The sequence below is a fragment of the Vibrio sp. 10N.247.310.23 genome (genome assembly GCF_041467155.1).
GTDB classification, from domain to species: domain Bacteria; phylum Pseudomonadota; class Gammaproteobacteria; order Enterobacterales; family Vibrionaceae; genus Vibrio; species Vibrio crassostreae_C.
Genome location: NZ_JBFSTZ010000024.1, coordinates 1 through 57,671 on the forward strand (window position 1 = coordinate 1; position 57,671 = coordinate 57,671).

General features: G+C 43.5%; 54 protein-coding genes and 1 pseudogene (1 of these 55 running past the window's edge). 23 read left to right on the forward strand and 32 right to left on the reverse strand.

Annotation, left to right across the window (positions count from 1 at the left end; translation table 11 throughout):
• Window positions 1-372: 372 nt before the first annotated feature.
• Entirely contained in the window at window positions 373-1,824 is a 1,452-nt protein-coding gene (locus tag AB6D93_RS17325; RefSeq protein WP_372050076.1) for a P-loop NTPase fold protein, read from the reverse strand.
• Window positions 1,825-2,030: 206 nt separating this feature from the next.
• On the opposite strand from AB6D93_RS17325, the gene AB6D93_RS17330 reads away from it, so the two are divergent.
• Window positions 2,031-2,780, forward strand: a complete 750-nt coding sequence (locus tag AB6D93_RS17330; RefSeq protein WP_372050077.1) for a hypothetical protein — start codon at window positions 2,031-2,033, stop codon at window positions 2,778-2,780.
• Window positions 2,781-2,904: 124 nt separating this feature from the next.
• Window positions 2,905-3,789 (forward strand): hypothetical protein, encoded by an 885-nt coding sequence (locus AB6D93_RS17335; protein WP_372050078.1) that lies wholly within the window; start codon window positions 2,905-2,907, stop codon window positions 3,787-3,789.
• Window positions 3,790-4,207: 418 nt separating this feature from the next.
• Here AB6D93_RS17335 and AB6D93_RS17340 read toward each other — a convergent pair.
• Window positions 4,208-5,074 (reverse strand): annotated as a pseudogene (locus AB6D93_RS17340) (ABC transporter transmembrane domain-containing protein); the annotation flags it as partial.
• Window positions 5,075-5,636: 562 nt separating this feature from the next.
• Between AB6D93_RS17340 and artP the strand changes: the two are divergent.
• From artP to AB6D93_RS17405, 13 genes are all read left to right on the forward strand, one after another.
• Entirely contained in the window at window positions 5,637-6,365 is a 729-nt protein-coding gene (artP, locus tag AB6D93_RS17345) for an arginine ABC transporter ATP-binding protein ArtP (RefSeq protein WP_102333407.1), read from the forward strand.
• Between the two features lie 122 nt (window positions 6,366-6,487).
• Window positions 6,488-7,219 (forward strand): lysine/arginine/ornithine ABC transporter substrate-binding protein, encoded by a 732-nt coding sequence (locus AB6D93_RS17350; RefSeq protein ID WP_102333311.1) that lies wholly within the window; start codon window positions 6,488-6,490, stop codon window positions 7,217-7,219.
• 3 nt (window positions 7,220-7,222) lie between these two features.
• Complete coding sequence (gene artQ / locus AB6D93_RS17355) at window positions 7,223-7,909, forward strand: arginine ABC transporter permease ArtQ (protein ID WP_017083621.1); 687 nt, start codon at window positions 7,223-7,225, stop codon at window positions 7,907-7,909.
• Entirely contained in the window at window positions 7,906-8,574 is a 669-nt protein-coding gene (artM, locus tag AB6D93_RS17360) for an arginine ABC transporter permease ArtM (RefSeq protein WP_065681833.1), read from the forward strand. Before artQ ends, artM begins: the two co-directional genes overlap by 4 nt.
• Window positions 8,575-8,885: 311 nt before the next feature.
• Window positions 8,886-9,302, forward strand: a complete 417-nt coding sequence (locus AB6D93_RS17365) for a hypothetical protein (RefSeq protein WP_061024101.1) — start codon at window positions 8,886-8,888, stop codon at window positions 9,300-9,302.
• A 160-nt stretch (window positions 9,303-9,462) separates the two neighbouring features.
• Complete coding sequence (locus AB6D93_RS17370) at window positions 9,463-9,888, forward strand: hypothetical protein (protein ID WP_017083679.1); 426 nt, start codon at window positions 9,463-9,465, stop codon at window positions 9,886-9,888.
• A 643-nt stretch (window positions 9,889-10,531) separates the two neighbouring features.
• Window positions 10,532-10,738 (forward strand): hypothetical protein, encoded by a 207-nt coding sequence (locus tag AB6D93_RS17375; RefSeq protein WP_102333313.1) that lies wholly within the window; start codon window positions 10,532-10,534, stop codon window positions 10,736-10,738.
• Window positions 10,735-11,226: an ATP-binding protein gene (locus AB6D93_RS17380; RefSeq protein WP_102333314.1), complete on the forward strand. Its 492-nt coding sequence runs from the start codon at window positions 10,735-10,737 to the stop codon at window positions 11,224-11,226. Before AB6D93_RS17375 ends, AB6D93_RS17380 begins: the two co-directional genes overlap by 4 nt.
• 198 nt (window positions 11,227-11,424) lie before the next feature.
• Window positions 11,425-11,847 carry a hypothetical protein gene (locus AB6D93_RS17385; RefSeq protein ID WP_102333315.1) on the forward strand — a complete coding sequence of 141 codons (423 nt, stop codon included), beginning with the start codon at window positions 11,425-11,427 and terminating at the stop codon, window positions 11,845-11,847.
• Window positions 11,848-11,873: 26 nt separating this feature from the next.
• Complete coding sequence (locus AB6D93_RS17390; protein WP_102333316.1) at window positions 11,874-12,326, forward strand: hypothetical protein; 453 nt, start codon at window positions 11,874-11,876, stop codon at window positions 12,324-12,326.
• 104 nt (window positions 12,327-12,430) lie between these two features.
• A complete protein-coding gene (locus AB6D93_RS17395; RefSeq protein ID WP_102320222.1) occupies window positions 12,431-12,835 on the forward strand; it encodes a DUF1801 domain-containing protein in 405 nt (134 codons plus the stop codon).
• Between the two features lie 194 nt (window positions 12,836-13,029).
• On the forward strand, window positions 13,030-13,311 hold the full coding sequence (locus tag AB6D93_RS17400) for a hypothetical protein (protein ID WP_017059577.1): 282 nt from the start codon (window positions 13,030-13,032) through the stop codon (window positions 13,309-13,311).
• Between the two features lie 78 nt (window positions 13,312-13,389).
• On the forward strand, window positions 13,390-13,905 hold the full coding sequence (locus tag AB6D93_RS17405) for a GNAT family N-acetyltransferase (RefSeq protein WP_102333317.1): 516 nt from the start codon (window positions 13,390-13,392) through the stop codon (window positions 13,903-13,905).
• A gap of 267 nt (window positions 13,906-14,172) precedes the next feature.
• On the opposite strand, the gene AB6D93_RS17410 is transcribed toward AB6D93_RS17405, so the two are convergent.
• The 17 genes from AB6D93_RS17410 to AB6D93_RS17490 all read right to left on the reverse strand — a co-directional run bounded on the left by AB6D93_RS17410 (window position 14,173) and on the right by AB6D93_RS17490 (window position 34,016).
• Window positions 14,173-14,832 carry a sugar transferase gene (locus AB6D93_RS17410; protein ID WP_017059580.1) on the reverse strand — a complete coding sequence of 220 codons (660 nt, stop codon included), beginning with the start codon at window positions 14,830-14,832 and terminating at the stop codon, window positions 14,173-14,175.
• 9 nt (window positions 14,833-14,841) lie between these two features.
• Window positions 14,842-16,029, reverse strand: coding sequence for a glycosyltransferase family 2 protein (locus tag AB6D93_RS17415; protein ID WP_102333318.1), 1,188 nt, complete (start codon window positions 16,027-16,029; stop codon window positions 14,842-14,844).
• On the reverse strand, window positions 16,026-17,126 hold the full coding sequence (locus tag AB6D93_RS17420) for a glycosyltransferase (RefSeq protein ID WP_102333319.1): 1,101 nt from the start codon (window positions 17,124-17,126) through the stop codon (window positions 16,026-16,028). The genes AB6D93_RS17415 and AB6D93_RS17420 overlap by 4 nt, the downstream gene beginning before the upstream one ends.
• A gap of 397 nt (window positions 17,127-17,523) precedes the next feature.
• Window positions 17,524-18,948: a Wzz/FepE/Etk N-terminal domain-containing protein gene (locus AB6D93_RS17425; protein ID WP_017063900.1), complete on the reverse strand. Its 1,425-nt coding sequence runs from the start codon at window positions 18,946-18,948 to the stop codon at window positions 17,524-17,526.
• A complete protein-coding gene (locus tag AB6D93_RS17430; RefSeq protein WP_017068358.1) occupies window positions 18,945-20,063 on the reverse strand; it encodes a glycosyltransferase in 1,119 nt (372 codons plus the stop codon). Before AB6D93_RS17430 ends, AB6D93_RS17425 begins: the two co-directional genes overlap by 4 nt.
• The gene (locus tag AB6D93_RS17435; RefSeq protein ID WP_017063898.1) at window positions 20,056-20,841 is read right to left on the reverse strand and encodes a DapH/DapD/GlmU-related protein; all 786 of its coding nucleotides are present in this window, start codon (window positions 20,839-20,841) and stop codon (window positions 20,056-20,058) included. The genes AB6D93_RS17430 and AB6D93_RS17435 overlap by 8 nt, the downstream gene beginning before the upstream one ends.
• 92 nt (window positions 20,842-20,933) lie before the next feature.
• Window positions 20,934-22,310 carry an O-antigen ligase family protein gene (locus AB6D93_RS17440; RefSeq protein WP_102333320.1) on the reverse strand — a complete coding sequence of 459 codons (1,377 nt, stop codon included), beginning with the start codon at window positions 22,308-22,310 and terminating at the stop codon, window positions 20,934-20,936.
• A gap of 252 nt (window positions 22,311-22,562) precedes the next feature.
• Window positions 22,563-23,669, reverse strand: a complete 1,107-nt coding sequence (locus AB6D93_RS17445) for a glycosyltransferase family 4 protein (protein ID WP_102333321.1) — start codon at window positions 23,667-23,669, stop codon at window positions 22,563-22,565.
• The gene (locus AB6D93_RS17450; RefSeq protein ID WP_102333322.1) at window positions 23,650-25,161 is read right to left on the reverse strand and encodes a sigma-54 dependent transcriptional regulator; all 1,512 of its coding nucleotides are present in this window, start codon (window positions 25,159-25,161) and stop codon (window positions 23,650-23,652) included. The genes AB6D93_RS17445 and AB6D93_RS17450 overlap by 20 nt, the downstream gene beginning before the upstream one ends.
• Before the next feature lie 223 nt (window positions 25,162-25,384).
• On the reverse strand, window positions 25,385-25,789 hold the full coding sequence (locus AB6D93_RS17455) for an Hpt domain-containing protein (protein WP_102333323.1): 405 nt from the start codon (window positions 25,787-25,789) through the stop codon (window positions 25,385-25,387).
• A gap of 394 nt (window positions 25,790-26,183) precedes the next feature.
• Window positions 26,184-27,416, reverse strand: a complete 1,233-nt coding sequence (locus tag AB6D93_RS17460) for a glycine betaine/L-proline ABC transporter ATP-binding protein (protein ID WP_017059590.1) — start codon at window positions 27,414-27,416, stop codon at window positions 26,184-26,186.
• Complete coding sequence (locus AB6D93_RS17465) at window positions 27,409-28,308, reverse strand: proline/glycine betaine ABC transporter permease (RefSeq protein WP_017059591.1); 900 nt, start codon at window positions 28,306-28,308, stop codon at window positions 27,409-27,411. The genes AB6D93_RS17460 and AB6D93_RS17465 overlap by 8 nt, the downstream gene beginning before the upstream one ends.
• Window positions 28,309-28,455: 147 nt before the next feature.
• Window positions 28,456-29,448 carry an ABC transporter substrate-binding protein gene (locus tag AB6D93_RS17470; protein WP_017063893.1) on the reverse strand — a complete coding sequence of 331 codons (993 nt, stop codon included), beginning with the start codon at window positions 29,446-29,448 and terminating at the stop codon, window positions 28,456-28,458.
• 554 nt (window positions 29,449-30,002) lie between these two features.
• Window positions 30,003-30,692, reverse strand: coding sequence for a tyrosine-protein kinase family protein (locus tag AB6D93_RS17475; RefSeq protein ID WP_017059593.1), 690 nt, complete (start codon window positions 30,690-30,692; stop codon window positions 30,003-30,005).
• A complete protein-coding gene (locus AB6D93_RS17480; RefSeq protein ID WP_102333324.1) occupies window positions 30,692-32,791 on the reverse strand; it encodes an SLBB domain-containing protein in 2,100 nt (699 codons plus the stop codon). The genes AB6D93_RS17475 and AB6D93_RS17480 overlap by 1 nt, the downstream gene beginning before the upstream one ends.
• A complete protein-coding gene (locus AB6D93_RS17485) occupies window positions 32,788-33,624 on the reverse strand; it encodes an OmpA family protein (protein ID WP_102333325.1) in 837 nt (278 codons plus the stop codon). The genes AB6D93_RS17480 and AB6D93_RS17485 overlap by 4 nt, the downstream gene beginning before the upstream one ends.
• Window positions 33,625-33,686: 62 nt before the next feature.
• A complete protein-coding gene (locus AB6D93_RS17490) occupies window positions 33,687-34,016 on the reverse strand; it encodes an STAS domain-containing protein (RefSeq protein ID WP_102333326.1) in 330 nt (109 codons plus the stop codon).
• A 311-nt stretch (window positions 34,017-34,327) separates the two neighbouring features.
• Here AB6D93_RS17490 and AB6D93_RS17495 point away from each other — a divergent pair, with 311 nt between their 5' ends.
• Entirely contained in the window at window positions 34,328-35,170 is an 843-nt protein-coding gene (locus tag AB6D93_RS17495; RefSeq protein WP_065584423.1) for a DNA ligase, read from the forward strand.
• Between the two features lie 101 nt (window positions 35,171-35,271).
• On the opposite strand, the gene AB6D93_RS17500 is transcribed toward AB6D93_RS17495, so the two are convergent.
• Window positions 35,272-36,642, reverse strand: a complete 1,371-nt coding sequence (locus AB6D93_RS17500; protein WP_102333327.1) for an MATE family efflux transporter — start codon at window positions 36,640-36,642, stop codon at window positions 35,272-35,274.
• 453 nt (window positions 36,643-37,095) lie between these two features.
• Between AB6D93_RS17500 and AB6D93_RS17505 the strand changes: the two genes are divergently transcribed.
• Complete coding sequence (locus AB6D93_RS17505; RefSeq protein WP_102333328.1) at window positions 37,096-37,704, forward strand: riboflavin synthase subunit alpha; 609 nt, start codon at window positions 37,096-37,098, stop codon at window positions 37,702-37,704.
• Between the two features lie 108 nt (window positions 37,705-37,812).
• Here AB6D93_RS17505 and AB6D93_RS17510 read toward each other — a convergent pair whose 3' ends face one another.
• Complete coding sequence (locus tag AB6D93_RS17510; protein ID WP_017059600.1) at window positions 37,813-38,016, reverse strand: CPXCG motif-containing cysteine-rich protein; 204 nt, start codon at window positions 38,014-38,016, stop codon at window positions 37,813-37,815.
• Window positions 38,017-38,079: 63 nt separating this feature from the next.
• Complete coding sequence (locus AB6D93_RS17515) at window positions 38,080-38,946, reverse strand: fructosamine kinase family protein (RefSeq protein WP_017059601.1); 867 nt, start codon at window positions 38,944-38,946, stop codon at window positions 38,080-38,082.
• Window positions 38,947-39,531: 585 nt separating this feature from the next.
• Between AB6D93_RS17515 and AB6D93_RS17520 the strand changes: the two genes are divergently transcribed.
• Complete coding sequence (locus AB6D93_RS17520) at window positions 39,532-39,876, forward strand: DUF3802 family protein (RefSeq protein WP_010440912.1); 345 nt, start codon at window positions 39,532-39,534, stop codon at window positions 39,874-39,876.
• A gap of 107 nt (window positions 39,877-39,983) precedes the next feature.
• Here the strand turns inward: AB6D93_RS17520 and AB6D93_RS17525 are convergent, their stop codons facing one another.
• Window positions 39,984-40,469, reverse strand: coding sequence for a C40 family peptidase (locus tag AB6D93_RS17525; RefSeq protein WP_102333329.1), 486 nt, complete (start codon window positions 40,467-40,469; stop codon window positions 39,984-39,986).
• Between the two features lie 104 nt (window positions 40,470-40,573).
• Between AB6D93_RS17525 and AB6D93_RS17530 the strand changes: the two genes are divergently transcribed.
• A complete protein-coding gene (locus AB6D93_RS17530) occupies window positions 40,574-42,619 on the forward strand; it encodes a methyl-accepting chemotaxis protein (RefSeq protein ID WP_102333330.1) in 2,046 nt (681 codons plus the stop codon).
• Window positions 42,620-42,734: 115 nt separating this feature from the next.
• Here AB6D93_RS17530 and AB6D93_RS17535 read toward each other — a convergent pair whose 3' ends face one another.
• Window positions 42,735-43,544, reverse strand: a complete 810-nt coding sequence (locus tag AB6D93_RS17535; protein WP_102333331.1) for a sterol desaturase family protein — start codon at window positions 43,542-43,544, stop codon at window positions 42,735-42,737.
• Between the two features lie 68 nt (window positions 43,545-43,612).
• Here AB6D93_RS17535 and AB6D93_RS17540 point away from each other — a divergent pair, with 68 nt between their 5' ends.
• Entirely contained in the window at window positions 43,613-44,359 is a 747-nt protein-coding gene (locus AB6D93_RS17540) for a tRNA-uridine aminocarboxypropyltransferase (protein WP_102333332.1), read from the forward strand.
• Window positions 44,360-44,522: 163 nt separating this feature from the next.
• Window positions 44,523-45,431 (forward strand): N-acetylglucosamine kinase, encoded by a 909-nt coding sequence (nagK, locus tag AB6D93_RS17545; protein ID WP_004733781.1) that lies wholly within the window; start codon window positions 44,523-44,525, stop codon window positions 45,429-45,431.
• A gap of 188 nt (window positions 45,432-45,619) precedes the next feature.
• On the opposite strand, the gene AB6D93_RS17550 is transcribed toward nagK, so the two are convergent.
• From AB6D93_RS17550 to AB6D93_RS17575, 6 genes are all read right to left on the reverse strand, one after another.
• Window positions 45,620-45,886 (reverse strand): DUF2960 family protein, encoded by a 267-nt coding sequence (locus tag AB6D93_RS17550; protein WP_004733780.1) that lies wholly within the window; start codon window positions 45,884-45,886, stop codon window positions 45,620-45,622.
• A gap of 281 nt (window positions 45,887-46,167) precedes the next feature.
• Window positions 46,168-47,985: a bifunctional molybdopterin-guanine dinucleotide biosynthesis adaptor protein MobB/molybdopterin molybdotransferase MoeA gene (locus AB6D93_RS17555; RefSeq protein WP_102333333.1), complete on the reverse strand. Its 1,818-nt coding sequence runs from the start codon at window positions 47,983-47,985 to the stop codon at window positions 46,168-46,170.
• Window positions 47,985-48,569, reverse strand: a complete 585-nt coding sequence (mobA, locus tag AB6D93_RS17560; protein WP_004733776.1) for a molybdenum cofactor guanylyltransferase MobA — start codon at window positions 48,567-48,569, stop codon at window positions 47,985-47,987. Before mobA ends, AB6D93_RS17555 begins: the two co-directional genes overlap by 1 nt.
• Window positions 48,547-49,266, reverse strand: coding sequence for an energy-coupling factor ABC transporter ATP-binding protein (locus AB6D93_RS17565; protein ID WP_102333334.1), 720 nt, complete (start codon window positions 49,264-49,266; stop codon window positions 48,547-48,549). Before AB6D93_RS17565 ends, mobA begins: the two co-directional genes overlap by 23 nt.
• 10 nt (window positions 49,267-49,276) lie before the next feature.
• Window positions 49,277-49,975: an ABC transporter permease gene (locus AB6D93_RS17570; protein WP_017067174.1), complete on the reverse strand. Its 699-nt coding sequence runs from the start codon at window positions 49,973-49,975 to the stop codon at window positions 49,277-49,279.
• A 209-nt stretch (window positions 49,976-50,184) separates the two neighbouring features.
• Window positions 50,185-50,991 carry a substrate-binding domain-containing protein gene (locus AB6D93_RS17575; protein WP_017068185.1) on the reverse strand — a complete coding sequence of 269 codons (807 nt, stop codon included), beginning with the start codon at window positions 50,989-50,991 and terminating at the stop codon, window positions 50,185-50,187.
• A gap of 302 nt (window positions 50,992-51,293) precedes the next feature.
• Between AB6D93_RS17575 and AB6D93_RS17580 the strand changes: the two genes are divergently transcribed.
• Both AB6D93_RS17580 and AB6D93_RS17585 read left to right on the forward strand, forming a co-directional pair.
• Window positions 51,294-52,757 carry a sigma-54 dependent transcriptional regulator gene (locus tag AB6D93_RS17580; protein WP_065584417.1) on the forward strand — a complete coding sequence of 488 codons (1,464 nt, stop codon included), beginning with the start codon at window positions 51,294-51,296 and terminating at the stop codon, window positions 52,755-52,757.
• Window positions 52,747-54,774: a cache domain-containing protein gene (locus AB6D93_RS17585; RefSeq protein ID WP_102333335.1), complete on the forward strand. Its 2,028-nt coding sequence runs from the start codon at window positions 52,747-52,749 to the stop codon at window positions 54,772-54,774. Before AB6D93_RS17580 ends, AB6D93_RS17585 begins: the two co-directional genes overlap by 11 nt.
• Before the next feature lie 368 nt (window positions 54,775-55,142).
• On the opposite strand, the gene AB6D93_RS17590 is transcribed toward AB6D93_RS17585, so the two are convergent.
• A complete protein-coding gene (locus AB6D93_RS17590; protein WP_017063876.1) occupies window positions 55,143-56,030 on the reverse strand; it encodes a mechanosensitive ion channel family protein in 888 nt (295 codons plus the stop codon).
• Window position 56,031: 1 nt separating this feature from the next.
• Window positions 56,032-57,671: the 3' portion of an ATP-binding protein gene (locus AB6D93_RS17595; RefSeq protein WP_102333336.1), read on the reverse strand. The gene runs 706 nt beyond the window's last position; only the last 1,640 of its 2,346 coding nucleotides appear in the window; its start codon lies beyond the right edge, outside the window; the stop codon is at window positions 56,032-56,034.

Here is a 57,671-nt window from a genome sequence, read left to right on the forward strand (position 1 = left end):
ATGAAGCCTTTTTTCTATCTAAATAAACAAGTTAGCTCTTAAGATCCTGTCTATGAATCCACAATAGACTGACCTTCAATCACAGTTACGCACGAATATGGTGTTCGGATATTTATAAGTCATTGAATAATTGAGAAAAAGAGAAGATTTGGATTGATAACGTGCCTTGAATCGGAAACAATGTGTGCTTGCACGCTTTTCAACTAAAAATTAGATCTAAACTGAATTATATGTATACTTTTCAGTTCGTTAGGTATGGTTTTTGAGGTGTGCTTAATACATCAATTCGCGCTGGCACGATATTAAAATGTTATGTGTATTGTCCAGAACATCAGCGACACTGCTTTGTTACACAATGTCGCCACTTTTTTACTACTCGAGAGTGCCAGCTAACTCAATTACTTTCTTCATATCATCCCAGTTCCAATACTTGCATTGTTGTCTGTTACCATTATCCATATTGTTAATGGTCTCAAGTATAAATGATTGATACTCTTCACTAATACTCGACTGCAATTCATCACGGTATGCTGAGCGGCTAGGTAACCTGTAAGTTGTTATAGGCTCTCCCCATTGATCTTGTCCAACATGCCTTGTATAGATGATATTGTTCATAGATTGCTTAATTAGATCCAAAAGAGTGAAATCTTCTGAAATTTCATAGTTCATTCCCAATAACGTAGGCTCAGGGGAATAGCGTTGGGTACGCTTGTTATATATGTCTTGCGATTTTTCGTGCTCAATCAAACCGATGAGCAAAGCAGGAAAGTTTATGTATTGCGAATTACCAGTTCGTTCCAACGTATTCATGGCGGAACGTAAACAAGATTGAAACTTGTTCATCAACTGGTCAATATCCCGAATGTGCAAGTCGTAGCCAACGGCAAGCAAGCTAACAATTTTGTTAATTGAATCCTCTAATCTGCCGTTAAACATAATAGGGAATAGTCGTAGGCGACTATATTGCTCATAGTTTATCCCAACTGCATTCAGGTATGCTTCAATGTCAGGTGAAGGCAGTGTTGCTTTTCGATCAAAAAACTTTTTGAGGTACTGCTTTGAATCAAAGTTATACCCGTACACTGCATTAATTGAGTGTGATAATTGATCTGTATCGGTCGCAATAAGGAAAACGAAGTTGTCTGTTTTGAAAAAATGCTTAATGACTTCGAGCATTTCAATTGCATAAGTAGGTCGGCATCGGTCTAGCTCATCTACCAGTACAACAACAGGGATTTCCGCTCCATAAGTTGACTTCAGCACCTCTGCTAGTTGAGACAAACATTCTCTGATTTTTTGAATAGCTTCAATTTGTTGCGAATACTCAGATGTTAGCTGCTTCATAAAATCGGCTGGGCTTTCATCAAAATACTTCATCATGGCATTCGAGCCAATTGTTGAGTCATCCAAATATTTCTTTGAAGCGTAGCCGACTACACCAACAGCTGTGGCTTTTATAGCTTTGCTTAGAAACTGCTTTAGGCGCTTAGTGTTTTCTTGACTACCAATACCGTTATTAAAGGATTCTAATTGGGTTAGTAACTCGCTAGTAATAACAGTTAAAGGCTCTTTCGAGAAATCGCTTTCCCAAGCATCAATATATATAACTGGGTGGCGCTCCTGAAGCAGGTGAGTATAAATGCGCTTAAGAAATTCGGTTTTACCTGCTCCCCAAGCTCCATTTAAATTAAGAACGAATCCATTGGTCTCGCCAACCAAATAACTGCTTAAAAACTCACCATATTCCTTTCGGTTCAGTTTGCAGTTTGCAAAATTGTGCGTAGTGCCCCAATGCTCGTATTTTGCTTTATCTAATATACTCAATGCTTTAGTCCGCCTAAAATAAAGGCTATTGTACCTTAAAAATCGGTTTAGTATAGTTGCACTGAGTTTATACACATACAAAGCATTTAAGAGTGATTCGCAACGCTTGGCAGTTTCGCTTCGCTCAAGTATAGCCAAACGCTGCTCACACCTTAATGCGGCTACTTGTACAAGCTGAAAATTTTATTGTCATTTAGGAGTAATTAATGGCACTTGTAGCAGATTTACTACACATCCCCCATGTTTCACCTCTTCAATTTACGGATAACCTAATGTCTTCATTTGTGTTGCAGACCGAAGAGGTAATCGAAGAGGAAATTAGAAAGTTCATAGAGAATGGGCCTGAGACACACGAAATAGAGCTAAGTGCTGAAGAAGGGATCTATAGTTATGTAGAGCATTATCAAGGACTTTCTGATGCAGAAGTGATGTTGGACGAGATCTTTAAAGAGTACTTTCCAAGTCTGCACCGACGCTCTGCATTTCAAACTATTTACAGTACTTACGAGGTTGAGCTTCAAACCTTGTGCAGTCGTTACCAAAAGAAAAAGCTTGGTGGGAAGTCATTTGATAAGTACCCGGGCTTAGGTTTGGTAAAAGTAAATAACTTTGTAAATCGTCATTTTCCTCAGTTGAAGAATAAGCCAGAACAGCAGCTAATTGATGTACTTAGAAAATTAAGAAATCAATGTATTCACCATGATGGGAAGGCATACAAGAATAGTGGTAATCCGATTGCTGAAATAGACGGATTAATTGAAAGCCACCCAACTCTGTTTCACCATGATGGGTTAGTCGCTATGGATGAGAATGGAAAAGTGAAAAAGTATGTTGATGGAAGCGAGCGAAGATGTGGTCAGTATGTGATATTTGAGGCGGGATGCTTAAATTTTGTGATTGAAGCATTTCAAGCGTACGTTGAAGCAATTGCAACTGAGTATAGAAAACGTACATAACAATGGCATCAAGGTGACGCTGGACACTCGGCATTTTTGGTATGGAGTCTGGTGTGCTTGGTAAGTTCATAGTGGCGCACCTTATGCCCAGAGTTATATTTAAAAAGTAAGCAAAGAGTAAATAATGATTAAGTTTACATTGATAGAAAATTCATTAGATTCCATCAAGTCTGGTATGGATTACCTTGACTATGCAGAGCAGAAACAAAGCCCAAGTCACTATAAAAAGGCTCTTCTTTCACTTTTTCAAGGTGCAGAGTTAATTCTTAAAGAAATCTTAGTACAGATAGACCCAATAATTATTTTTGATAAAAACTCATTGTTCCGTAATTGTAAATCACCACTTCAGCCAACCATAGAGGAGTTATTCGACTGCAAATCCAATGATATTAATGGCATTTGCCAAGAACTAAAAAAACATTATCCGGAACAATTTCAAAGAGCGAATCTGAAAGTTATTCAAGATTTAGCTAAAGAGCGCAATAAAATTCAGCACTTTGCGTTTGAAACTACCCCAAATGACTTGAAAGCATCATTACTTAAGCTCTATCTAATGGTTATAAAACCAGCTATGAAAATAGCGGGCGAGAAAGCTGCATTGGATACATTTGTCGAAGGGATCAATAGAATAAACTTTGATGAACAAGCAACAGATGTAGAAGAATCATTCTTAAACGTTAACAAGAGAGATGAATTTACAAAAGGTGGTTGCTGTCACTGCGAGAACTATTCACTCTTCGTAATCTACGATGGCGAGTCATTTCCAATTGCTTGCTATTGCACGACATGTGGTTTTGAACGTACTAATATTGATATGTCAGAGTTTTATGACTGTCCTGAGTGTTCAGCTCCTTCGGTAATTTATGATGAAAAGCTGGGAGCTGGTATGTGTCTTTGGTATCGATGTGCCGACTGTATGGAATCAATTAAAACAGACATGGTTCCATGTGATGACTGCGGTGGGTATCTGATAGAGGACACTTGTTTTAACTGCACAGTCGAAGATTAAATATAACAAATGCATCAACACGATTTGCTACATTCGGCATTCTAGATTTCTTTTGGTTTAGCGTGTTAAGTGGTTAATTTAGGCTCAATTTTCATTGCACACTAGGCTCTTAGGGAGACGGCACTTGATAACAAGAGTCGTCCGCCCGCCAGAAATGATTTAGGCAATAACCCTTGCTCCCGTTACTACACCTCTTGATATATTTACTGTCCGTCATCTTAGTCTTCCTTAAACAATTGGTGTTTTGTAACTAAATAACGGTGGCAGATAAGGTTGTATAAGGTAATATTTTGTTGCAGTACAGGGTTTATCCAAACCATAATTCCGTGCGAAAAGGGCCATTTTTATTACCTAGCTCACAAGCCTGATTCTTAGCGGTGTGTAATAGAAAGTAATGCAATACCTTATGAAGGTAGGCACCAACCCACAGCATCCCTGATATTGCGCTGAACACGATAACAATCACACCAGAGATAAGAATCGCGCGCTGTTTTACACGCTGGCGACCAATCTCATAAGCCTTTTCCACTTCTACCGCGAATGACGCTTTCTCTTGCTCTTCTCGGCTGTAGCTTTGAACCGTTTTAATATGCTCAATCGCCTCACCGGCATAAGACCCGACATCAGACATCGAATCTTGGCTTTGACGAGATAGGGCTCTGACACGACGCCCGTAGACAAGGATTGGAATCAAGATAAATGGCACCGAGGCCAATACAATCAAGGTCAGCTTAATATTGGTCGCGAATAGCATGATGATCGCACCAATACACATCAACGCGCTCCGCATCGCCATAGAGAACGATGAACCTATGATGCTTTGAAGCAGAGTGGTATCCGTTGTGATACGCGACATGATGTCGCCACTGCCATTAGTTTCGAAGTAACTCGGATGCAGTGTCACGACATGATTGAAAACCGATAAGCGAATGTCCGCACTCACGCGTTCCCCAACAGAAGAAACCAAATAGAAGCGGAAGAAAGTACCAATCGAGATCAACACGACCACGACCATGATGAATTGAATCGCGCTGCCTAAATCTGAGAGTGATTGTTGGCTAAAACCTTGGTCGATAAGAAGGCGAATACCGTGTCCGACTGAAAGGGGTAAGCTCGCCGTGAAGATCAACGCGATCAAAGCAGCAATAACACGACCTTTATAAGGCTGAATGAATTTACTCAGCTCAAACAAAATACTGAGGCTTTTCTTCTCAGGTTTGGGGTCTGGCGCTTTTTGAGTCGATCGCTGAGTTGAGTCGAGCGTAGAAGAGACATCGTTTTGCATATGACTGCCTTAATGTGTTGTCGCTTTAAAAATAGATGGCTTGTTGCTTGTTGCTTATGACTAATTGCTTATGACTTATTGCCTGTACTGCGCGTTGTTCGCTGGGCAGTAATTGTTGTTGAGAATAGAACCCATTAAAGCATTTATTGCGCTGTGACGCTCCCTAGGAAACTCAATTTCCAATATTTCATCATAACCAACTGCATAGCTCAAAACGACATTAAAGGAAAACTAAGCATTCTGATCCAGTCAGTTCGATAGGAAAGTAGGGGTTTTAACCCTAATTTTTATGCAAGTAAATTAGCGTTAATAGGGGAGTGCGTTCATAAACTAGTAATCGAGTTATGATTTATAAATTGATAGAAAAACGTTTGCTTTTTATCTCGATACTAACCTTATCAATGGCTTGCAGCCTTTGGTTGTAAGACCAGTTATAGCGACTGTTTTTTGTGCAATATGTGTTACAAAAATTCAACAAAGTAGTTTTTTATACATTTTTCTTGCATAAAACCTCGGATTGAATAGAATAACCAACAAATGACAATTAATGCAGTATTGTGGCATGAGTATTCAAGTAAAGAGCATCAACAAATCATACGGTGATACCCAAGTTCTTCACGACATCAGTTTCGACTGTGAGAGTGGCGAAACCTTGGTATTGCTTGGCCCAAGCGGCGCTGGCAAGAGTTCACTACTGCGTGTTTTGAACCTGCTAGAAATCGCGGACAACGGCGAATTAGACATTGCTAACGAGCAATTCGACTTTGCTGGTCAGATCCAAGAAAAGCAAGGGCTTAAACTTCGTCGTAAAGTCGGCATGGTGTTCCAGCAATATAACTTATGGCCACACATGACGGTGATGGAAAACTTGATTGAAGCACCAACCAAAGTTGCGGGTTTAGATAAGCAAGAAGCGATCAAGCAAGCTCAAGGAGTACTAAAGACACTTCAACTTGAAGACAAAGCTGACGCTTGGCCACTTCAACTGTCTGGCGGTCAACAACAGCGTGTTGCGATTGCACGTGCGCTGATGATGAAACCGGATGTGTTGTTGTTTGATGAGCCAACAGCGGCGCTTGATCCTGAGATCACCAACCAAGTCGTGAGTATTATTAAAGAATTGAGCGGAACGGGCATTACCCAAGTGGTCGTAACGCACGAAGTCGATTTCGCGAAGAAGATTGCTAGCCACGTTCTGTACCTAGAGAAAGGGTACATCGTTGAACACGGCACCAGCGATTCATTCGTTAATCCGCAGACACCTGAGTTTGCCGAGTATTTGACTCATTAAATCTGAGTTAACGCATAAGACTCACGTAACTCACTAGATTTAGCTAAACACAACATCGATCAAAACAATCAAATTATAAGAATGGCCACAGGCCGCTATCAAACAGTATTCGGAGTAACAAAATGAAAAAGATTCTACTAGCTTCACTTATCGGCCTTGCTTCTTTCAACGCAGCGGCGCAAGAAGAAATCAAATTCGCAATGGAAGCAACGTACGCACCATTCGAATACATGGATGAGAACAACCAAATTCAAGGTTTTGACGTAGACTTAGCAAACGCACTTTGTGAAGAGCTGAAAGCAACGTGTACTTTCCACAACCAAGCATTCGATAGCTTGATCCCTGCACTTAAATTCAAACGTTACGATGCGGCTATCTCGGCAATGGACATCACAGAAGCGCGTCTTAAACAGGTGAACTTCTCTAACGCATATTACGACAACTCTGCAGCATTCATCTCTTTCGAAGGCAAAGTAGCAGACCAAGTGGCACTGGAAGGTAAGCGTGTTGGTGTTCAAAACGGTTCTACTCACCAGAGCTTCCTACTTGAGCAAATGACTGGCGTAACAGCGGTACCTTACTCAAGCTACCAAGATGCATTCATCGACATGAAAAACGGTCGTATCGATTCTGTATTCGGTGACACAGCCGTTGTAGCAGAATGGTTCAAGAAAGAAGACAACCTAACGTACGTTGGCGACCAAGTAACAAACCAAGAGTACTTCGGTAACGGCTTTGGTATCGCAGTAAACAAGAGCAACCAAGAACTTGTAGACCAGCTTAACGTTGCACTTGCTGCAGTGAAAGCGAACGGCGAATACGACAAGATCTTCAACAAGTACTTCGGTAAGTAATTTATGGAATTAACGGGTTACTCTTTAGGGCTCGTCGAAGCAAGCTGGATGACTGTTCAGCTTGCATTCGTAAGTCTATTGGTTGGATTGGTTCTAGCAGTTTTGTTTGCAAGTGGTGAGATGTCTCGTCGTATTGCAATCAAATGGCCAACGACTGCATTTGTGACGATTGTTCGTGGTTTACCAGAAATTCTGGTCGTACTGTTTATCTACTTTGGTTCGACACAAGTTCTGTTCATGATCACTGGCGACTTCATAGAAGTGAGCCCGTTCTTATCTGGTGTTGTTGCACTGTCACTTATCTTTGCTTCTTACGCTTCGCAAACCATCCGTGGTGCTTTGAAAGCAGTAAGCAAAGGGCAGAGAGAAGCAGCAAGCGCGCTTGGTATTTCTCAATCACGTTCATTCTTTCGTATAGTTTTACCTCAAGCGGTAAGACACGCGCTACCAGGGTTAACCAACCAGTGGTTAGTGTTACTAAAAGACACTGCATTAGTATCGCTGATTGGCGTAACGGATTTGCTGAAACAAGCACAACTAACATCCGCTGCAACGCACGAAGCATTTACTTGGTACGCGACAGCAGCAGCAATCTACTTGGTCATCACTTTAATCACACAAAGATTGGTAAAAGTGATTGATGGTAAGTTCTCTATTCAAGGTTTGGGTAACAAAGGGGCAATGGCATGAATCAACAATACCTCTCTCAAATGCTTGAGGGCTTAGCGACCAGTCTTCAACTCACAGGCGCTTCATTGCTGGTTGGTTGTATCTTGTCACTGCTGATGACGGTAACGCTAATCCTAAGAATACCGGCGATTCACTGGTTAACACGTGGCATCATCACGCTGTTCACTGGCACACCATTGTTGGTGCAGATCTTCTTGGTGTATTACGGCCCGGGTCAGTTCGATTGGATTCGTGAAAGCTTCATGTGGACTTGGTTAAGCCAACCTTGGTTCTGTGCAATGTTAGCATTAGCTTTGAACACCGCGGCATACAGCACGCTACTGTTCAGAGGCGCATTCAACGCCATTCCAGCAGGGCAGTGGGAAGCGTGTCGCGCACTTGGCATGGACAAAGTCGCAACGCTTAAAGTGTTACTGCCATACGCTCTACGCCGTGCCGTTCCAGCTTACTCGAACGAAGTGATTCTAGTCTTCAAAGGTACGTCACTGGCAAGCACCATCACCATCATGGATTTAATGGGCTACGCTCAACGTATCAACGGCCAAACCTACGACACACTTACTGTGTTCGGTATTGCCGGCGCATTCTACTTAGCAGTAAACGGTGTATTAACGCTGATCTTCCGCCAAGTAGAGAAGAAAGCCCTGGCATTCGAAGCCGCATAAGCTAGCCACTCAAAAGCTTAACTAACGTATAAAGCCTGCCATTTATGTTCGCATAGATGGCAGGCTTTTTTGTGTTTGGGGTATGCGTAGAGGTACAGTGATTGCATACAGTTCGGGAGGGTATCCGCTAAAATCATACTATATAGAAATATTCTGCATTTTGTCATTCAATGAGTCTATCTATGTTTTAAGTCACTGAAATACTGTGATTAATCGTGGTAAATTGCTGTGCATATGAAACTAGATAGACTGATTCTGTATTTAAATGCAGAATTTTTCGGTCTAATAGCTGTTAGTTCACAGGAGTATAAATGGACTATTTTAGTTTGGCGGTTGGTTTTCTCGTAGGGACGGCAACTGGTGCTGCTGGTACATATTTTGGAAATAAGTACACAGACCAACGGAAAGCGAAAGAGCAGAAAAAAGAAATCAAGTCTTTCTACAAGTCTCTATGGGCTAAACATGAGCCTTTACTGAAGGAAATGAGGCTAGATCTAAAGAATCCTGATTTCAAATTTCATAGAGAATTTTTCCTCTTAAGTCGTTCTTGGAGTTTCGTACATGCTGGTAAGTTTCTCGCATACTATCTTGAGGAGCATGAAAATCTAGAGCAGCAAATTAAAATCTTAGAGTCACATGGTCTTATTATTGAGGTCACCGAGTTTGGTAAAAACGTTAAGAAGTACCAGTTTTCAGAACATTTAGTGGAGCATTTTCTGACAGAGTGAACTAACAATAAATTTAATAGTGATTCACAACGCTTGGCGCTTTCACTTCAAGCCAGTTTAGTGTTTATGGCATAATGCTTTAGGTAAGGTGTTAGCGTTGTTCACACCTTAATTGGGAGTTAAGCGTCATGCGCTACTCCAACTTGAGAAGGTAGTACAAGTGGAAACTAGAGTTAAAAAGTCAGTTCGGTATCTTGCCTTGGGTATTCTTATCTATCCGTTTCTTTACATGATACTCAATTTTATTATCCCGATTCTAATGGCGACTTTGGGCGAAGGTGGTCGCTCGTTAGTTGAAATTCTTGAGTATTTTACTTGGTTTATAATGCCTTTTTTTTCGGTGCTCTATTTGTTAGCTTTCTATCATTTCTCGCCAATGTTAGGTAAATGGCATCAATGGGTTGGGTATACTTTGGTTTTTGCCGCTGCGCTAATCGAAATAGCGATGCCCTGGATGGAATCTGGTCTGGTGTTTAAGACAGCATCTTTTCTATGTCAGCTTTTCGAGATAGGCATTTTGGTTAGTTGTCTGTTCGTTTTTAGCAATAAGTTGAGGCCAAATTCTGAGCTTGGAAGTAACGTATAGCAAGTCTTGGTCTCATCTTACTAGATTGGAGTGCTTATTATCCATCCGAGCTGTTCAAGAGTGATTCACAACACACGGCATTTTAACTATGCCTTTGTATTAGCCATTTAAGAAGTATAAGGCTGCTTCGGCATTGCGTTACTCCGCCTTGAACAGGGCGCACCACTCATCGTGTTGAAATTCATATTGCATCCCCGTTTCAGGGTAAATCGAGACCTATTTCCTTGCCTGAGAAATGAGCAAAAGTAGTATGTGCTTTAGAACTCTACTTCTTTAGTCAATTTTTCAGGTAATACGTGAATATACTTCTGATCATACCTACAGTTTTTTTAACTAAATTTATTGGTTTGCAAATGGGATTCACCTATAACCTGTTTTCAGACCCGTTCAGTCTTAAACTTGCTCTGATTGACCTTGGTTTATTTGTCTTTGTCGGTGCACTTCTTAGTTTTATTTACGACAAGGTCAAACATGCACTCAAGAACGTCAGGAAAAATTAGCCTGACATAGCACTGAAAACGGATGCTCAACGGCGTTATTTTCGGCTTACTTCAATTTCAGTGTTTACGTCGCAATGATTTAAGATCTGTTCGTAACGTCACTCACACCTATACATTGTTTTGCTTTCTACGAGGGAATGAACATGAAAAAAGGAATTTTCAAGAACTTGAAGCTGGCATTAGGGATTGGCTTTGGTGTCGCAATTCATCAGTACTTTTTTATGACGGATGGTACGTTTGATTTCTATCGGCCAATTGTGGCGTTTGCTTTTACGTTTGTAGTGAGCAGCATTGGTACACTTCTAATAGAAAGAATCATGCGTAACAGGGAGGCTAAAGGGGAATCATGACTAAAATCTATTTCGTATGTGGCTTTATCGGTTCGGGTAAGACGACTTACTCGAAAGCGCTTGCAGAAAAGCATGGCGCCTTTCGTTTCTCAATCGATGAGTGGATGATTCCTTTGTATGGCGAGCATATGGAGCGTGAGGTTTTTGATAGCCGGCTGGCTACGTTACAAGGTTTATTCAAGGACTCTGCAATGCAGCTCTTTTCTTTGGGTGTCCCTGTGATTTTTGACTTTGGTTTTTGGCGTGAGTCTGATCGGGATTCTTTTACAAGCTGGGCATCAAACCTAGGTGTGGACAGCGAAGTTCACTATCTTGATGTTCCGTTTGAGACTTGCAAGGAGAGAGCATTCAGCCGTAACTCGGAACTGAATGGTAGGTCTTATGAAATGACACCTGAAATGTTAGATCTGTTTTGGTCTTGGTTTGAGGTTCCAACTTCAAACGAAAATGTTGTTTGGGTTCAACAGGAAGCTCAAAAAGGTATGTAGTTAGGCGCGCAGGTGAGAGGTGTTTTTGTTATCTAGCTTGTGTTCTAAGTCTTCCGTTACATTGGGTTTATGAAAGTCTGAGTCGTCCATCGAATAGTAGAGTAACAAGGGCATTTCTCATGCCGTATTTTTGGTAATTAGTTCTTCCTGTCGATTATCGAATTTGTCCTAAACCCACTATTAAGGCAGGGAACCCCAATGAATAGAACGCTATGGTTCGCACTCATTTCGCTTTTGTTTTCAATGACAATGGTATTTTGTACATACAGTTATGGCATAGAGAGCCACGTTGAAGTAATTACACTCACTTTAGTACTGTCTGGCCCTCTGATTTTTACATTTGCGCTTGTTGTCATTTTTTGTGGCGCACCAGTTATTAACAAGTACAAGTTACTTGGAACCATCGCAATTTGTGTGCATGGATTTACAGCCTCACTGCATGTGCTGTGGAACGGTTTTATGTTTGTCGATGTGATTAATAAACAAGGCTTAGGTCCGGGACAAGGTTATTCTGGTTTGATACTTTGGGTTGGTAGTATCAAGGCGATGCTACTTGGTTTGGTTGTGGGAGTATGCCTGCATTACTTGCTACGATTTTTTAGAAAGGCTGCAGTAAGATAACTGTTGGCTAGTTAGTTGATTGTTCGTTGTCTATAGGAGTTGCCACTGTGTTTTATAGTAAGGAATCCAACAAGGGATTGCTGCTCATCCTTGTTGCGATAAGTGCTTTCATTGTCGTTACCTCGGATAATAACCCTGGGACATTAATCGCTCACGCCATCAATGGTTTAATTGCTTTGCTCTTTTTCTCCATGACAATTGAGGTTAAAGACAATGTACTAAGCTGGTATTTCGGCTTTGGTTTTTGGCGTAAGAATGTAGAAGTGTCAGACATTACAGAGACATCGTTTTATCAAAGCAAGTGGTATCAAGGTATTGGTATCCGAATGCTGAGCGATGGTTGGTTGTATAATGCATCGATAGGTTCAGCGCTTAAGTTAAGCCTAAGCAATGGAAAGCATGTTTACATTGGTTGTAAGGATACGGACGGTTTAAAGCTGGCGTTGAAAACCGCTAACGAACAGATAACGCAAAAGTGATTTACGAGGCTTGGCACTTTTCGTTTTGAGTTGGACTAATTTTTAAGGCTGTATGCTTTAAGTGAGCTGCATTTTAATATCTCAACAAGTGGATCGGAGGTTCAATGGACCAAGCAATCAAAACACATTTCGACGAGTATCCCGATGATGTTCGAGCTCGGCTTGAAGAGTTGCGTTCATTAATCTTTGAGCTTTGCTCTGATTTGGAACTAGCTGAAGTCGAAGAGTCTCTGAAATGGGGCGAGCCGAGTTACAGCGTTAAGACGGGCAGCCCAATTCGAATCGACTGGAAATTGAAGTCACCAAACAACTATTACTTGTTCTTTAACTGTCAAACGAAGCTAGTCGACACATTCAGAGAATTGCACGATGGCACATTGGTATTTCAAGGTAATCGGGCAATCGTCTTGAACCTAACTGAACCACTTCCCAAAGCACCAATCAAGCAGTGCTTAGAGTTAGCCTTAACTTATCAACAACGAAAACATCTACCGCTTCTTGGCGCGTAATTCTTATGTGTTGTCATTATATTTCTTAAACAGGTTTTCTGTGTTCTAGCTATCACTCTTTAAAGTGCTAAGACTGTACCATCTTGATTAGTATCAAGAGGCTAGGGAATCTCTATAACCAACGCTGATTGTATTGCTTACCGTTTAAAAAGGTGTTCTAGTCACCTTGTATTTCAAACTTAAAAGGAAGTTGTATGAATTTAGATAAAGCCAAAAAACGTATCGCAAAGCAGGTTAAAAAAGGCGACCACGGATACCCAAAAATCACGTTAGCGTATTACGGGACGACCAAAGATCTCGCAACGGAAGTCGCGGTTCAATTTATGCTGGGTGAGGGCGATGGTGTTCAAGAAGAGCGTTTTTCTTGTGAAACCGAAATCCGAGATAATGAGTTAGTTCAAACGACGTTACTCAAGATAATCGAGCGAGCAAATGTTAACTCAGTGATTGAAGTTGAAGGCGTGGCTGTTCTTTAGTTTGCTTTAGCCTGGAAACGAAGCCAACACGAGAACTCAGGTGTATAATCCACATTTTTATCAAATTGGGCAGGACACATGGCGATCTCGTTTGAAACTCAAAGACTAAAAGTAGAAGAAGTCGCAGGTGAACTTACTGTTCCTGAACGTTCGGCTCTGCTTGAGCGAGTACCTGGCATTCTAATCCCGTCAGTCGTTGAAAACCTTCCACCATACTTTCATGGTATTGTGTCAGGTGAGCTGGCTGAAATTTGGCTCGACCGAATGTTGTCGGAGAGCCGCTTACTTCAAGTGAAATCCAACGATAATCAATTAATTGGTTTTCTGTTCGCTTATGTAGAAGACGAAAGTGATGCTCATATTGGCTACTTGCTTGCAGAAGAATGCTGGGGCAAGGGTTTCGCGAGTGAGTTATTGCAGAGTTTCATCACAGAAGTCGCAAAAACCGAGTCATGGTCCACACTGATTGGCGGTGTCGACCGTTCAAACATAGCCTCTACACACTTACTTAATAAGCTAGGTTTTGTTGAGCAAGCCTCTGACGAAAGTGCCGTGGTTTTCTATGAATATAAGCTTTCTCGTCTTAATTCTTAATTCTTAATTCATAATTCTTAATTCTGAGCTCTCAGCTCTTAATTTCTAATCCCTAACTCAAGCCACATCTGCGTTATACATTCATTGCCAATGTTTACGTCAATTGATAGGGAAGAAACCTTATTACACCATTCAACTGAGAACCGAGAGCAGCGAGTCTAGTTAACGTGGGCTAATTCGGCACTCTGTGTTTCATTAGCGACTCTCCAATCGCCCCCTAAGGCTTTATAGAAAACAGGCTTTGTATCCACATTAGACCATACTGGTTTAGCGACCTCGACCATCTACCATTACGATGATTGTTTTAGAGATGATGCTGAGATCAGCGGCAATCCAAGACTTAACCGAACATAGGCTTAGTGCATAACTGTGGTCAAAACCTACTTTACGACGTACATCATCAATACAGGTGTCGTAACCTTGATTTACTTGTGCAAGCCCTGTAATACCAGGCATTACACCGTATGTGCGGTCGGCAAAGTAAGGAATTTCGTTCTCTAGTTTGGTGTAAAAAGTAGGGCGTTCAGGGCGCGGGCCAATTAGAGACATTTCACCTTTCAGTACATTGATCAGTTGTGGCAGTTCATCAAGACGTGTCTTTCTCAAAAAGCGGCCAACAGGCGTGATTCGTGGGTCATTCGCGGTAGCCCAAACTGCACCAGAGCGAGTTTCTGCATCCTCGTACATGCTACGGAATTTCATGATCTCAAAGATTTCCATTTTCTCCGGTGTCGATTTACCAACGCGCAATTGACGGTAGAAAATAGGGCCACGAGAAGTGAGTGCAATCGCCATCGCAATCAACGGAAATACGGGCGCTAGCAAAATCAAAGCAATCAGTGAGCTTACAAAATCGAAAGTACGTTTAGCACGTGAGATTTTGTATTGGTATAGGTTTTGGGTAGATAGCTGTTCAATGTTAATCATAATAAGTCCTTAATGATTTGCTCGTGTCCAAGGTGAGTTTTCTAGTCCGATTAGGTAACGAATGCCACCAATGAAGTTGGCGTAGTGTCCAACTATCAAATAAGAGATTAATGAAATAGGTTTGTTTACTAGACGCTTTGGCAAGATGCAACCAAGGACGCCAATGGTATAAACGGCAACTTGAGCCCATAACAGCGCTTCAAATACCAAGTAGTTGCTAAGTAAGATTGAGCACACTAAGCACACAATCATTAAATAGGGAGTGAGTAGGCGAAGTCCTTTTCCTGAAAAGAACGCAAACGCGATGCCTTTAAACTTCGGGCTGAACAAGGCAAATAATCGAATCGCTTGTTGCATGTTGCCCGCTGAAATACGAAGTCTTCTTTTGAAGTCTGTTTCTAGGTTCGATTCTTCTAGCTCTAATGCAACCATTTGGGTTTCGTATTCGGCGATGTAACCTTGTTTAACGATTTGCATCGGTAAGATGAAATCATCATTAATAGTGTTGAGTGGAAGCAGTTCAAACAGGTGTGTTCTAAACAAGTAGAAAGCGCCATGAGAACCCAAGCTAGAACCTAATGAAGCCTCAGACTCTTTAACCGCGGTTTGGTACTGCCAATACGTGTTTTCGCCTTCATTGCCTGTTGGACAAAGTTGATACGTTGCGTTTACCACTCCAACCTTGTCACTTTCAAAATGAGCGGCAGCTATAAGCAAAGCATCCAATGAAATAAGGGCAGAAACATCACTCATCGCCGTGATATCACTGGTTATACGTGTCACTTCATCATTAACAACCGCGACTTTACCTCGGTTTACTTGATGGTCATGTATCTCAAAATAAACATCACTGCACATCGCTTCTTGTATGGTCATTTGTGCAATGGCGACTGTGTTATCAGTGCAACCATCGCAAGCGATAATGACTTCCAACTTCTTTTTTGGGTAATCGAGTGAAGCAAGGTTACGAATCTTGTCTGCGATCCACTGTTCTTCGTTAAATGCAGGAACAAGAACGGTGATGGTCGGCAACGTGCAATCTTGCTGTTCCTCTTTGTAGCAACGATGACTCTCTTCAACATTGCGTGCGGGGTGGCTTTTCGCATACCAACGCAGTAACAAAGGGTAGGCTGCGTGATGATAGACAATCAACGCACCTGAAAACAAACAAAGTCCCGCAAGCAACCAATCAATCATGCGTAAGCTCCTTCTGATATATCGTTGTAAGACGAAACCATTTTGATGATGTCGAAGTTTTCGAGTACGTAACGACGAGGTGACAAAAAGCGTTCATTTTGCTTTTCTAATAGCGCACTAGCTAACCCCACAATGCTGCCGCTTTTGACGAGGGCGCCGCTGACTGGACATAAGGTTTCATCGACGGCACCAACGTCCATTGCGACGGTTGGAATATTGCATGCTTGAGCTTCAAGTGTAGAAAGCGGCAGCCCTTCGTGGCGTGAAGGTAGGCAGAACGTATCCAACGCTCCGTAAAACGTGGTCATGTCTTCAACTAAGCCAAGAAAGATGACTCGGTCACTCAGATTCAAGCGGCTAGTCAGTTGCTCTAGTTGATTGCGTTTAGTACCGCCGCCAGCCAATGCGACAACCATGTTTGCAGGTAAAAGAGTCAGTGCTTTAATAAGTTGGTCTTGGCCTTTGACATGTTCTAGTCGACCTGCACAACCGATGATGTGTTTGTCTGTCGGCAGGTTTAGTTTTGCTCTCGCGTGTTCTTTCGACATCGGCTTAAACTTCTCACAATCAACGCCATTTTTGATGGTAATGATGTTCTCATAAGAAAAAGCAGTGCGTAGTTGGTTATAAACACGTGTCGCGTCGGCAACTAACGTTGGTTGAGCAGCTTTTAATGCAAGCGCTTGTAATCGACGACGTTTGTTGTTGTTCAGATGCCAAGCGTCATGTTCGGTATGGATTCGAGTTGGAACCCCGGTTACGCGAGCGGCATAACCAGCGTATAACAGTGGGCCAATATGATGGGTATGAACCACATCAGGGCGAATCGCATTGAAGGCTTTAATTAGCTTAATAATGATATTGAATTGTACGCCTGGTGCTTTATCCAAAAAGACGATTTGCTTTTTGTATGGCTCTAGCTTCGGCCAGTTGTTTATAGACTCTTGTTTAGTACCCTCTAAACTGACAATCAACACTTGGTCTGTTGGTTTAGCAAGGCGCAGCAAATCCAGAGTTAGGGTTTCTAATCCACCCGGTGCAAGGTGCTGAACAACGTGTATGATCATTTTGCCATGCTTCGTTAAATGCGTATTCATAGTTTGGACCCTGCCTTTGTGATTCTTATTTCGCCTTTCTGACGTTTCTATTGAAGTAACTTCTTTAAAACGTTTAACTACACAAGGAGATTGCAGGAGTTGTGCCAATTAAATAACCGTTATTTTTCAGTTGTTTAGATTATTTAATTCTAGGGCAGTTTTCATTTCTCAAAATGGGAATCAAAACAAAATACAATTGAATGGCAGTTTGAATCATAGGGCTTGGGTAAATCGAAAGTAGCATTAGAACTGGGGCTCTAAATAAACAAAACGCCAACCGAGTGTTGGCGTTTTGCTCTAGGATGCACGAAGCTTGGAAACTAGAAAGCTAGGAAGCACGAAGCTAGGAAATTTGAAAGCTGTGAATCTAGCAAGTCAAAAATGGCTTTGAGGCTGACTAGCTCATTTTAGGGATCACCGTTATCACAGGGACACCCAAGATATCTTCGATTTCGTCTTTGCGTTTGATTGAAGAATCAAACAGTTCAAACAATACCGCTAAACCAATACCCAGTCCGATACCTGCAACGAATCCAGCCAGAATAAAAACAAAAGTCGGCATGTTAGATTTGACACTCGGTGTGAAAGGCAAATCGATAATCTTCACACGTTTGTTTTGCTCAAATACACCAAGCGAACCCGTTAGTTGAGCCATTTCATAACGCTCTGTCAGTTCATCATATAGTTGACGTTTGATTTCAACTTGACGTTTAAGGCGGTACATCTCTTTTGCATTTTCGCCGAAGTTATTGGCCTTGTGTTCTAATTCGAAAATCATAGTTCGAAGGCTTTTGGTCTCTTCAGTTAAAGACTCAAAGCGAGCACGAACCAGCTGTAGGCTGTGTAATTGAGTGACCAGAAGAGGTTGGGTATCAGAAAGTTTGTTCAGTGTCGTACTACTTGCGATGTCCCAAAGCTGGTCGCTGTTCATCGTTGGCTGGGTTACCTCGAGCAAACTCTTACGTTCATTCTCTAGTCTGTCTAGCTCACGCACTTTAGCTTGCACAGCACTGTGCTTGTCCGTGTATTTAGCTTGTAACAAGGTAAGGTCGCTACGAATGTCGATGATCTGGTCTTCTAATTTACCGATCACAGGGTTGGTTCTTGAAAGTTGTTGGTCGATTGACCCTAAACTTTTTTCGACACCCGATAACTCGGCCTCTTTTTCTGCCAATGTTTGTTTGAGTGAAGCTAAGCGATTCAAACTTTGGCTCTGTACCTCAGGCGTCGAATGAACATTCTCATTCATGTATGCAGCTAGCGCTTCTTCTGCTTCTGCAAGCTCTGCGCTACGTTTGTCGATATGGATTTTCAAGAAGTTACTTGAATCTTCAATCGATGAACGTTCCGGTGCAAGTAACTGTTCAATGAAATGTTCACTTACCGAGCGCAGCGTCGCTTCCATTCCATTTGGTGTGTTCGACGTTAGACTTATCTTTAGAAAATCTTTTCCAAGCTGAGTCACCGTTAGACGTTGAGACAGGTCAGTAATGATCTCTTGTTTCTCAATTTCAGGCATATCTGGCGTGGTTAATTGCAGTTCATCAGCGACCGAGTAAAGCACATGTCGACTGTGAAGCAGTGTTCTCAATGCGTTAAGTCGATCTTTGAGCATCGTCGAAACGGCAATGTCTTCCAAGAATGGATTCATCTTGGCCGTTTCTTGAATCAACATACTGGTATGCGCGTCATATTTAGTTGGAGCCAACTTGCTCACACCAAAGCCTACAAAGGGCAAAATAAGCATTGGCAGAACGATAACGTAGCGTTGGCGCCACATCGCATTGATGATGACTAATAACCGCAATTTCAGATTATTCATAATAGCTCCAACATCCAATGTACGAAGTTACCACGGTTCTGCCAGCTCTCTTGTTCGACGACAGAGATAGGTGAGTTGCTTAGCTCGCGTGCATGATCAAGCGCCCAAATCATTTGGTTGGCACTGCCAACCGTGGTTACGTGCCCTTGATATGGAACCAAAGCAGGGAACGGTGTTGTGATAATGGGTGTGCCCGCCGCAAGGTATTCCATTAGTTTGAGTGGGCTACACGCTCGGATCTGCTCGTTATCAACAAACGGCAACAAGCTCACATCCCAGTGTTGAGAATAGCTTGGTAGCGTGTGGTGTGGACGAGGGCCAAGGTAATGTACGTTACTCAACTTAGGCAGCATGAGCGTATCAAGCTCGTTTGGACCTATGAAAACAAAGTCCCATTCCGGCATCGCATTCGCAACATGATCAATCATTTCATAATCAAGCCACTTAGAAAGGCTGCCATAAAAACCAGCAATAGGGCGGTGGTTGCTTGGTAAATCTTTTGCTCTTGGTGCGGGTGTTGAAAATAGGTCTACGTCGACACCATGTGGTAGCAAGTGCGCTTTATGCTTTGGAAATTTATCCATCAATTTTTTGCTAGCCGCGAATATAAGCGTTGATTTTTCGATTAGCTCTGATTCGTGCTGTGCAACGGTGTCATGATCAACACCAGCCAGCGCGCTAAAATCATCACCGCAGTAATAGACCACAGATGACTCGCCTAAGTGTCCGCACAAATCAACAGCGGTCGGAAGAGAAGTCCATAGGATAGGCGCGTTAAGATTAAGCTCCGCAATAATCGGTTTTAGTTGGTGCAACATCATTTGCTGAGCCAACTTTCTAGAAAATTTAGAAGCAGGCGCAGGGATTGTCTTTAAGTTAACGATAGTAATGTTGTCGTGTCCCTCAGAGTCGAGCATGTTTTGAGTAACGGCTTTGGTTTTACCAAACAACTTGTTGAACGCTCGGCTGGCATCTTTAGCGGACAGCTTCGGTTGTCTTAAGCCAATAGAGTTGACCCATAAGACTTTGTGTTGCTTAGCAAGGTGACGAACTAAATGTTGAGTCGATGAAGGTAGGCCACCAAAGTCTTCACCAAATACGATTAAATCACGCATGGTCACCTCCATGAGTCTCTAACGAATCGAACATATCGGATTCTGTCACTTCAACGGGTTTAATGTGACCGACAACTCGAGCTGGGTTACCGCCTGCGATTGCAAAAGCCGGGATGTTCTTTGTTACTACGCTGCCTGCGGCTATTACGGCACCTTCGCCGATGGTTACGCCACCTTTAACCGTCACATTCGTGCCTAACCAAACATCGGGTTCAAGAATGATGTCACCGATTTGCTGAGGGTCGTCACCTTCACCTAGCGCTCGGCGTTTTGCATCAAGCGGGTGTCCAGAGTATCCAAATAGAAAAGCGCCGCCTGCGATTCGTACGTTGTCAGAGATAACCACTTTACCTCCAACAGCGATAGTCGACTGCCAACCAATGTCGACGTTATTGCCAATCGACAATAGTGGGTGTTCCAAGCCTTCAAGTTGTTGAGTACAACCAGAGAATGTCGTGTGGCCAGAGATACGGCAGTTGTCGCCAATCGTAATTTGCACCGGACCGCTGACGAAAGGCAGTCCACCATACAAATACAGGCGTTTGCCACATTGAGCCACACGACCTTTGAAAGCCGGAGTCCAGTAAAAGAATCGCGTAAAGCCAGAAACCAGATTCACCACTAGCTTGTGCGCTTGATATAGGCAGCGATTAAGTACTTGAGGGGTAGGTAGCTCTGCGCTTCTGATGTCTTTCAAAATGAAAAACACATTTCTAATTCGAGAATTAGGATGAAACTTAAGCCAATGTTTGAATTGATGTATAGATACTGACGTCATAATGAAAATCCTCTGTTTTGTTATATAGAAGTACTTTCATATACTGTGCCATTTAATAAATATAATATTTTCAATGAGTTAAAATATAGCTTTTAGGTTTTCTCATTTTGACAGGCAGTTTGAGATACGTTTGAGGCGCAAACTGTGAGTGCTGCGAGGATATAAATCGGCCAGTTGAAGCCTTGAGTCAAAAATGTCCCCGACACTATTGTTCCAATCAGACCTGCATAGATCGCATAGGCGACCGCATTAAGCTCGGGGGAGATTTCTGTGGTCGAGTTTTTTAATCTCGTTAGCGTAGAGCGAGAGGTTTTGATCAAAGAAACGATAAGGCAGACAAAAATGATCAGACCAATAAAGCCAGTCTCTGCTAACACACCAAACCAAGTACTGTGAACGGCGTGATTCAGTCCGTCCCAGTGCGAACTATAAAAGAAGTAGTTCGAGAAGAAGTTGTTCAACCCTACGCCAGTCAGTGGATTTTCAACTGCCATTTTTACTGCCGCTTCCCAAGCATAGATTCGCCCCATTGCAGATTCATCGATACCTTGTTCAGCTGCACCACCAGAAGACCTGTCTGAGATACCAGCAACTAAATAGAGCATCACGGCCGCGACAGTTCCCACTGAGATTAAGAGAACTTTAGAGCGCACTAGCTTCCACGCAAAAATACCAATCACCGCAATACAACCCAGTAATCCGCCACGGCTTTGAGTGGCAATAATGGCGGCGAGCAGTAACAGACAAACTAAGGCACTGATTAAACGTTTGGATCGTGAGATGCCAGTCGTGGTGGCTTGGCTTATTGTAAAGGCGAGTGGGAACATCAGTACCAGTGCTAGGTCGTTCGGGTCACCTAACATAGAGCCAAAATCGCGGCCAATAGTCACGCGTGAGCCCTCGACAAGCCCAATACCATTTACTGAGTTGTACACGGCAATAGAGCTGACTAAAGCGCCAGCGTAGATAATCGTCATCGCGGTTTTTGCGAGATTTTCCGTGGTGTTTACTAGCCAAGTAATCGCAAGCGTCATCACTATAATTTTCCAATAAACGCCCTTGAATTCTGCTAGTGCTATTGGCCTGTTGGACGCGAAGATAATACCAATGAAAACCAATACCCAAAATATGGCGAGCCAATTTAAACAAGGGTGCCAGAAGATTTTAAGTTCTTTACTGATTAATGCATGCCATAGAAGAGCCGACAGAGCGCCTAATGAAAGCATCAGCGGTATTTTTAGCGAATAGAGCTGAGGTATAGCTTCGTGAATTCGGAAAAATGAAAAGACAACGAACAATAGAACTAACCAGAATGTTTTGTTTAACACGAATAACCCGGCCAATGGCACAAGAGCGAGCGCCACAATGACAGCAGGGTGAGGCACAAAGTACCAAACAACACCAAGCCCAACACACAAGGTGCTGATCGTGATGATGACTGGCAATCTATTGGCTTCAGGGTTGACCATTGTGACCTCTATTGGCAAATAAACTCTTTAGGACTCGGCTCGTAATCTTTTTAAGACGTAGTTACGCCTGATGTTAAAGATTGCAAAGTGAGTGCCAGTTATGCATTTTGTTTAACTTACTGATTTAATGTTGGATTATTAAGTGAGGGCGTAGCCTTGAGGTGAGTTTTGTCATTTTGAGAATCAGTATAAAACTGACTAAAGTACTTAAATCATCAAGCCCAAATAACCAGTTATCGACTAAGGCTAGAATTAACGGTCGAGTTGATAGATTTCCAACAACTGCGGGACAACGGCTTGTGGAGAGTATTGGTTTTTCACGGTTTCTATCGCGTGACTCTTGAGAGAGTCACGTTGCTCGTTCGTCAATGACATCCACAAAGATAAAAACTGTTCTAGCTCAGCTTCTGAATTTGCAAGGTAGCCGTTAACTTGATGCTCGATGAGTTGAGGCAAGTTACCAACTGAGGTGGCGAGAACGGGAATGCCACGAATCATGGCTTCTAATGCCGCCATAGGTAAGCCTTCAAAGCGAGAAGGGATGATTAACAGATCGATTTGGCTCCAGACGTCGTCCATATTGGTCTGATGCCCATGAAAGGTCACATTATCAGGCTGCGATTTAACTAAGATGTCCATTTCTGGCCCGTCACCAAAAAGCTCAAACCGAACATCAGGAAACTGTTTGGCTAATGCAACAAATCGATCAGGCGCTTTTTCATGGCTCAATCGCCCCACAAAACCAACATGGAATGGGCTTGATGAAGGGGAGCTTGTTAACCCGGTTGGCATTTTAACAAAGTTATTCAATTGATGGGTTTGACTCGGCACTTTCGCTTTAATCTTTTCACTGACCACGAGCGACTGATCAGAAAGAAAACTGCTGTAACGGTCGAGCCAATCATAAAGCCATACTTTGCCTTTTGGGGTTTCACCTGCGTGATAAGTGGTGATTTGCTTTGTGTTGTTGAAACGAGGCGGAAGCTTGATTAACTTGCTGACCAAACTGGCTTTGTAACCATGAGCATGGATAAGCCTTGGTTGATAATGTTGAATTGCACGTTTCAGCTGTGTCGCGCTATTGCCATTTGAATCTACAGAACATGAGGCTAAATCGGAGAGGTAACTAAAAGGGATGTTCAGCGCATTCAACTTTTCAACGATGATCGCTTCAGGATTAAACTTAGTCAAAAGAACGATACGAACAGCCTCTGAATACTGAGCGCTTTCCGATATCAGGCCTTGTGCTAATTCTAAAACATGCGTTTCTATGCCTCCAAAAGTTTGGCTGTCGATCAACAGCCAAATCTCATGAAGGTTTATGTCGAGTACACCTTGGTTAGGCTTGATTGTACTCATCTTCCGATTCCCAAGCCTGTTTCTTACGATAAACAGTAGAAGGGCTAAGTTCTAGCAGCACAGCAGCGTTTAACACATTCCCATCGCAATGATTGATGGCATGTTGAATGGCTTCACGTTCTATTTGCCACATTGGACGAATAGCACCTTCGCTTGTGGTAAATGCAGGCGTCATCGGCTCATTGTGAGCTTGAGCAACTGACGATTGTTCCAACTCTTCCGGAGTAATCGGTGGCAACTTAGCTTCTGGTGCTTCAACAACTGCAGGTTGAGGCGCAGTTACTCGAACTGGTGTCACTGATTTAGATGATGGAGCGGCATCTACTTTATTAATCGGAGGCGGTAACATGTCTTTAGTCACGCTCGTTTCATTGTTCAACACCACGATGTTACGGATGATGTTTTGCAACTGACGCACATTGCCTGGCCACGCATAACGTTTAAGTAGATTCTGCGTTTCTTTGTCTATTGATTTGAACTTCTTCTTGTCTTGCTTCGCGTACAGCTTCAAGAAATGATTGCAAAGAGTGACAATGTCACTCCCTCGCTCGCGAAGCGGTGGCATCTCGATAGGCACAACGTGAACACGATAGTAAAGGTCTTCTCTAAAACGTCCTTCTTCTACTTCAACCAGTGGATCGCGGTTGGTCGCACAGATAATTCTGACATCCACTTTAATCTCGCGGTTGCCACCGAGTGGAGTAAACGTACCAGTTTGCAAAAATCTGAGGAGCTTCTTCTGCATCTCCAGTTCCATTTCACAAAGCTCATCGAGAAATAGGGTACCGCCATGCGCTTGCATTGCTGCACCTTTCCGGTCGGTTGTCGCACCGGTAAACGCACCTTTAACGTGACCGAAGATTTCACTCTCCATTAGGTCTCGAGGGATAGCGCCGCAGTTAATGGCCACGAAGGGTTTACCATTACGCTGACTCTCTTGGTGAATCGCTTCCGCACACACTTCTTTACCTGTACCACTTTCGCCGTTAATAAACACGCTGGCAGTGGTTGGTGCTACCGAATCAATGATCTTGTAAACCGCCTGCATGGGTAGGCAAGAGCCAATGAAATTATGAAAACGATCACGATCGAATTTGCTTTGCATGTTATCGACGAGGTTTTCGAGTTTCGCTCTTTTTAGATGCAAGCTAACAGAGGTCTTGAGTCGATCGGCTTGAATGGGTTTCTCTAAGAAGTCTTCTGCACCGCGTTGGATAAGGTCTACCGCGATGTTTACTGAACCATGCGCTGTCGCGATGATGACAGCGGTCGGTATTTCGTTAGCAGTAATCCAATCTAAGACTTCTTCGCCTGGCATGTCAGGAAGCTTAAGGTCGAGAATCACAAGCTGTGGAGAGTGCCTTTCAATGAAGGTCTTAGCTTCCGCGCCGGTTTCGACGTGGAAAATATCATAGGGCTCGTCTTTTACGTACTGCTTGTAGAGTACGGCGAGTGAGGTGGAGTCTTCAACTAACAATACCTTAGGGCGCATTGTGTATTCCTTTTGAAACTTTATCCTAACCAATCAATAACATAGTGATATGCAACCATCAATACGAGTCTTGTGTATTTGTTATCTACCACATACAATCTTTTAAGAAGCGGCCTGTATAACTTCTCGCATTGCTGTTCATGATGGAGCCCATCTTATGGCGACTATATTAATAACGACTGTTTTGAGTTTTTAATCTGATACCGATAATGAACATGCAAAGCTAGCTGAAGCCTGCCTCTTTCCTTTCAAGCAAGGCTTTTATTGAACGCTCTGCGAGCTCTATTAATTCATCAACTTGTCGAAATGCCGCATCATGACTCTGTTCTAAACATAGCTTTTCTAAAGCTCGAGCTAATTCACCCAAAGGGCGATTACCTAACGAAAGCGCTGTGCTGCCGAGAGTGTGGACCTCGAACTCAAGTGTTTGAGCGTCTTTCTGCGTGACTGCCTCTTTTATAGCGACCAAGCGTGTTTGTGATTCTTCGACATAATGGTCGATCAAGATAGGGATAATGTCCGCACTTGTATCGCGAATCATTTGCTCCAGAACGCTTTCATCGACAAGCTCGCTCACTTGTTGTGAGTTTAGATTTGTAGCTGCGTCTGACGCTAAAGTAGAATTCATCAAACTAAGTCCTTTTATTGAGCTTAATATCTGTTAATACTATTAAGTTTTAGTCATTTTCTAGAATAATTTCAACTGGTTGCCGTACAAATAGAGCATTTAATTGGCATCTCACTCATCTTGCTATTGGGTTTGTGACAAACCTAACGGACTGATTTTATTTTGTTTTCTCTTATGAAATATAAACTTAGGTGCCTATAAAGCCTAAGGTGCGGGTAGATCTCAGAAGAAAACGAGCCCGATACAAATAAAAAAGACCACTGCAGTGAAATAACAACAGTGGTCTTAGAGCGGTTTATGTAGTTTAGGCTAATCTAAATAGCAATAACTCAAATAACGATAACCCAAACAATGATAATTTAAACAGCCGTGCTTTAAATCACGAAAAGTAGGACTACGAAGCTTTATCAATTTTTGGCTTTGGGTCGGCTTCTACTTCTTCCTCGCTACTTTCTGAGAAGATATCAGCAACAGCGCTTCTCTCGAGTTCACCTTTTAGATTACCGTCTTCATCAACAACTGGAAGAGAGTAGTCACAAGACATAGTGTCCGGTAGCACTTCTTCAATCACCGCATCTGGTAAGATGGCAGGGACTTCTTCGTATATCTCATCACTAAAATCATGTACCGATGAATCTTCAACGGCGTCTTGTAGACTTTCTTGTGTGACTAGGCCTTGATAGCCGTCATCTGTTACGTGATAAGCGTAATCGTTTTTAAGCATCTTCATTTGTGCCAAAGCACCTTCAATTGTTTCTGATGTGATTCGATACAGAGGAGGCTGCATAACGGTTTCAACGGTCAGTGCACGAGCACGGTTTACGTCTTTCACGAACGCTTCCACGTAATCATCGGCTGGATTTAGCAGAATCTCATGTGGTGTGCCTTGTTGTACTAACTCGCCGTCTTTCAAAATTGCGATTCTATCGCCTAGGCGGAGTGCTTCGTCCAGATCATGTGTGATGAAAACAATCGTCTTATGAAGCTTCTCTTGAAGTTCAATAAGCTGGTCTTGCATTTCACTTCGAATCAAAGGGTCGAGTGCCGAAAAGGCTTCATCCATTAACAAGATTTCAGCGTTAGTACACAGAGCGCGCGAAAGGCCAACACGTTGTTGCTGACCACCTGAAAGTTGCGCAGGGTATTGCTTGCCGTAACCTTTCAAGCCCACGGTTTCTAACCATTCGTTGGCTTTTGCTAAACGGTCTTCTTTTTTGATGCCTTGTACTTCCAACCCGTACGCAACGTTTTCAACCACAGTGCGATGAGGCATTAAGCCAAAGCGTTGGAATACCATCGACATTTTATGACGACGGAACTCTTCTAGCTGTTTAGTGTTGAGGCTCATCACATCAATGCCTTCAACCATGATTTTACCTTGAGTCGGGTCAATCAAACGGTTGAAGTGGCGGATCAGCGTCGATTTACCCGAGCCAGAAAGCCCCATGATAACGAAGATTTCACCACGGTTAATCTCAAGGTTGATCTCTTTTAAACCAACGGTATGACCCGTATCCGCAAGAATCTGATCTTTGTGTTCGCCGTTTTGAACTCGGTTCATAACAGACATTGGTTTCGGTCCAAACACCTTGTACAGACCACTAATTTCAATCAATGGTTTAGTCATGCTTGAATCCTCCTAAATGCGCATTAGTTCTTCTTGCGTACGCCTGAGAAGCGCGGTCAAAAAGGATTGCGAGGGCAACGATGGCGAAACCATTCATCAAGCCTAATGTGAAGTACTGGTTAGTAATCGATTTGAGAACCGGTTGTCCTAGGCCTTTCACACCAATCATGGATGCGATAACAACCATAGACAGTGCCATCATGATGGTTTGGTTAATACCCGCCATGATCGTTGGCATTGCTAGAGGAAGTTGAACACCCCATAAGCGTTGCTTTTTGCTCGCACCGAAAGCGGTAGCGGCTTCAAGGACTTCTTTATCAACTAAGCGTATGCCTAGGTTAGTTAGACGAATTACAGGTGGGATCGCGTAGATAACCACGGCGATTAGCCCTGGAATCTTACCGATGCCCAGTAGCATTACCACTGGAATCAAATAAACGAACGCAGGCATGGTTTGCATGATATCGAGCATCGGCGTAACAATTGACTGAGCTCGATTTGAACGAGCCATCGCAATACCAATCGGAATGCCCAAGAATATTGAAACCAAGGTACATACAGTGATGATACTGAGCGTCCGCATGGTGTCTTCCCACATTCCAAAGTAACCAATGAGAAGTAGAGAAGCAACACAGCCTAGAGCCAGTTTCCAAGAACGGCTTGCTGCGTAGACAAGGCTGGTACACACAGCCAGGACTATAATCCAAGGTGTTGAGATAAGGAGTTTTTCAAACCAAACGAGGAATGAAAGAAGAGGGTCAAAGAGAGATTCAATCATTTCGCCGTATTCACGGGAAAATTCACGGTATGCGCCATCTAGCGTCTTTTTTATGGTTCGTAAATCACCGCGTTCCATCTCTGGAAAGCTTGATAACCAATTGCTGTCAGCCATTTTATATCCTTATAGTTCGGAGCCACTTGTCCATGCGATAAGAAAATCGCTAATGAAAAGGGCTCCGAATCATGAATAACATCAAGTATAGCGACGTTATTTCTGTTTTATTGTTGAAGCGTAATTACTTGTTATTAAATCAAGCTCTTACAGCTCTGCTTCAACTTTCTTAGCCACTTCTTCAGAAACCCATGGGTGCCATACTTCTGGGAATTCACTTAAGAAATGCAGACTCGCTTCTTCGCCATCAGCTTGGTTGTCTTCCATCCAAGCAAGTAGCGAGTTCATTTTGTCGTTCGTGAAACCACGTTTAGTAAAGTAGTCGTATGCTTCAGGAGCACGTGACGCAAAACTTTCAGTGGTAATCGTGTGAACAGGTGAAGGCGGGTACATGGTCGCTTTTGGCGATTCACAATCTTCTTTAGTGGTACAGTTAAGGAACTCTTCCTCATTAACGCCACTGCCAAAGTCGACTTTAACCATGTCGTATTTACCTAGCACAGCCGTCGGTGCCCAGTAGTAACCAAACCAAGCTTCTTCACGTTCATAAGCTTTTGCGATAGAGCCAGATAAGCCGGCACTCGAGCCTGGATCAACAATCGTGAAACCGCTGTTTTCTAGCTCAAGAGCATTAAACAGGTTTCCGGCGCTGATCTGACAGTTCCAGCCTGCAGGGCAGCTGTAGAATGCAGATGTATCTGGGTCTTCAGGGTGTTTGAATAAGCTTGCGTTTTTGCGTACGCCTTCGATGGTTGCCATTTCAGGGTACTGTTTTACTAGGTAAGCTGGAACCCAAAAGCCTTCTTCGCCGCCGTTCACAAGTGCTTTACCTGCGTAGCGAAGACGTTTTTCTTCAACACCTTTATCTAATGCGTCTTTTAAGCTGTTGCTCCAAAGTTCAGGTGCAACATCAGGCTGGCCTTTTTCGATCATAGACGTGCCTGTTGGCATAGTGTCGCCAGGGATAAGTTCAGCATCACACCCATAACCATGTTCAAGGATGAATTGGTCGATATTGGCGATCAGTGTTGCAGAGTTCCAGTTCATATCTGCGATTGTTACGCTGCCACATTCTCCAGCGTTAGCATTACCGCTGGCTGCTGCTACTAACAAAAATACGGAGCTTAACTTGTATTTCATATTGAGTTTCCTTTCTCTTTAATAATACAACTAAGGTAACCAAGGTAAATTGATTATCTAAATTGCTCGATGGTGATCCTTTCCGTGTATTTGAACCATTTGAGCAGAAGGAGGGATGGGTGAAGTTTGAATAGATAAACGTGCAAAGTCAGTGAAGTGTGATTTGCCAATTCATCCACTGTGTTTCAACAGCCATCGGATAACTTTGTCAAACTATTACAAATTCGTCAAAAACCACCTCTATTTATAATCTTAGGGAATAATCGTACGAATTCCATCTTTGATGCGATTTACATGGCACTTTAACCGTCTGTGTCACATTACCGCTAAAGTTAGGCGTGGGGCTGTTGATTTTTGAAGGAATTTAAAGGGGGTAAGACCATGATTGATGTGTGTGAAATGCGTTGAATGGTTTTTAAAATCTTATTTTTAAGAATAACTTCGCCAAAAATACCCAATTTGGTTTTGAGTTATTCAGAGCTTTTGGAGCTTGAAGTCTAATAGGATAGGTGGCTGTCATGGTTTAATGACAGCCAGAAAGTAGCAAAAGAAAGTTACATCGGAAGGTTCAAAAACTCATTTTGATACAGCTTGTTTGCCAAGCTATCGCGAAGCTTAGCGGGGATGAATTTCATTCGATTGATTTGTCTGACCATCTCTTGTGCAAAGCTAGGCTTTTGTTTCATGTTCATCACGCAGCCCATTAGGTTGATACTTTGTGCATCAAGCAGCTTTTTCGCTTGTTCTAGGTGGTGACTCGACGTTTCACCATAGGCGACAACCATCAATGTGCTGTCACAAGCACTCGCCACAGACTGAGCCGGAATGTTGCCTTTGTTTATGTTGAGAAGCGGTGAGGTATCAATGATGACTCTGTCGTATTTCTCTAACCATTTGTTGACCACGTTTTGTAACGTTGTCGGATCTTTATAAGCCAATTGCGTTGAAGCAACTTGTGGAGCAGGTACACCGATAAACGTACGCTGAGATTCAACATGTTCAATCAATTGACCTTGCTGATTATCTTCTAGCATATTCAAATCTTTGAAAGCAGGGTTGAATAAGTTGAGATCAACATAAAGTGTTGAATGACCCGCAAGAAGAAAACGCTCGGCTAATGCGGTTGCAATAGATGTTACGCCGTCACCTGAATGGCAGGCGGTGACGCATATTGATTTTTGGCCGTTAAGTTCAGAAGCTAAATACAGTTGCTCGACTTCGGCATGGGTCGCTGAAATTGTCATTATAAAGCTCCTATTAATACGATGGTGGTGGTGATACGCAGTATGTCATCAAGTCCGACGCGTGCTTTTTCAATAAAGCTTTCGCGACGGTCTGGGATGTAAATCGTGTCACCAGCGCGTAGCACCGGCAAGTTGTAAATGTTCGCCGTTTTGCTGAATTCAACAAGGTCAAAAGTACGAGCCTGACCTTGGCAGCAAGACATATTGACGATGGTAATTTTTTCTACATAAGCATTGTCGGTAGGTCCTGCTGCTTCTGCCAGAATATCTAGAATGGTCATGTTGTCGTTGAACACATAACGCCCCGGATTGTTAATCGCACCAAGCACACGAACGGTTTCTTCTTTCGGTGTATCTAACCAGTTTTTGCCTTTCTCTGGGATGTAAATCGTGTCGCCAGTGGTTACGTTTGGCAGTAACGATTCGTCACCGGTTTCGAAGTACAGTGATAAGTTAAGTTTGCTTACTTGCGAATAGGTTTTGTCACGATGCGTTACTCGAACGTTGTGGATGTCGGCATCCTTTGTTGGACCGTCAGCCGCAGACAAGATATCAAGGAAGTGCATGTCTTTGGTGAAGCGGTAACGACCAGGCGCATTCACTTGTCCAAAAATGTAGATCGAAGCATCAGAGCTTTGACGAACCCATTGTGATTTATTGTCTGAAGGGTCTTGTGGCAAGTCGTGAACACGCACGATAGAGCCCGCTCGAATTTGTGGCATTTGGTCACGTGGCGCACCATTTCGAATAAAATCATCAAGGTTAAACACAACTAGCTTTCTACCTGTAACAACCTCGATTTTCGATGTGTCAGCGCGTAGCGTAGGGCCACCGACGTGTGCCAATAATCCCATGAAGTTCATTTCATCTGACCATTCAATACGACCAGGTCGATTCACCTCACCAATCACGTTAACTGCTCTGTCTGGCGTGATTTTCAACCAAGACTTCTCGTTCATGTCGGTTTTCTCAGGAACGAAAATCGCGTCACCAGCTTTGATGCTAGGAGGGTTAGAGTTAGGTAAGCCTTCAGTGTAAGCCGCTAAATCGAATTTAAGCACTCTGCCATCTGCTTTGATGACACGGATTTGTCGTGACTCTGCAAATCGAGTTGGGCCGCCCGCATTCGCCAAGATATCCATAAAGGTCGCGTCTCTTTTGCCTTCAAAAGCACCAGGTGCTGCGACTTCGCCCATTACGTAAACCATGTTGGCGCCGGATTTGATCTCTTCTTCTTGCTTGGGAACGAAAATGGTCGCACCCGGGCGTAAAATTGGAAGCAGACTTTCGTCACCAGAATCTAAGTAACGTTTTAGGTTGAATAGCGTTGGGGTGTTGTTCGAAATCACTCGGATTTGCTCAACACTGGCATAACGAGTTACACCGCCCGAACGCATAAGTACGTCGACAAGGTCGGTGTTCTCTTTGTAAGTGAACGAACCCGGCGCGTTCACCTCACCAAACACTTTGATGGAGTTACGAGAATCAGCACTGTCACCTGAGTTAGCAAGCTTTGCTGCGTCAAACTCTTGCTCGATGTTACCGACTAATGGAGAAGCTGGAACGAATAGTGAATCCAGTGATTGAAGAGTAGGTAATGCTGACTCGTCTCCTGAATCAAGGAATCGTTTGTAGTTAAACTCTTTCTTGTCTGCGCCTCGCTTAAGAATCAGCTTATCCAGTTGCGCGCCCGGGCGTAAACCACCCGCAGCGTAAAGTGCCATTTGGATGCTAGAACCTAATGCGAGAGTGTATTCACCAGGCTGTTCTACATAACCTTGTACGTAGATGATGATTTGCTGCTCTTTTACATAGACTGAAGCGTTCGAAAGATCTTTATAGGCGTTTGCCAGCGACTCTAGAACCACTTTGTTAAGCTGCTCACTGTCGTAACCTGCAACAAACACAGCGCCTACTTCAGGAAGGGTAATACGGCCACGCTTATCCACTTGGAACCCCGTGTTTAAGGTACTTTCACCGGGTACGTTAACTTGGATAAGGTCACCGACTTGAACCGCGTCTGAAAACTCATCGTTAGCATTGACGACATTCGCAAAGCATAACGATAGGGTGATGATAAAAGCGATCAATAATTTCATAATCCACCTCCCATTTTCTCGGCATTCTTAGGCGAGACAATTTCAATACTTACTCGGCGGTTCGTTAAACGCGTGCCGTCGGATTCACCTTCAAAAAGAGGGACGGTTTCGCCAACAGAGACGGCTTTGATTCGTTGAGCGCCTAGTCCAAAAATAGTCAGGTAGCGTTCGACTTGTTTCGCTCGTCCAAGTGCTAACTTGTCGTTGTATTCTTCGGCACCCGTTGCATCAGCATGGCCGGTAACAACAAGGTCTAGGGATTTGTGTTCTTTAAGTAAAGTGGTCGCCTCGGCCAGTCTTCCCATATATTTAGGATTTACTTCAGTCGAGTTTTCCGCAAATTGGTTGTCAACATTAAGCAGGTCATACAACTGTTCAATAACCGACAGTTGCATTCTAAATTGATTTTCATTTTTTGGTGGCTCACAGCGGGCTTGTGAAGTTACGTAATCCAGTTGGACCTCAAGTTCATTTAGGCGTTTTCTTTGGATCACTAAGTCGTTGGCTGCATCCAGTAGTAGACCGCCTTGAAGTTCACGAGCAATACGGTTTTGCTTTTCGATTGCTTGAACAACAGCAGCGGGGAAACACCAACGAGCACCTTCTTGGATCAAAGCATCAAGGTGCAATTTAGCGAGCTGCCAATCAAAGCGTAATCCATGTTCTGGACCAAGAGGCTCGTCTGGCATGACAGGAGAGAAGTCTGAGTTTTGATAGTTAATAGTATCGTAACTTTCAGCCACCCCCCCTGTGCCTTGTTCAGGATAGCTAGTGCAGCCACCCAGAACGAGAGCGGACAGAGAAAGGGCTATGTAGTTTTTCAGTGTTTTCATGCCAACGTCCTATGTTTCTAATTTTTCTTATTATTTTTTGTTACTTCTAGCTTAGTGGGTCTTCATGAATTTGCAGGATTTTTTGAATTTACTGGGATAGCGTGGCCAATACGCAGCAAGCTCATAATTTCAAGCGGTTGCCCCGTCACATTTTCAAGTCGCATATTGCGCTCGCGTTCAGTCAGACGTTTGAACATATAAACAATTGCGCCAACCCCAGATGAATCTAAAAACTCAACTTGGCTAAAATCAACTTCGATTTCAGGGTGGCCATCGTTAGAAATCACATCATCGATGTCGGTTTGTGCATCACGACTGCCTGCTGCATCCAGATCACCGAAAATAGAAAGTATCAGTGTCGTTGTGTTTAAATCAATCTTACGTAGTTCCATAGCGATATCTCCTTTTAAGTATGTATGGACAACTGCACTGAATGTGCCAACTTTTATGTTGTTATTTTTCAATAAGTTATGTTTAGTACGAATTCCTATCTCAAATTGAGAAAAGACGTTTCTCAATATGAGAACTAAAAACGGCGGAATATATGAGAGTTATAGGTCATTAATTTAATGAATAAATGAAAAGGTTAGATAAGGTTGATGAGTGGATCGCATCTTCTAGCAAAGGTTGTCTACCTACGTGTCAGAACGCTTAGGATTAAAGGCGTTTGTTGACCACTACAGATATCAATACGGAGCAGATGATGAGATTAACTAAATTGGCGATAGCAACTCTATGGGCGTGTTCGCTCTCTTCTCATTCATCCTATTTACCTCCCGACCATTTGGTACTGGCCAATACATACCAACAAGGCATTGATGTTTCTGAATACTGGAAGAGTGAAAAGCTTGATGGAATTCGGGCTCTTTGGGACGGACAACATCTTTATACACGCAATGGTAATCGCATTTACTCACCCAAGTGGTTTACTGAAAACTTGCCTAAGGTCCATCTCGAAGGAGAGTTGTGGGCAGGAAGGGGCAAGTTCCACCTTGTTCAATCTACCGTTCTCGACCATACGCCGAGTGACACAGCATGGCGCCAAATCGATTTCATGCTGTTTGATATGCCAGGCGCCGCAGGAGATTATCAAAAGCGCTATTACAACATTTTGCATTGGGTAAGCGTGATTGGAGAATCTCATGTCAGCTACATAGAACATGTACCAATTCACAGTGAAGAGGCTTTGTTTCATCAACTTGATAATGTCGATGAGCGTAATGGCGAAGGTTTGATGCTTAGAAAAATCACCAGTCGTTATCAAGCAGGCCGAAGTAATGATTTGTTAAAACTGAAAAGGCATCATGATGCCGAAGCCACAGTTATTGGCTACAAGGGTGGGACAGGGAAGTATAAAGGGATGATGGGTTCAATCTTGGTTCACACAGAAGAGGGTGTGGAATTTTATATAGGCAGCGGGTTCAGTGACCAAATGAGACTCGCACCGCCAGAGATCGGCAGCCGTATTACCTTTCGTTACAATGGTTTTACTCAAAACGGAAAACCCAAGTTTGCGCGCTTTGTTCGAGAGAAGAGTGAATATTAAGGCAGATACGATCTACCTGACCATTAAACGAAAAAGAGCCCTGAAAATCAGAGCTCTTTTTTTTATTCGAAATCAGATAGACCGACTTAGCGAGTACGAATCTAGCGAGAACTAAATTCTAACTGAACGTCATCGTCCTGCTTGTGCATCCAGTGTAGACGCATACCTAGCATAATCGCTGCTGATGTTAGACCGACAATGAAACCAATCCAGAAGCCGTGCGCGCCCATAGGTTCAACAATCCAATCTTTCATTCCTAAGATGTAGCCGATAGGAAGGCCAAGCAACCAGTAAGCAACGAAGGTAATGTTGAAGATTGAACGCATGTCTTTGTAGCCACGCAGAGCACCTGCAGCGATAACTTGGATGGCATCAGTACATTGATAAACCGCCGCGAACAACAGCAACTGCATTGCAACGGTAATTACCGCAGTGTTCTCTGTGTAAAGTAATGCAACCTGTTCTCTGAACAGGACAGTTAACGCCGCTGTCATTAAGGCTGTCACTAAACCAACAATGATACCTACGTGTGTCGCGATCTTAGCGCCTTCGGTGTTGTTTTCGCCCAACTTATGCCCAACACGAATACTCACGGCTGCACCGATACTCATTGGAATCATGAAGACCAGCGAAGAGAAGTTGATCGCGACTTGGTGCGCGGCAACAATCAACGAACCCAATGGTGCAACTAACAGAGAAACCACCGCAAACAGAGTTACCTCGAAGAAGATAGCGGCCGCCACAGGGAAACCAAGTCTAAACAGACGAATTTGAGCTTTAAGTTTCGGTTTATGGAACGTACCGAAGATGTTGATTTTCGCCAAACGCTTTGATGTTAAAACGTAAGCGAACAGTAGTGCAAACATCACCCAATATACGATAGCCGTTGCAACGCCACAGCCAACACCACCCAGAGCAGGAGCACCAAGTTTTCCGTATACGAACATCCAGTTCAGCGGGATGTTTAATAGCAAGCCAATAAAACCAATCACCATCGCAGGCTTGGTTAAAGACATACCATCGGTAAAGCTTCGCAATGTTTGGAACAACAAAAACGCAGGTACAGCAAACATCACCGCATTCATATAGCCGATGGTCTTTTCCGCCATGAGTTGTTCAATGTCCATCCACTCCAATATCAATTGTGTTTGAAAAAGCACACCAATGATTGGAAGGGAGATGACGAGCGCTAAAAATGCGCCTTGTTGAATTTCGAATGGAATTTTTACTTGTCGACCAGAACCATTCAGTTGTGCAACGACAGGAACCAACGCCATCAATAGACCAACACCAAATAGGATTGATGGTAGCCAGATACTTGCTGCAATCGAAACCGCCGCCATATCGATAGCACTTACGCCACCGGCCATTACGGTATCAACAAACCCCATTCCAGTTTGTGCAACGGATGCGATCAATACTGGGGTCGCAAGCTTAATTAGATTCGAGGATTCTTCTTTGTAACGATGCACAAACAACTCCAAATAAGAGGGAAAATTAGAATAATAGTGTAGGAAAGGACATTCTGAAGGAATCAGAGACAATGATCTTAAGCTTCCACTGGACGAATCATAAAGAAATGTCACAATAACTGCTATGAAAAACTGTTATTAGGGCGTGTTGATCTTTCGAGCTGATTTTTGCAGCGAGTTGCTGGGCCTTTATACAAGGCAGAGGCTTTGATGTGTAGCTAGCCTACATGAGAAGCCGATAACGTAGTAAAAATGACCAGCAAACGCTGCCCGAAGGGTTCGAGCTGGGCGCCCCCGCAAAAAGCGTTTTACTCTTTGTTGAGGGAGATTTGCTTAGGATGCTAGGCTACTTCCCCCTCGCCGCGATTAAAACGTTTTTGACTAGGCGTCCCCATCCGAACAAAATTTAACCGCGAAAGGTCAACACGCCCTAGAATACTAAATAGGAATCTTATGTTTACAGGTATCGTTCAAGGCATGGCAACACTGGTTGCTATCAACAAAAAAGAGTCGTTTCAAAGTCATACCATTGAGCTAAGCGATGAAATGGTTGAAGGATTAGCCATTGGTGCTTCAGTAGCTCATAACGGTTGTTGCTTAACGGTAACGGAAATTTCAGGTAACCAGATTGCTTTTGATTTAATGCAAGCGACATTGCGATTGACGAACTTAGGCCAACTGAATGTTGGTGACAAAGTGAATGTTGAGCGTGCAGCAAAGTTTGGTGACGAAATTGGCGGGCATAGCATGTCTGGCCACATTACTCTGATGGCTAACCTAGTCGATGTGATTAAAACAGAAAACAACCGTACGCTTTGGTTTGAGCTGCCTCAAGAATCAATGAAGTATGTGCTGAGTAAGGGTTACATCGGCGTTGATGGTTGTTCATTGACGATTGGTGAAGTGGAAGAGAACCGTTTCTCTGTTCACCTGATCCCAGAAACACTGAATCGTACTCTGTTTGGCGGCCGTGAAGTAGGCGACCAAGTAAACATTGAGTTTGATCCTCAAACACAAGCGATTGTTGATACTGTCGAGCGTGTATTAGCGAACCAGAAATAGCCACTAAGCGCATTTAATCGGTGGCAATAAAATCACACCGATGACCAAATTAAAAAAGAGCACGTGAGGTGCTCTTTTTTGATCATGGTTTAAACGAGAAACTGATTGTCAGAATACTTGTTCATCATCGGCATCAATCGAAAGGTTGATTCTGTCTCTTACTTCGTCAACCTGCATATCCAAATGAATGGCATTGCAACACGCTGGACAATCATCATAGAAGTCTTGGCTACCATTAGATGCATCAAGCGTGATGTTAATACCGTGCCCACAATGCGGACAGGAGACATGTTTCTCTGTGTATTTATGCATGGCAAATTCTCCTCACAGTAACTGATACCAATCGTATTCGGTTATAAACAGCTGTAATTGGTATTAAACGGCCTGTATCTTCTGAATGCATGCTTCAGTGTGTGCTAAATATTCGCCGCCAAATTGATTGCAGTGGTTAAGAAGATGGTACAAGTTGTAAATGTCTTTCCGATCAGTATAGCCAACGTCGAGTGGATTGACGCTCTGGTAACCTTCATAAAACTCTTTAGGGAAACCTTCAAACAATTCCGTTAATGCCAAATCGCATTCATGGTCCCCCCAGTAACAAGCCGGGTCGTAACAGATTGGCCCAAAGGCTGAATTTGCTACATTGCCATTCCAAAGATCCCCATGAAGCAAAGAAGGGCGAGGGTTGTGGCCAGCAAGACGCATATTCACCACATCAACGATGTCATCGATATCACCAAACTCGATGCCTTTCTCTTTGAGCAGTTGCAGTTGGAAACCAATGCGTTGCTCAGAGAAAAAGCGACCCCATTTCTTATGCCAAGGGTTGGGTTGAAGTGTGCTGCCGATATAGTTGTCTTGGTCGCAACCAAACTCTTTTTGCTCGCCCCATTGATGAAGCCGCGCAAGCTGAACGCCGAAATCGAAGCTATTGTTGCCCGTCTCGAGCGGTTTGGTCGGCAAGTAATTCAGAATAATGAACGAGCACTCTTTGGTTTTGCCAATAAGCACCAACTCAGGAACGTAAACAGTGGAGGTTTCTCTTAACAAGCGTAAGTTCTCAGCTTCAATTTCAAACTTAGGTAAAAATTCTCGCTGATTCACTTTCACAAAGTAACGCTCATTACCATCGCTGATCATATAGCAATCGTTAATGTCGCCACCAGAAACCTTGGTACGTTCAGTAATCTGAAAGTTAAATAGAAGAGTATCTGAAAGTTGTTGAGAAATGGCCTGCCACATAGGAAATCCTCAAAGACTGAAAGTTAAAAAGATTGAAGGTTAGAAATACTGTTTGTTTAATAGCAATAGTTTAGGATAAATCTGAACAATTTATAGACGCACTCGTCAATGTTCTTAGCTCTTCTTCATCTTACGTAGAATCAATTGGCCGAATTGTGAACTCGAACTGATTCAAGCTCTTTGAAATACAAACATAAATTGAAAACCTGACGTGATGAAATAGTTTGGAACTGGTCTCACAATCGAAACGGTTTTGAACGCCACAAACTGGAAAAGAGGTTTGAGCTTGTTATTGTCTAGCGACTAAATCAAATGAGCTTTTAGAGTAAGTTGAAAGGGCTATTGTTAACTGGCGCAATACTTTGCTTCAAAGTTTGTCTTACACTTCTTTAGCGTGAATTTACTTATGTCGTAAGTAGGCAGGTATACCACATAAAGCTATATCGATTTAATTTTAAGCTGAAATACTAACTAGGATCATTTAAATGTGGTTTTGGGCAATAAAGTGATGACAAATAGCTTCATTTACATAGTATTAGGCAAGTACGTATTAATCTGCTCTAGAGCTTAAAACGGAGAATTATTGTGGTTGTAGAAACCGATGGCTATTTGGCTTTAATCGAGCACCTATCATTCAACCTTGATGTGTTTACCAATAGTAATGGTGATACTGGAAACGAAAGTGTCGAAGACATTGTTACCGACATGATTTCAACAAACATCATGGCTATTTTCGAGCAAAACCCAGAGTTGCATTCGAGCGTTCGTTTTCAACTTTTGAAAGAAGCAGATGCCGTAGTAGCGGATCTTGGTGAAGTATTAGCGGGTGTGTGGGCTAAGAAAGCGACTAACGAACAAATTGTATTCCTCGATGAGTACATCGCGTTAGTGAAGAACCTGTTTGATACTGCTGTTGCTAAATACGATTAACGGTTTGTTTGCTCATTTATCGTCGTAATTAATCAGCATAATAACAACGGGCGTTTAAGTCGTATCTTTCTAGAGTTACCTCGCTCAGCGGTTTATCTTTCGAACCGCTATAAACGCCTAAAGTGCCAAAACTTGGATGCCCAGTAAGGGTTATCTAACCTAGAAATAATGACACCTTTCGATGTCGAGGCATGTAGAAATTGGTTGTTTCCTAAATAAACGCCTACATGTCGCACCGTCATCGAAGTCTTGAAAAACACCAAGTCACCGCTTGTTGCCTGCCCATACGCAATTTCTTTTCCCTTTTTACTCTGGTCTTTTGTGGTTCTTGGTAGAGCTTGTTGAGTCGCATTTTGCACGGCGATTTGAACAAAAGCAGAGCAATCTATACCTCGAAATGAGGTCCCACCGAAATGGTATGGCACGTCTTTCCACTGTTCGTACACGCTCATATAAGCGTTTGTAGTCAATTGTTCTGACTTTGATAGGGGTTTCTGTGCGGTTTGACTAAGCTGAGAAGGCGAAGGTGACGAGCTACAAGCAGCCAATGTTGCTAAAGTTATTGTAACTACAGCCATTTTTCTGATTTTCATATGTAACTCTTCTGACAAAAAACTGAAATAAAAACGTCATCAAGGACTTCTAGTATACGACCTAACTTAAGGATATCTCTTTTCGTAGTCAAACTGGATTTCACATGCCCGACACAAATTTATCAATAAAACCCTCACGTTATACATTCTCGCTCATTCAAACCGTCACTGCTGTATTTATTTCCATTCTTTTACTTGTTACTTTTTTATCAATGGTTAGCATTCGGGGCGTTGAACGGGTCGGGGGACATTTTGATGCACTCTCGGAACAAGCATTACCCCTTGCTCTACATAACGCCGAATTAACGCAAAGCGTATTAGAACAAGTAAAACTTCTCACTTACAGCACCCAATCAACCGACTTAGATACACTGAATGCCACAAGGGGCTCAATTGACCAACTCGCGGCAGAGAGCAATACCACGCTAGAGGAACTTCTTTTTATTTCCCAATCTTTTCCTGATGCGATCTCTTTAGAGCAACAACAAATCCTTGTCGATGACATGGCGCAACTGCAAGCTATGACCAACACGGTACTGCTGGCGCAGATTGAGATTCAAAGTAAGCAAAATCTGATCGACAGTAAAATGGGCGAGTTCCGTTATGGCGTTGGATCTATCGGACCAGAAATGAATCGAATCAGCTCATTCTTGGTTGAAGACAACCCAGAAGCGAGCGATGCAGCGAACCGATTTACATCCAGCGCGTCTGCTATGGCGAACACCTTCTTGATGCTGATGATGCAATCTGACATTGATAAAGCACAAGACGAATACCGTCAATTGAGAAACCGAATCGCAGGTCTGAACTTGGCTTACAGCGACTTTGCCGATTGGCACCCAGATATCGCTGAGTTCGCGAGCTTGACGGCGCCTTACGAGATGGTGAAAGAAGGCTTTACCGAAGAAGGCGTAATCAAACAAATCCTCTTGAAACTCGAACTGGTTCAGCAGCAAGAGCAAAACTTAACGCAAGTCATTAACTTAGCGAACACCGTCATTAGCACATTGAATCAGCTGTCTTCCACCGCTTCCCACCTGATTGATGAAAGTGAACTGGTTGTAAATCAAACCATCACCAATATTGATCGTGTGTTGTTTATCAGCGGGCTAGTGATTGCCGTAATCATTGTGATTTCATGGTTCGTGTTACGCCGTTGGATGAATAAAGGGCTTAAAAACATAACTCAACAGTTGAGTTCACTGGCAGATCATGACTTCTCTAAACAGAGTGAATTACTGGGGCCGCTAGAGCTGCAAGTTATTACTTCAAAACTCAATACGGTCGTTGATTCAACCGCAGATTCGGTTCGTTTAGTAACGCGCAACTGTGAGACGCTTTATCAAACGGCAGAAGTAAGCCACGACGCTGCAGAGCAAACCAATTCGAGCTTGAACGAGCAGAACGAATCACTTCAGAATATGATCACCACCATTACGGAGCTGGAAGCATCGATTGGTGAGATTGCTCGTATCTCTAACGCATCGAACGACGATGCTCAAATAGCAGAAGATGAGTCAGTGAATGGCAGCCAAGTGGTTGGCCTTAACCAACAACGATTACAAGCGCTTGAGCACTCTCTTAGCATTAGTGAAGAGTCGATGGCTGACTTGGATGGTCGAGTGAAACAGATTCGTGAAATGGTCGACATGATCAGTGGTATCGCTGAAAACACCAACTTATTGGCACTGAACGCTGCGATAGAAGCGGCGCGAGCAGGTGAACAAGGTCGAGGTTTTGCGGTAGTTGCAGACGAAGTGCGTAAATTGGCGAGCGGCACATCCCAGCAAACCACCAATATTCGTAGCATGATGAACGAACTAGTAGCGGCAGCCGATCGCTCAGGTGCTTCTGTAACGGAATCGAGAAGTGAGATGGCCAATGCACTGGAAACCAGTGGCGATGTAAGACAAGCCTTCGAGAAAATCGAATTTGCGGTTAGCCAGATCAAAGGGCGTGTTGAGCAAATCATGGTGGCTACCGAAGAACAAGCTCGTGCAACTGTCGATGTTACCCATTCAATCACTCGAGTATCTGAGCAGGGCGAGAATACTAAGCTGCAACTTGAATCTATGATCGAGAGTTCAGAGCAAGTCGGAGAGATAGCAGGGCACCAACAAGCCATGCTTCATAAGTACGCATTGAAGTAAGTGTGTCAACGTCGTCCGGAAGTGGGAATTGCCGCTGAAAGGTGAGAAGCTACGCATATAAAAATGGTGCAATCTCTTATGAGTTTGCGCCATTTTTTATTATTTTCTTGAGGCGTTAGGTCTTGTATTTCGAATGAGGGAAGGAAGCGAATGGTTGGCGTAACATTAAATCTAGCCGTTGCTCTTTACCATCTTGAATCTCGGGAACACCAATATGCACCTTGTCATGACCAAGCTTGGGTTGGGCGCGGTAAGTCTTAAACCAGATGTCCCACACTGATAAAAAGAAGCCAAAGTTTGAGTGCGTTTCCTTAACAATGACCGAGTGATGAACGCGGTGCATGTCTGGTGTCACAATCACTTTTCTCAATCGTTTATCGAACCATAGCGGAAGACGTGCATTGCTATGGTTAAACATCGCGCTCGCATTAAGAACAATTTCAAAGATCACGACAGCAATGACAGGCACACCAAGTGCGATCACCAAACTCACCTTGATGAGCATTGAAAGAATCATCTCAATAGGGTGAAAGCGCGTTCCGGTTGTGACATCGATATCTAGATCCGCATGGTGAACTCGATGTAGCTTCCACAACCAAGGAACACGGTGAAACACCAAGTGCTGTAGGTAAATGGCACAATCCAAGAGCAATACACAGATCAGAATGGTCAATTCTTTCGGAAGTGACAGGGTATTGAACAGACCCCATTGGTTTTCTTGTGCGATAACCGCCGCTTGAAATGCTGCGATAGGAATTATAGTGGCCAATAGAAAGCTGTTCAAAGCGACTAACGCAAAGTTGTTTCCCCAGCGAAACCATTTGCTTTGAGTCAGTGCTTTACGTGGAAAACGGTATTCCCAAAGCGCACACAGTCCGAAAACGACAATAAAACAAACAAGGCGAAGCAGTGATGGGTCTTGCATGGGAATTCCTTCTATCATTCTAAGGACACTGTAAGTACAATCGTGCCACTTTTCTAGAGTTATCGTTATTGTCCATGAGAATCCACGCTTTTCACCGTTTATATCAACATCGTTTGTCCATTGCTACCAAACCGTTTAATGCGCGCGGGTGTAAAGTGGTTCGATGTCAGTTCTGTAAAATCAAACAAGACAGCTGTATCTGTGAACATCAACCAGACGTAAATACGAACGTCGCGACCATGTTGATCTTATCGGACAACGAAATACTCAAACCAAGTAATACCGGCCGTTTAATCCTTGATACCGTTAAAGACAGCTATGCCTACCTTTGGCACCGCACTGAACCGAATCAAGAGATGCTTGATGTGCTGAAAGACGATAAATATCAGCCTGTCGTGGTATTTCCTGAAGATTATACTGATGACAAATCGCGCGTGGTTGCTGACCTTGGTGAGATGCGAGATTCGAACAAGACGTTGTTGCTGATTTTCATTGATGGCAGTTGGCGCGAAGCACGACGTATCTTCCGTCGCTCAGAGTATCTGCAAGATTTACCGGTGTTGTCGATTGAGCCGGAATCGGTTTCTCAATACATGATGCGTAAGTCAGACAACGAACAACATCTATCAACGGCCGAAGTAGCGAGCTTAGTTTTGAAACAAGCCGGTGAAGAACAGGGCGCTAAGACTTTACAGCTATGGTTTGAAGCATTTCGTGAAAGCTACATGTTGAGTAAGACGCGTTATAAGTCCGATCCAACCAAACCAAGCCTGAATGCTTTCATAGAGCATACTAAAAGTGAGACGTCACTCTAACCTTTAACCGCTTTGTGCTGACTTGTTGTTCAAACAGATTCGAACACGAGATAAGTTTGTTATCTATCACGGTTTGTAGGGGGAGTGTTATGGATAATGCTTCCTAGTTGTTTAATTTAAAAATTTTATTTGCCCGAATTTAGGGAAAAATTGGAGAGATTTCATGTATTACGGCTTTGATGTTGGCGGCACAAAAATTGAGTTTGGTGCGTTCAATGAAAAACTTGAGCGAGTAGCAACCGAACGCGTACCAACGCCTACTGAAGATTATCAACTGCTACTTGATACGATTGCCGGTTTGGTAAAAAAATACGATAGCGAATTCTCTTGCGAAGGCAAAATTGGCCTTGGTCTTCCAGGCATGGAAGATGCGGACGACGGCACTATGCTTGTTGTTAACGTACCGGCTTCAACAGGTAAGCCATTACGCAAAGACTTAGAAGCGCTGATTGGTCGTAGTGTTAAAATCGAGAACGATGCGAACTGTTTTGCGCTGTCTGAAGCGTGGGATGATGAATTGAAAGATGAACCATCAGTAGCTGGCCTAATTCTAGGTACTGGTTTTGGTGGTGGTTTGGTTTTTGATGGCAAAGTATTTTCAGGACGTAACCACGTTGCTGGCGAGCTCGGCCATATGCGTCTTCCTATTGATGCATGGTTCCACCTTGGCGACAACGCACCGTTACTAGGCTGTGGTTGTGGCAAGAAAGGTTGTTTAGACAGCTACCTATCTGGTCGCGGCTTTGAACTGATTTATGAGCACTACTTCGGTGAGAAAAAGAAAGCGATTGAAATCATCCAAGCGTACAACGAAGGCGAAGCAAAAGCAGCTGAGCACGTTGACCGTTTCATGGAACTATTGGCTATCTGTTTCGCAAACCTATTTACTGCACTTGACCCGCATGTTGTAGCACTAGGTGGTGGACTTTCAAACTTCGAACTTATCTACGAAGAGATGCCAAAGCGTGTTCCTAAATACCTATTGTCTGTAGCGAAATGTCCAAAGATCATCAAAGCGAAGCACGGTGATTCAGGTGGCGTTCGTGGCGCAGCATTCCTTAACATTAAGTAATCATTACTTACCGTTAAGCTAATTAAGGTTAGATAGTTAAAAGCATAAATAAAAATGCCGCAATCTCAAAAGAGGTTGCGGCATTTTTTATTGTTCGGTGTTTCCGTTTCTTTAGCTCTTAACTTCTTAGCTCTCAAGTGCAAACGAAAAGCAAGAAACTACAGAACGAGAAAAAGAAGCCAGAGGGCTTACTTCTTCTTTTTACCAACACCAAGGTTGTCTTTTTGCTTCAACGTAAGCTTAGTAAAGCCAAGCTTGCGGAAATAGTTGTCTTGGTAGTTACGAACCGCTTTAGTATCAGAAATAAACTCAAGCTGTTGCTCAGTTTTTAGGTACTCAGTGATGTCGATACCTTCGGCTGCAGCTACAGCTTCTTGGATCGTGCGGTGTTCTTGTTTCGAAAACAGTAACTCTTTGTCTTCGTCTTTGTAAGTGTACAGAATGGTACGAGCCATGATGCTCTCCAATAGAATTATTACTTTGCGCGCACTCTACATAAAAACCGTACGTGGCTCAAGGTTATGATAAGAAATCTTAAGATTATCGTTCTAACGTTTAGCGTAATTTAAGCTATTTGTCTTTTAGGCAACGAACAGGTTGTCTTTCACGAAACGAAAAGAACAAAAAGCCCCTTAACATCGAAAGCTCGATAGAAGGGGCTTCGTCTATGTCTTAGCAATGAGCTTCTAAGTCAATTAAAAAGCAGCTAAGTCAATTTAGGTGTTTGAGCTTTGAATCAAACACGACCTTGCAGAGGAATGATCGTCACTGTCTCGCCAACTTTCACAGTATCAACTGCTGGAGAGATTTCGATTAAGCAGTTCGCTTCACTCATTGAACGCAGAATACCTGAACCTTGCTTGCCCGTTGTTTTCACTTCAAGCACGCCAGATTCATTCATCGAGAACACACCACGGCTAAATTCAGTACGGCCTTGGCGTGAGCGCAGTTGTTCAGTTGCTACAGCATTTGCTTTTACTGGTGTCCAGTTCGTTTGACCTTGAAGCTTACGGATCGCAGGCTCAACAAAGTTAATGAACGACACCATCACAGCAACAGGGTTACCCGGTAAACCAAAGAACGGCTTGTTCTCAATCTTACCGTAAGCCAATGGGCGACCTGGACGCATGTTGATACGCCAGAAGTTGATTTCACCCAGTTTATCTAACGCAAGCTTGATGTAATCCGCATCACCAACAGACACACCACCAGAAGTCAAAACCATATCGGTTTCAAGCGACGCAGAATGCAGCACATCCATCATCTTCTGCTCATCATCTTCAATGATGCCGTAATCGACGATGTCACAGCCGAGCTTTTGAAGCATGCCGATAATAGTAAAACGATTTGAGTCATAGATAGAGTTGGGTTTTTGCTCGTGCCCCGGCGCTTGAACTTCATCACCCGTAGAGAACACACCCACTTTCACTTTACGCAGAACAGGGCAGGTACCAAAACCTAACGACGCCATCATGCCCATTTCTGGCGCTTCAATGCGTGTGCCACGTGTAAAGACAGGTTGGCCGATTTCTAAATCTTCACCTGCCATACGGACATTTTGTCCGACCGAGATTTTAGCATCAGGGAAGCTAACTTTATCGCCATCTCGGACGGCTTGTTCACGCATCACGACAACATCAACGCCTTCTGGCATTGGTGCGCCCGTCATGATCTTAACCGCTTCACCTTGTTGAACGATTTGCTCGTAGCTGTGACCCGCCATGACTTCAGCAACGATGTTGTAGCTGTCCAATTCTAGATCTTCACTACGAATTGCATAACCGTCCATTGCAGAGTTGGTATTCTGAGGAACGTTGATTGGCGAAATCACATCTTCAGCCAGCACACGGCCGTAGCCTTGCAGTAATTCAACACTCTCTGTGAGATCGAGTGCGTCAATACTATCAACAATCTTTTGCTGACCTTGAGTAACGGTTAAACCTGCAGGAGAGAACAAATCACAACAAACAGCTGGCGCTGCGTCTTTTGAAGATGAGCATGACACGGCTCTGCCTGTTGTAGAGACAAGGTCAAAGGACTGCGCGTAATCGATGATGAAATCACGAATCGCTTCTAAGTCGCTGATCGCCATTTGTGGCAGCTCTGATTCAACTTGGCTGTCTGCCGCGATAGCAATAATGTTGTTATCGTTTGGATATAACCAAGGTTTGCCCACTTCATCTCGGTGCAGTTCAATTTTAGGGAAGGCGATGTTCTTACAGCCTTCAACCAAAATCAGATCAAGCGTGTTGGTATCAAATCGAGTCAGCAGGTAATAAAAATCTGCTTCGGCTTCTGGTGTTTCTGTCATCATCACGTGACGATTACGAGAAGCAATCAACATTTGGTTCGCGCCCGCTTTACGTAAGCGGTAACTGTCTTTACCCGGCTTATCGACATCAAAATCGTGGTGAGCATGTTTTAACACGCCAACTTTTAAACCCGCATCAGTCAACAGAGGAAGCAGGGCTTCAAGTACGGTCGTTTTGCCTGTACCGCTATAAGCAGCAAAGCCCAATAAAGGAAGGTTAGGGCGTTGTTTAGAATCTTTCATTATTGAAGCGTTCCGAATTGGGTGAGTTCTTCTGGCGTGTTGAGATTAACAAAGCAGTTAGGAGAATCGCTGAAATCAACGTATTCGGTAACACACTCTTTGTATAGCAAGATGATTTTACGATCACCACGTTCCAAAAACGCTTCTAACTTTGGTAGAACACGCTTGTGGAATAGGGTGAATACAGGTTGCTTAAATTCCCCATCATGCGCGACAAGAATGTCGCTGTCTTCTTTAACTGCAGAACAAAAACGCTCAACAAGATCGTCACTGATTTGTGGGCTGTCGCACGGGACAAAGCCAACCCAGTCTGTACTCGCATTTTTAAGGCCAGCATGAATGCCGCCCAATGGACCTGGATAGTCAGGGAAGGAATCGGAAACAACCGGAGCAAATGCTTGGTAACTGTCTAAGTTACGGTTGGCATTGATAGTGATGCTGACATCTTGCTGTGACAGCTTGTTTATAACGTATTGAATAAGCGGAGAACCGTTGAGCTCAACAAGTCCTTTATCTTTTCCACCCATGCGGCTGGCCTGTCCGCCAGCCAAAATAACCCAACTAGTTTGCGTTGGAAGCAGCATAAATATTCTCTTGTGCTTTATCTTTCTGAATAACTTGCAGAAGCGGGGATTCGGTCAAAGTATTGTCTTTGATCCACCACTGCTTCTTACATAAATCGGTTAACGCGTTAGTTTGGTGACTGGTGATGACTAAACTCGCGCCTCTCTGAAGAAGATCTTCGGCCATAATCACCAATCTTTCAATAGATTCTTTGTCTAAAGAAGCACTTGGTTCATCCATAAGCAAGATTGACGGCTTAAGAATCCAAGCTCGTGCCATTGCAACGCGTTGACGCTCACCACCAGACAACACAGAAATGTGTTCATCTGCCAAGGTTTCTAAACCTACCATTCTCAATGCATTAATTATTTGAGCTCGCTTATCTTTTTGGCTCTCTTTGTTAAAGCGAATGCCATAAGCGACATTTTGGTACACCGAACCATCAAAAAGATAGGGGGTTTGATGCAGGTAGATAATGTCTTTGAACTTGAGCCTAGGGAATAAGATCTGCTGCCAGCTTGGTGTCGGAGACTGAATGCGGCCAGAGCTGGGCTGAATCAATCCAGACAATATTTTAAGTAGGGTCGTTTTACCCACACCATTATCTCCTTTGAGATAAATGGCATCGTTGGGGCCGATCGACAATTCGGGAATGTGGAACAAAACACGCTCTTTGTAGCGCATTGAAATTTGCTGCGTTGTTATTTTTATACTCATGACAGCGTTCCTAAGTTCTTAAATAGCCTTTTCCTCTCACACTGGAAAGGAAAAAGTTAAGGGCTAATGCCAATGCTAATAACACCATACCGAGGGCGACGCCTTGAGCAAATGCGCCTTTGTGGCTTTCCATGGCAATAGCTGTTGGGATGTTTCTTGTCATCCCCATAATGTTGCCACCGACCATCATTGAACAACCAACCTCAGTGACGATACGAGAGAAGGCAGCGATAGTTGCAGCTAAAAGAGGGAAGCGCGTTTCCCAAATTAACGTACACGCCACACGAGTCGTTGATACGCCAAGCGTGCGCGCCGTTTCAACCGCTCGGCGGTCACTGGCCTGCAGAGCGCCATGCATCATCGCAACTAGGATAGGGAAACAGATCACCATTTGACCTAGAATCATCGCCTTTTGGGTGAACAGCAATTGCCAATCACCTAACGGGCCAGAGCGAGAAAGCATCATGTACATCAACAAACCGATAACCACAGTAGGGATCGCTTGCAGGGTGTTGATCACTGAAAGCAGAGCCCATTTCCCGGGGAACTCGGTATAAGCCAATAAGAAAGCCATAAGGATTGCAGGAACAATCACCAATGAGATGGCGGACAAAGATACGCTGAAGGATACCGCGACGATTTTCCACAATTCGTGGTCAAAGCTCACAAGTAGATTCATTGCATCAATCGTTGTTTGCCATAGGGTCATGAAGTATCTCGTGTAAATCGATAATAGGTTTTATCGGTAATGACTGATGTTAATCATAGCTGACACAATATTATTGAGCCTATATTGGCCAGCTATTGTTTCTTTAAATGCTTCAGTTAACTGGTTAGTTAAGCGTAGTGCTAATTGGAATTAGTACTTACAACAAACCATTCTCAGCTTGTTATAAACGAATCTACGCTGACGAAAAACTACTCTGCGCTCGCTACAAACAGCTGTTTGCCATGCAGTTTAAAGTCGTTAATCAGTTTCTGACCTTTAGGGTTCACCAACCAATCACTGAATACTTTCGCTGCTTGGTAGTTAATGCTTGGGTAGCGCTCTGGGTTAACAAGGATTACTTGGTAAGGGTTGAATAGGTTCTTGTCACCTTGGAAAAGGATTTTAAGATCCAGTTTGTTTTGGTAAGCCAACCATGTGCCACGGTCTGTCATGGTGTAGCCTTGCATTTCAGACGCCATGTTCAGAGTAGGGCCCATGCCTTGACCAACACTGCGGTAGCCACCAAAGTTTGGTTCCATTTTGGTCTGTGCCCAAATGCCCATCTCTTTCTTGTGCGTGCCTGAATCGTCACCACGAGACACAAACGTCGCGTTGTTGGTTGCGATTGCTTTGAATACATCAGCTACAGCTTTTTGAGATTCAATTTTTGCTGGGTCACTTTGAGGGCCCACAATCACAAAGTCGTTGTACATCAGCTTACGAGGTAAAACGCCGTAGCCTTTTTCTACGAAATTTGCTTCAGCTTTTGGTGCGTGAGTCATTACCAAATCAACATCACCATTTTCGCCCATGCGAAGTGATTTACCGGTACCCGCAGCTAGAACATCAACCTTGATACCAGAATCTTTTTCGAACTCAGGCAATAAGTAGTCCAGTAGACCAGAGTGATAAGTACTTGTGGTTGTCGCCAACTTAATATGAGTGGTGTCTTCCGCGCTGCTAGCCGTGTAACTGACGATAGATAGAGCTGCAATAGTTAGGGGAATTGCTTTCATTATTATTATGTCCATTCTGTTATAAATGAATGACATGCCTTCAATTTTAAAGGGCTCAAAGAGGGCATGTGCATAAGACGCTAATTGTTGTAATTAGAAATCTACACCTTATAAGCAATCTTAATGCCAACAAATAATGCATCAGATTTCATTAAATTGCTGTTATTTCGGACAAAACTGAGTCTTTTACCCCGTTAAAATGAATCAAAACATGAGCTAGGACAAAATGTCGCACATTGTCCCTGTTGGAGAAAAGGTTAATTGGTACACTCTGTCCCAACTTTTCTCACCGGCTAATCATTATGTCTTTACCTAGTTCATCTGCATCCAATCTCAACCCGAACACATTGACTCAGTATCAGGCCTTTTCCGTTTTGGTCGTCGATGATGAATTGGGTATGCAGGCTATCTTAAAGAAAGCACTAGGTAAGTTCTTTGGCAAGGTGTCGAGCGCAGGATCGGTTGAAGAGGCTGAAACGCTGCGTTCGAGCGAACATTTTGATCTGATTGTCCTTGATATCAACCTACCAGGCCGCTCTGGCATTGAGTGGGAAGAGGCGTTTAACGACAACGACAAACGCGCCGATGTGATTTTCATGACGGGTTATGCCGATCTAGAGATGACCATATCCGCGCTTAAGCTTGGTGCTTCAGATTTTATTCTTAAGCCGTTCAACCTCGAACAGATGATACAAGCGGTTCTGCGTTGTATGGATAAGCGACTCGACCAAAGAATGCAGTACGCGTTGAAGCGTGATGTGAGTCGTCATATCAAGACTGAACTGATTGGCAATTCAGACAAGACCAAACAACTTAAATTGCTGATCAGTCAATTTGCACCGTCTCGAGCGTCCGTCTTGATAGAAGGTGAGTCGGGTACCGGCAAAGAGCTGGTTGCTCGTGGTGTACATGAAGCCAGTAAACGCACAGGTCCATTTGTGCCAATCAACTGTGGTGCGATTGCTCCAGAGCTTCTAGAAAGTGAACTGTTTGGACATACATCAGGCGCATTTACTGGTGCGAAGAAAAACCGTGAAGGTCTTTTCCGAGTCGCAAGTGGTGGCACCTTGTTCCTTGATGAAATTGGTGAAATGCCACTGCCAATGCAAGCTGCATTGCTACGCGTGTTAGAGCAAAGAACCATTCGTCCAGTCGGTAACGAAAAGGAAATTTCCGTTGACGTACGAGTGGTGGCGGCGACCAACCGAAATCTTCAAGAAGAGGTCGATAAAGGGCACTTCCGCCGCGATCTGTTCTACCGACTCAATGTACTTAAGATTGATGTGGTGCCATTGAGAGAGCGCCCGTCAGACCTGATTGAACTTGTTCCATACTTTACTCGTCTTTTATCGAGCGAGCTTGGCATGCCAGTTCCAAATTGGGCACATGAAGATATCTTGGCGTTGAACGAATACGAATGGCCGGGAAATATTCGTGAACTTAAAAACTTAGTCGAACGATGCATTCTTTTAGACAAGCCACCAGCACACTATTGGCGCGAGATTAATGGTGATCCTGTTCCCGCTAGCATTTCAGTGACGGTGTCACATGGTGCGGAAATGCCAAACTTGAATAATGCAGACGCTGCCGAGGGTTATCCAAACACTTGGACACTCAAAGAAGTAGAAAAATCTCATATAGAACAGCTGGTTAGTTTTCATGATGGCAATAAATCGGCAGCTGCAAGAGATCTTGGCGTCGCACGTAAAACGCTAGAGCGTAAGTACAAAGATTGGAACACAGAAGGCTCTGAATATGCCGATTAGACGTCGTTGGTGGTCAAAGTGGGCGTTCCGATTCAAAACCATGGTTCGCTACCGATTATTATTCCTAACATCAGCTCCGATCATTCTGACCTTGTGCGCGCTTGTGGCTATCACACTGTATTGGTCAATACGTTACACGTGGCAGGGCGCTCTGATTGATGTTGATGAACGCTTGGATGTTGCCGATAACAGTATTCACCTGATCCAAAATCAGCAAGCATACAACGTTCGTGCGTTCGCCGAGTCTTATAACTTTCGAACCAAACTCGCGAGTGATCTTTCACACGAAGAGCTAACTCGCTGGGTGTCTGAGAACAAATCTCGCTATGAGCTCGATTTTCTGCGCTGGCGCAGTGTCGAGAGCATGGAAAAGAAACTCGAATATCTAAACTTAACTCACAAGCCTTCATTTTTCAGTGTCTTAAGCCGTAATGAACTCAATTATCTCGATCGTGACCTCGCTAAAAAAGCGGAAGTTCCGATGCTCAACGGGCAAGAGGTCGAGACTCGCGGATTGGTAAGCCGAACCGTTGTATCCATCAAAGATGAACATGATCATGTGATTGGTTTTCTGGATGGTGGGATCTTACTGAATAACAGTACTCAACTTGTTGACCAAATCAGTAACCTTATCTATCCACAACGAGAAGGTTTTAATCGTCATATAGGAACGGTCACGGTTTTCCTTGATGATCTTCGTGTTAGCACCAACGTGCCTTTGAGCAGTGAAGACAGTGTAGGGCGCGCCATTGGTACACGTGTTTCTCACGAGGTTCACTCGAAAGTCTTGAATGAAGGTAAAGAGTGGCTAGATCGAGCGTATGTTTACGATGCTTGGTACATCACAGCTTACCAACCAATCCATGACCAGTTTAATAATGTGATTGGTATGCTTTACACCGGTTATTTGATTTGGCCGCTGATAGAAACGTACTTAACCAACCTTGGCGAAATTAGCATTACCATTGTGTTGCTTCTGTTGGCATCCGGTTTGATCGTTCACCGTGGCGCACGTGATCTTTTCAATCCAATCGAACGCATTCATAAAGTGGTGAAGCTAGTACAGATGGGGCAAGACAAGCGAATTGGTACGCTAGGTTTGGATGATCAACACGAACTGACACTGCTCGCTAAACAGTTCGATAAGATGTTGGATCTACTGCACGAGCGTAATCAAGAGATTCAACAAGCGGCGTCTGAACTAGAGTGCAAAGTGCATTCTCGTACCGCGAGTTTGAAAGAGAAAACTGAAGAACTTGAACTGCACATCAAGCTTCTCAATCAAGCCAGAGATAAGCTGGTGGTCAATGAAAAACTGGCCGCGTTAGGTGAATTAACGGCAGGTATTGCTCATGAGATCAATAATCCAACCGCCGTGATTCTTGGCAACGTTGAACTGATGAAGTTTGAACTGGGCGATGAAGTGAGCCGTGTAGATGAGGAAGTCCACGCGATCATGGAGCAGATTGACCGAATTCGAAATATCACACGAAGCCTGCTTCAATACAGCCGTCACGGCGGCGTACAAGACGAAATTACGTGGCAACATATCAACCCAATAGTGGATGAAAGTATTACGCTCGTAAAAACAGGTGCGAAGAAGAAAGGCATTGTGTACGTATCGCAGCTGAACGCTAAAACCTCAGTCGAGGTCAATCGAAACCAATTGCTACAGATTCTGGTTAACCTACAAATGAACGCGATTCATGCAATGGACGGTCAGGGCACGTTAACCATTTCGAGTGAAGACTGGGTTGAAAATGGTGTGTCTCATGGCGCTATCGTTCATGTTCAAGATGAAGGCTGCGGTATTAAGGAAGAACAACTGAAACGTATCTTCTCGCCTTTCTATACCACCAAACGAGATGGCACGGGCTTAGGGTTGTCAGTATCTCAGAGTATCTTGAGCCAAACTGGCGGCGAGATCCGAGTTGAATCTGAGGTAGGTAAGGGAAGTTGCTTTAGTATCTATCTTCAACAGAAAGCGACACCTCAATTGCTTGTATCAAACCTATAAGTTCTAAGAACTCATTCACTGATATTATCATCTGATAATATTTCTAACGCGCTTGGGCTATTACACGAACGTTTTAGCCCAAGCACGAAAATTCCGCACTACTAATCTATCGCAAACCAAATCTCAACTCGCTGCAAATGAGGTACTCCAAGCCTCACAATCGCTCGCAGAAGACAGTCAGAAAATGGCGAACACTACAGAACACCTTACTGAGCAATTGAAATACTTTAAGGTTTAGCATCAATAGGACTATTAGCTTAAAGATAAAAAGCTCATAAAAAACACCTCCGCACTTGCGATAAGTTCGGAGGTGTTTTTATTTATGGCTAGTCATTTGCTATAAGCAACAAACGTCTAAAGCATCAAGCCTAATGCGCCGCTACTGAAATTTTCGGTGGGTTGATGTTGTGCTTCTTAAACTCTTTCATCACACGCAAAGTAATGTCGGTTTCAAACAGCTTCTCATACGCAGTATCCACAACGTAAGCCTTACAAGTTAGCTGTATTGCTAGGTAGTTATCGGTAATCGTCTGTTTAACCAAAACCGTTACAGGTTTCGGCAAGTGGATATAACGACTTGAAGACGCCGCTTCTTGAATCAGATCGCGGGCTAGGGTGATGTCTTCATCCATACCAACGTAAAACGGAATCACCACCTGCATGTCCAACGCACCGTAGTTACCACTGGTGGTCACTTCATTTAAGAACTTGTTGTTAGGAATGGTAATGATGTCATCGTTCAGCGTTCTCATTCGCACTGAACGCAAACCGATGGTAATGATATCTCCGTAGTTGCCTTCGAACGTGACGCGGTCACCAACTTGAAAGGGTCTATCAATCATTACCGTGATGCCCGCGATGAATGAAGCTGCCAAATCTTTAAGCGCAAAGCCGACTGACACGGCGAGTGTACCACCAATCAAAGCCAGTATTTGGTCGTTGATTCTAAAGCTCATCATGAACACGATAAGACCGGTGCTCACATAGATGAAGAACTGAGTAAACGACTGCAGTTTTTGTAGTAGCATTCGATATTGCACGAACTGACTACCAAAGCTGGTCACTAACGAGTTGATGAACTTAAGCAATAACCACATCGCAGCAATAACGATCATGGAGAAGAACACGCCGCTCCATCGCACAAGGCTCGCTATTTTAGATATGTTTTCTACGTTAGCTAACTCTTCCGTCGCAAAGGTCGGGAAACTGACAGCACTTGCCAAGCCAACAAATAGTAGGATAAATAACTTCTTCATTTTACTTCACCAGTAGATGTTGACGGTCGAGAACGTTCGTAATATGGCGGAACCAGTGCTCAGAAATCCGAGCCTTTTCTTCATGCCAACCAATATAACCACGGCTTTCAAAGTAACGCAGAATCCCCGTTATCTCTGCCGTGCTCAGCTGTGTACATTCAGACAATACTTCCGGAGAAGCGATTTCCAGTTGTACGATAGAACGAAGTACAGCCAGCATAGGTTTCGGCATATTTTCCAGCTCCTGGGCTTCAGGAACATGGAACAGACGCACCACGGCTTGATCTGTCTCTTTGTTTCGGTTCAAAGAGAGTCGGAAGAAACGCAGCGCAACGGTAGGGTTGCCATCAGAATAGTGCCACAAAATTCGATAGAAACCTTGGCGTGCACGTTCTTCTTCACTCATATCATCTTGGTCCCATTGCTTAGGGACTACTAAACCATCAAAAGACAACGGCTTCTCAAGCTCCGTATTGATACGGCTATTTAGAAGTTCACCCACTTGTTTCTCTGTCCAACGCGGAAGGAAACACACCAAGTCAAACAGCAAACGTTCGCCACGCGCTCTATCCACAAATCGCCAGCTTGATTTGGCGATCGATATCACGACACGGTGGTTCTTTTTAGAACGACGCAGAAGGTTGGTCAAACGAATCAAATCAGACAGGCCACCGACCATTGGTTGCACCAGTCGTTGTGCGTTATCAATCGCGATAAGGTAAGTGGTATTGCTCTTACGAAGATGCGCTAATATTTGAATTTCAGTCGCTTCTTCGTCCAAGCCAATGCTCACGGCTAAATGCGCTAAAAGCTCTTGGTAACCCGCATAAGGGCAACTCACGTATACAGGCTCAGCGTTAGAGACTTTGTGCAGTAAGGTATATAGCAGCGTTGTCGCGCCGACACCACGTTCGCCAGACACAATACAGATAGCCGGGCTGTCTGACATTAAGTAGCGTGATAACTGCTTAATTTCATCTCCCGCGTAATCTATCAACGTACTGTCGATATTACCCGGAAGAATGTATTCATAGGTTTGATCGCCTTTGATTCGAACCAAGTTTTGCTGATTCTTATCAAGGTCAGACTGTTTAGCAACTTCAATTCTAAATAGATAAGCTAAGGCCTGGCTAAACAAAGTGTAATTGGATAGCAGGGCCATAATTCGATGTTGAAAGTTGTAAACACTCAACCACACGATGCCAATGGCCGTCGCCAATATATTAAGTAAGAAGGTATCCTTGCGGTTTACTGCCCAATTCACCCAAACCGGGCGATCAGAGATGTGTTGCAACGTATCGAAGACCTTCGCTCTCCATAGTCTGAGAACTGAGATCGTGACCAGCACAAACCAGAAAAACAGAGCGCTGTAAATCCAGCTGTAAATCGTACCTTTGCCTAGCGTAATACTTGATATCTGGAGAATCACACCCGCAACGATGAAGCTCCACACGTAACGACGAATAGTCGATAGGCGTAGTACTATCACTTCTTGATTTGATGTACGACCTAAACGGTAGGCAAATTCCAAAATAAAGCTGATGGCAATCGAACCACCTAGAATCCACCAAGTGAAGATCTCCAGGAAAATCAAATGTTGAAGACTAGGGATACTAGAAAGCACTCTCAATGACAATGTGA

Excerpts from the sequence above, each read along its gene's own strand:
- AB6D93_RS17380 (WP_102333314.1), top strand. The coding sequence starts at position 10,735 with ATGACTAAAATCTATTTCGTATGTGGCTTTATCGGTTCGGGTAAGACG.
- AB6D93_RS17490 (WP_102333326.1), bottom strand. The coding sequence starts at position 34,016 with ATGGAACTACGTAAGATTGATTTAAACACAACGACACTGATACTTTCT.
- AB6D93_RS17505 (WP_102333328.1), top strand. The coding sequence starts at position 37,096 with ATGTTTACAGGTATCGTTCAAGGCATGGCAACACTGGTTGCTATCAAC.
- AB6D93_RS17335 (WP_372050078.1), top strand. The coding sequence starts at position 2,905 with ATGATTAAGTTTACATTGATAGAAAATTCATTAGATTCCATCAAGTCT.
- AB6D93_RS17555 (WP_102333333.1), bottom strand. The coding sequence starts at position 47,985 with ATGAAAGATTCTAAACAACGCCCTAACCTTCCTTTATTGGGCTTTGCT.
- AB6D93_RS17480 (WP_102333324.1), bottom strand. The coding sequence starts at position 32,791 with ATGAAATTATTGATCGCTTTTATCATCACCCTATCGTTATGCTTTGCG.
- AB6D93_RS17410 (WP_017059580.1), bottom strand. The coding sequence starts at position 14,832 with ATGATTAACATTGAACAGCTATCTACCCAAAACCTATACCAATACAAA.
- artQ (WP_017083621.1), top strand. The coding sequence starts at position 7,223 with ATGGAATTAACGGGTTACTCTTTAGGGCTCGTCGAAGCAAGCTGGATG.
- AB6D93_RS17435 (WP_017063898.1), bottom strand. The coding sequence starts at position 20,841 with ATGACGTCAGTATCTATACATCAATTCAAACATTGGCTTAAGTTTCAT.
- artM (WP_065681833.1), top strand. The coding sequence starts at position 7,906 with ATGAATCAACAATACCTCTCTCAAATGCTTGAGGGCTTAGCGACCAGT.
- nagK (WP_004733781.1), top strand. The coding sequence starts at position 44,523 with ATGTATTACGGCTTTGATGTTGGCGGCACAAAAATTGAGTTTGGTGCG.
- AB6D93_RS17525 (WP_102333329.1), bottom strand. The coding sequence starts at position 40,469 with ATGAAAATCAGAAAAATGGCTGTAGTTACAATAACTTTAGCAACATTG.
- AB6D93_RS17455 (WP_102333323.1), bottom strand. The coding sequence starts at position 25,789 with ATGAATTCTACTTTAGCGTCAGACGCAGCTACAAATCTAAACTCACAA.
- AB6D93_RS17495 (WP_065584423.1), top strand. The coding sequence starts at position 34,328 with ATGAGATTAACTAAATTGGCGATAGCAACTCTATGGGCGTGTTCGCTC.
- AB6D93_RS17365 (WP_061024101.1), top strand. The coding sequence starts at position 8,886 with ATGGACTATTTTAGTTTGGCGGTTGGTTTTCTCGTAGGGACGGCAACT.
- AB6D93_RS17530 (WP_102333330.1), top strand. The coding sequence starts at position 40,574 with ATGCCCGACACAAATTTATCAATAAAACCCTCACGTTATACATTCTCG.
- AB6D93_RS17515 (WP_017059601.1), bottom strand. The coding sequence starts at position 38,946 with ATGTGGCAGGCCATTTCTCAACAACTTTCAGATACTCTTCTATTTAAC.
- AB6D93_RS17420 (WP_102333319.1), bottom strand. The coding sequence starts at position 17,126 with ATGAATACGCATTTAACGAAGCATGGCAAAATGATCATACACGTTGTT.
- AB6D93_RS17330 (WP_372050077.1), top strand. The coding sequence starts at position 2,031 with ATGGCACTTGTAGCAGATTTACTACACATCCCCCATGTTTCACCTCTT.
- AB6D93_RS17550 (WP_004733780.1), bottom strand. The coding sequence starts at position 45,886 with ATGGCTCGTACCATTCTGTACACTTACAAAGACGAAGACAAAGAGTTA.
- AB6D93_RS17575 (WP_017068185.1), bottom strand. The coding sequence starts at position 50,991 with ATGAAAGCAATTCCCCTAACTATTGCAGCTCTATCTATCGTCAGTTAC.
- AB6D93_RS17415 (WP_102333318.1), bottom strand. The coding sequence starts at position 16,029 with ATGATTGATTGGTTGCTTGCGGGACTTTGTTTGTTTTCAGGTGCGTTG.
- AB6D93_RS17570 (WP_017067174.1), bottom strand. The coding sequence starts at position 49,975 with ATGACCCTATGGCAAACAACGATTGATGCAATGAATCTACTTGTGAGC.
- AB6D93_RS17425 (WP_017063900.1), bottom strand. The coding sequence starts at position 18,948 with ATGAATAATCTGAAATTGCGGTTATTAGTCATCATCAATGCGATGTGG.
- AB6D93_RS17535 (WP_102333331.1), bottom strand. The coding sequence starts at position 43,544 with ATGCAAGACCCATCACTGCTTCGCCTTGTTTGTTTTATTGTCGTTTTC.
- AB6D93_RS17460 (WP_017059590.1), bottom strand. The coding sequence starts at position 27,416 with ATGACTAAACCATTGATTGAAATTAGTGGTCTGTACAAGGTGTTTGGA.
- AB6D93_RS17485 (WP_102333325.1), bottom strand. The coding sequence starts at position 33,624 with ATGAAAACACTGAAAAACTACATAGCCCTTTCTCTGTCCGCTCTCGTT.
- AB6D93_RS17385 (WP_102333315.1), top strand. The coding sequence starts at position 11,425 with ATGAATAGAACGCTATGGTTCGCACTCATTTCGCTTTTGTTTTCAATG.
- AB6D93_RS17400 (WP_017059577.1), top strand. The coding sequence starts at position 13,030 with ATGAATTTAGATAAAGCCAAAAAACGTATCGCAAAGCAGGTTAAAAAA.
- AB6D93_RS17465 (WP_017059591.1), bottom strand. The coding sequence starts at position 28,308 with ATGGCTGACAGCAATTGGTTATCAAGCTTTCCAGAGATGGAACGCGGT.
- AB6D93_RS17450 (WP_102333322.1), bottom strand. The coding sequence starts at position 25,161 with ATGCGCCCTAAGGTATTGTTAGTTGAAGACTCCACCTCACTCGCCGTA.
- AB6D93_RS17440 (WP_102333320.1), bottom strand. The coding sequence starts at position 22,310 with ATGGTCAACCCTGAAGCCAATAGATTGCCAGTCATCATCACGATCAGC.
- artP (WP_102333407.1), top strand. The coding sequence starts at position 5,637 with ATGAGTATTCAAGTAAAGAGCATCAACAAATCATACGGTGATACCCAA.
- mobA (WP_004733776.1), bottom strand. The coding sequence starts at position 48,569 with ATGCTGCTTCCAACGCAAACTAGTTGGGTTATTTTGGCTGGCGGACAG.
- AB6D93_RS17430 (WP_017068358.1), bottom strand. The coding sequence starts at position 20,063 with ATGCGTGATTTAATCGTATTTGGTGAAGACTTTGGTGGCCTACCTTCA.
- AB6D93_RS17475 (WP_017059593.1), bottom strand. The coding sequence starts at position 30,692 with ATGACAATTTCAGCGACCCATGCCGAAGTCGAGCAACTGTATTTAGCT.
- AB6D93_RS17445 (WP_102333321.1), bottom strand. The coding sequence starts at position 23,669 with ATGAGTACAATCAAGCCTAACCAAGGTGTACTCGACATAAACCTTCAT.
- AB6D93_RS17510 (WP_017059600.1), bottom strand. The coding sequence starts at position 38,016 with ATGCATAAATACACAGAGAAACATGTCTCCTGTCCGCATTGTGGGCAC.
- AB6D93_RS17565 (WP_102333334.1), bottom strand. The coding sequence starts at position 49,266 with ATGAGTATAAAAATAACAACGCAGCAAATTTCAATGCGCTACAAAGAG.
- AB6D93_RS17375 (WP_102333313.1), top strand. The coding sequence starts at position 10,532 with ATGAAAAAAGGAATTTTCAAGAACTTGAAGCTGGCATTAGGGATTGGC.
- AB6D93_RS17395 (WP_102320222.1), top strand. The coding sequence starts at position 12,431 with ATGGACCAAGCAATCAAAACACATTTCGACGAGTATCCCGATGATGTT.
- AB6D93_RS17350 (WP_102333311.1), top strand. The coding sequence starts at position 6,488 with ATGAAAAAGATTCTACTAGCTTCACTTATCGGCCTTGCTTCTTTCAAC.
- AB6D93_RS17470 (WP_017063893.1), bottom strand. The coding sequence starts at position 29,448 with ATGAAATACAAGTTAAGCTCCGTATTTTTGTTAGTAGCAGCAGCCAGC.
- AB6D93_RS17405 (WP_102333317.1), top strand. The coding sequence starts at position 13,390 with ATGGCGATCTCGTTTGAAACTCAAAGACTAAAAGTAGAAGAAGTCGCA.
- AB6D93_RS17580 (WP_065584417.1), top strand. The coding sequence starts at position 51,294 with ATGTCTTTACCTAGTTCATCTGCATCCAATCTCAACCCGAACACATTG.
- AB6D93_RS17590 (WP_017063876.1), bottom strand. The coding sequence starts at position 56,030 with ATGAAGAAGTTATTTATCCTACTATTTGTTGGCTTGGCAAGTGCTGTC.
- AB6D93_RS17585 (WP_102333335.1), top strand. The coding sequence starts at position 52,747 with ATGCCGATTAGACGTCGTTGGTGGTCAAAGTGGGCGTTCCGATTCAAA.